54 protein-coding genes and 1 pseudogene (1 of these 55 only partly in view) are annotated in these 57,486 nt (G+C 61.3%); 15 read left to right on the top strand and 40 right to left on the bottom strand.

The features are described from left to right. The 6 genes from M2281_RS25595 to M2281_RS25570 form a co-directional block, all read right to left on the bottom strand. A protein-coding gene (locus M2281_RS25595) for a DNA polymerase thumb domain-containing protein (protein ID WP_280824039.1) crosses the window boundary here: on the bottom strand, positions 1 to 59 show its beginning. It extends 325 nt beyond the left edge of the window; the window shows 59 of its 384 coding nt (coding positions 1–59); the start codon lies at positions 57 to 59; its stop codon lies beyond the left edge, outside the window. Between the two features lie 118 nt (positions 60 to 177). After that, complete coding sequence (locus M2281_RS25590; RefSeq protein WP_280824038.1) at positions 178 to 1,740, bottom strand: ABC transporter substrate-binding protein; 1,563 nt, start codon at positions 1,738 to 1,740, stop codon at positions 178 to 180. A gap of 126 nt (positions 1,741 to 1,866) precedes the next feature. After that, positions 1,867 to 2,985: an aminotransferase class I/II-fold pyridoxal phosphate-dependent enzyme gene (locus tag M2281_RS25585; RefSeq protein ID WP_280824037.1), complete on the bottom strand. Its 1,119-nt coding sequence runs from the start codon at positions 2,983 to 2,985 to the stop codon at positions 1,867 to 1,869. An 11-nt stretch (positions 2,986 to 2,996) separates the two neighbouring features. Continuing rightward, positions 2,997 to 4,256: a cysteine desulfurase-like protein gene (locus tag M2281_RS25580; RefSeq protein ID WP_280824036.1), complete on the bottom strand. Its 1,260-nt coding sequence runs from the start codon at positions 4,254 to 4,256 to the stop codon at positions 2,997 to 2,999. Between the two features lie 12 nt (positions 4,257 to 4,268). After that, on the bottom strand, positions 4,269 to 4,394 hold the full coding sequence (locus tag M2281_RS25575; protein WP_280824035.1) for a hypothetical protein: 126 nt from the start codon (positions 4,392 to 4,394) through the stop codon (positions 4,269 to 4,271). Between the two features lie 194 nt (positions 4,395 to 4,588). After that, positions 4,589 to 5,461, bottom strand: a complete 873-nt coding sequence (locus tag M2281_RS25570; protein ID WP_280824034.1) for a glycerophosphoryl diester phosphodiesterase membrane domain-containing protein — start codon at positions 5,459 to 5,461, stop codon at positions 4,589 to 4,591. Between the two features lie 57 nt (positions 5,462 to 5,518). Between M2281_RS25570 and M2281_RS25565 the strand changes: the two genes are divergently transcribed. Genes M2281_RS25565 through M2281_RS25540 form a run of 6 tightly spaced genes read left to right on the top strand, consistent with a single transcriptional unit; the run spans position 5,519 to position 11,497 of the window. Then, positions 5,519 to 6,154: a DUF4129 domain-containing protein gene (locus tag M2281_RS25565; RefSeq protein ID WP_280824033.1), complete on the top strand. Its 636-nt coding sequence runs from the start codon at positions 5,519 to 5,521 to the stop codon at positions 6,152 to 6,154. Continuing rightward, positions 6,151 to 7,362 (top strand): DUF4350 domain-containing protein, encoded by a 1,212-nt coding sequence (locus tag M2281_RS25560; protein ID WP_280824032.1) that lies wholly within the window; start codon positions 6,151 to 6,153, stop codon positions 7,360 to 7,362. Before M2281_RS25565 ends, M2281_RS25560 begins: the two co-directional genes overlap by 4 nt. Continuing rightward, positions 7,349 to 8,302, top strand: a complete 954-nt coding sequence (locus tag M2281_RS25555) for an AAA family ATPase (RefSeq protein WP_280824031.1) — start codon at positions 7,349 to 7,351, stop codon at positions 8,300 to 8,302. The genes M2281_RS25560 and M2281_RS25555 overlap by 14 nt, the downstream gene beginning before the upstream one ends. Further along, positions 8,299 to 9,612, top strand: coding sequence for a DUF58 domain-containing protein (locus tag M2281_RS25550; protein WP_280824030.1), 1,314 nt, complete (start codon positions 8,299 to 8,301; stop codon positions 9,610 to 9,612). Before M2281_RS25555 ends, M2281_RS25550 begins: the two co-directional genes overlap by 4 nt. After that, positions 9,609 to 10,628, top strand: a complete 1,020-nt coding sequence (locus M2281_RS25545) for a stage II sporulation protein M (RefSeq protein WP_280824029.1) — start codon at positions 9,609 to 9,611, stop codon at positions 10,626 to 10,628. Before M2281_RS25550 ends, M2281_RS25545 begins: the two co-directional genes overlap by 4 nt. Beyond that, positions 10,628 to 11,497: an RDD family protein gene (locus M2281_RS25540; RefSeq protein ID WP_280824028.1), complete on the top strand. Its 870-nt coding sequence runs from the start codon at positions 10,628 to 10,630 to the stop codon at positions 11,495 to 11,497. The genes M2281_RS25545 and M2281_RS25540 overlap by 1 nt, the downstream gene beginning before the upstream one ends. A 471-nt stretch (positions 11,498 to 11,968) precedes the next feature. Here the strand turns inward: M2281_RS25540 and M2281_RS25535 are convergent, their stop codons facing one another. Next, on the bottom strand, positions 11,969 to 12,265 hold the full coding sequence (locus M2281_RS25535) for a DUF6958 family protein (RefSeq protein ID WP_280824027.1): 297 nt from the start codon (positions 12,263 to 12,265) through the stop codon (positions 11,969 to 11,971). Then, the gene (locus M2281_RS25530) at positions 12,258 to 12,749 is read right to left on the bottom strand and encodes a GFA family protein (RefSeq protein ID WP_280824026.1); all 492 of its coding nucleotides are present in this window, start codon (positions 12,747 to 12,749) and stop codon (positions 12,258 to 12,260) included. Before M2281_RS25530 ends, M2281_RS25535 begins: the two co-directional genes overlap by 8 nt. Positions 12,750 to 12,849: 100 nt before the next feature. Here M2281_RS25530 and M2281_RS25525 point away from each other — a divergent pair, with 100 nt between their 5' ends. Next, positions 12,850 to 13,503, top strand: a complete 654-nt coding sequence (locus M2281_RS25525; protein WP_280824025.1) for a TetR/AcrR family transcriptional regulator — start codon at positions 12,850 to 12,852, stop codon at positions 13,501 to 13,503. Positions 13,504 to 13,650: 147 nt separating this feature from the next. Here M2281_RS25525 and M2281_RS25520 read toward each other — a convergent pair whose 3' ends face one another. Both M2281_RS25520 and M2281_RS25510 read right to left on the bottom strand, forming a co-directional pair. Then, entirely contained in the window at positions 13,651 to 14,877 is a 1,227-nt protein-coding gene (locus tag M2281_RS25520; RefSeq protein WP_280824024.1) for a TadE/TadG family type IV pilus assembly protein, read from the bottom strand. Between the two features lie 959 nt (positions 14,878 to 15,836). Then, positions 15,837 to 16,613, bottom strand: coding sequence for a hypothetical protein (locus tag M2281_RS25510; protein WP_280824022.1), 777 nt, complete (start codon positions 16,611 to 16,613; stop codon positions 15,837 to 15,839). A gap of 993 nt (positions 16,614 to 17,606) precedes the next feature. Here M2281_RS25510 and M2281_RS25505 point away from each other — a divergent pair. Continuing rightward, positions 17,607 to 17,912 carry a hypothetical protein gene (locus M2281_RS25505; RefSeq protein WP_280824021.1) on the top strand — a complete coding sequence of 102 codons (306 nt, stop codon included), beginning with the start codon at positions 17,607 to 17,609 and terminating at the stop codon, positions 17,910 to 17,912. Between the two features lie 449 nt (positions 17,913 to 18,361). Next, complete coding sequence (locus tag M2281_RS25500) at positions 18,362 to 19,114, top strand: Crp/Fnr family transcriptional regulator (protein WP_280824020.1); 753 nt, start codon at positions 18,362 to 18,364, stop codon at positions 19,112 to 19,114. Between the two features lie 369 nt (positions 19,115 to 19,483). On the opposite strand, the gene M2281_RS25495 is transcribed toward M2281_RS25500, so the two are convergent. From M2281_RS25495 to M2281_RS25475, 5 genes and pseudogenes are all read right to left on the bottom strand, one after another. Next, positions 19,484 to 20,851, bottom strand: coding sequence for a cation-efflux pump (locus M2281_RS25495; RefSeq protein ID WP_280824019.1), 1,368 nt, complete (start codon positions 20,849 to 20,851; stop codon positions 19,484 to 19,486). Positions 20,852 to 21,185: 334 nt separating this feature from the next. Continuing rightward, positions 21,186 to 21,383, bottom strand: a pseudogene (locus M2281_RS25490) (IS6 family transposase); the annotation flags it as partial. A 159-nt stretch (positions 21,384 to 21,542) separates the two neighbouring features. Then, on the bottom strand, positions 21,543 to 22,640 hold the full coding sequence (locus M2281_RS25485; protein WP_280824018.1) for an HlyD family secretion protein: 1,098 nt from the start codon (positions 22,638 to 22,640) through the stop codon (positions 21,543 to 21,545). A 10-nt stretch (positions 22,641 to 22,650) separates the two neighbouring features. After that, the gene (locus M2281_RS25480; protein WP_280824017.1) at positions 22,651 to 22,860 is read right to left on the bottom strand and encodes a DUF1656 domain-containing protein; all 210 of its coding nucleotides are present in this window, start codon (positions 22,858 to 22,860) and stop codon (positions 22,651 to 22,653) included. Between the two features lie 5 nt (positions 22,861 to 22,865). Next, entirely contained in the window at positions 22,866 to 24,869 is a 2,004-nt protein-coding gene (locus M2281_RS25475) for an FUSC family protein (RefSeq protein WP_280824016.1), read from the bottom strand. A 164-nt stretch (positions 24,870 to 25,033) separates the two neighbouring features. Between M2281_RS25475 and M2281_RS25470 the strand changes: the two genes are divergently transcribed. Together M2281_RS25470 and M2281_RS25465 are read left to right on the top strand one after the other, a co-directional pair. Then, positions 25,034 to 25,429, top strand: a complete 396-nt coding sequence (locus tag M2281_RS25470) for a BBE domain-containing protein (protein ID WP_280824014.1) — start codon at positions 25,034 to 25,036, stop codon at positions 25,427 to 25,429. 255 nt (positions 25,430 to 25,684) lie between these two features. Continuing rightward, complete coding sequence (locus M2281_RS25465) at positions 25,685 to 26,608, top strand: patatin-like phospholipase family protein (RefSeq protein ID WP_280824012.1); 924 nt, start codon at positions 25,685 to 25,687, stop codon at positions 26,606 to 26,608. 220 nt (positions 26,609 to 26,828) lie between these two features. Here M2281_RS25465 and M2281_RS25460 read toward each other — a convergent pair whose 3' ends face one another. The 4 genes from M2281_RS25460 to M2281_RS25445 form a co-directional block, all read right to left on the bottom strand. Then, positions 26,829 to 27,443 carry a GyrI-like domain-containing protein gene (locus M2281_RS25460; RefSeq protein WP_280824011.1) on the bottom strand — a complete coding sequence of 205 codons (615 nt, stop codon included), beginning with the start codon at positions 27,441 to 27,443 and terminating at the stop codon, positions 26,829 to 26,831. A 121-nt stretch (positions 27,444 to 27,564) separates the two neighbouring features. After that, positions 27,565 to 28,806: an MFS transporter gene (locus M2281_RS25455; protein WP_280824010.1), complete on the bottom strand. Its 1,242-nt coding sequence runs from the start codon at positions 28,804 to 28,806 to the stop codon at positions 27,565 to 27,567. Continuing rightward, the gene (locus tag M2281_RS25450; RefSeq protein ID WP_280824009.1) at positions 28,803 to 29,000 is read right to left on the bottom strand and encodes a hotdog domain-containing protein; all 198 of its coding nucleotides are present in this window, start codon (positions 28,998 to 29,000) and stop codon (positions 28,803 to 28,805) included. The genes M2281_RS25455 and M2281_RS25450 overlap by 4 nt, the downstream gene beginning before the upstream one ends. After that, positions 28,997 to 30,433 carry an amidase gene (locus tag M2281_RS25445; protein ID WP_280824008.1) on the bottom strand — a complete coding sequence of 479 codons (1,437 nt, stop codon included), beginning with the start codon at positions 30,431 to 30,433 and terminating at the stop codon, positions 28,997 to 28,999. Before M2281_RS25445 ends, M2281_RS25450 begins: the two co-directional genes overlap by 4 nt. Before the next feature lie 183 nt (positions 30,434 to 30,616). On the opposite strand from M2281_RS25445, the gene gcvA reads away from it, so the two are divergent. Then, positions 30,617 to 31,501 (top strand): transcriptional regulator GcvA, encoded by an 885-nt coding sequence (gene gcvA, locus M2281_RS25440; RefSeq protein ID WP_280824007.1) that lies wholly within the window; start codon positions 30,617 to 30,619, stop codon positions 31,499 to 31,501. Positions 31,502 to 32,187: 686 nt separating this feature from the next. Here the strand turns inward: gcvA and M2281_RS25435 are convergent. The 7 genes from M2281_RS25435 to M2281_RS25405 all read right to left on the bottom strand — a co-directional run bounded on the left by M2281_RS25435 (position 32,188) and on the right by M2281_RS25405 (position 39,611). Beyond that, positions 32,188 to 33,264: an AI-2E family transporter gene (locus M2281_RS25435; protein WP_280824006.1), complete on the bottom strand. Its 1,077-nt coding sequence runs from the start codon at positions 33,262 to 33,264 to the stop codon at positions 32,188 to 32,190. Positions 33,265 to 33,393: 129 nt separating this feature from the next. Then, positions 33,394 to 34,218, bottom strand: coding sequence for an LssY C-terminal domain-containing protein (locus M2281_RS25430; protein ID WP_280824005.1), 825 nt, complete (start codon positions 34,216 to 34,218; stop codon positions 33,394 to 33,396). A 154-nt stretch (positions 34,219 to 34,372) separates the two neighbouring features. After that, positions 34,373 to 35,149, bottom strand: coding sequence for a hypothetical protein (locus M2281_RS25425; RefSeq protein WP_280824004.1), 777 nt, complete (start codon positions 35,147 to 35,149; stop codon positions 34,373 to 34,375). A gap of 218 nt (positions 35,150 to 35,367) precedes the next feature. Beyond that, positions 35,368 to 36,978, bottom strand: coding sequence for an arylsulfatase (locus M2281_RS25420; RefSeq protein WP_425537806.1), 1,611 nt, complete (start codon positions 36,976 to 36,978; stop codon positions 35,368 to 35,370). A 179-nt stretch (positions 36,979 to 37,157) separates the two neighbouring features. Then, positions 37,158 to 38,144 (bottom strand): formylglycine-generating enzyme family protein, encoded by a 987-nt coding sequence (locus M2281_RS25415; RefSeq protein WP_280824003.1) that lies wholly within the window; start codon positions 38,142 to 38,144, stop codon positions 37,158 to 37,160. A 358-nt stretch (positions 38,145 to 38,502) separates the two neighbouring features. Continuing rightward, positions 38,503 to 39,123, bottom strand: a complete 621-nt coding sequence (locus M2281_RS25410) for a MarC family protein (protein WP_280824002.1) — start codon at positions 39,121 to 39,123, stop codon at positions 38,503 to 38,505. 170 nt (positions 39,124 to 39,293) lie between these two features. Beyond that, complete coding sequence (locus tag M2281_RS25405) at positions 39,294 to 39,611, bottom strand: ATPase inhibitor subunit zeta (protein ID WP_280824001.1); 318 nt, start codon at positions 39,609 to 39,611, stop codon at positions 39,294 to 39,296. A gap of 97 nt (positions 39,612 to 39,708) precedes the next feature. On the opposite strand from M2281_RS25405, the gene M2281_RS25400 reads away from it, so the two are divergent. Then, entirely contained in the window at positions 39,709 to 40,260 is a 552-nt protein-coding gene (locus tag M2281_RS25400) for an alpha/beta fold hydrolase (protein ID WP_280824000.1), read from the top strand. A 167-nt stretch (positions 40,261 to 40,427) separates the two neighbouring features. Here the strand turns inward: M2281_RS25400 and M2281_RS25395 are convergent, their stop codons facing one another. The 4 genes from M2281_RS25395 to M2281_RS25380 all read right to left on the bottom strand — a co-directional run bounded on the left by M2281_RS25395 (position 40,428) and on the right by M2281_RS25380 (position 42,753). After that, positions 40,428 to 40,718, bottom strand: coding sequence for a DUF982 domain-containing protein (locus M2281_RS25395; RefSeq protein ID WP_280823999.1), 291 nt, complete (start codon positions 40,716 to 40,718; stop codon positions 40,428 to 40,430). Positions 40,719 to 41,606: 888 nt separating this feature from the next. Continuing rightward, positions 41,607 to 41,819, bottom strand: a complete 213-nt coding sequence (locus tag M2281_RS25390) for a hypothetical protein (RefSeq protein WP_280823998.1) — start codon at positions 41,817 to 41,819, stop codon at positions 41,607 to 41,609. Positions 41,820 to 41,891: 72 nt separating this feature from the next. Beyond that, positions 41,892 to 42,215 carry a hypothetical protein gene (locus M2281_RS25385; RefSeq protein WP_280823997.1) on the bottom strand — a complete coding sequence of 108 codons (324 nt, stop codon included), beginning with the start codon at positions 42,213 to 42,215 and terminating at the stop codon, positions 41,892 to 41,894. 259 nt (positions 42,216 to 42,474) lie between these two features. Continuing rightward, a complete protein-coding gene (locus M2281_RS25380; protein WP_280823996.1) occupies positions 42,475 to 42,753 on the bottom strand; it encodes a SulP family inorganic anion transporter in 279 nt (92 codons plus the stop codon). Between the two features lie 448 nt (positions 42,754 to 43,201). On the opposite strand from M2281_RS25380, the gene M2281_RS25375 reads away from it, so the two are divergent. Continuing rightward, positions 43,202 to 44,038 (top strand): hypothetical protein, encoded by an 837-nt coding sequence (locus tag M2281_RS25375; RefSeq protein WP_280823995.1) that lies wholly within the window; start codon positions 43,202 to 43,204, stop codon positions 44,036 to 44,038. Between the two features lie 570 nt (positions 44,039 to 44,608). On the opposite strand, the gene M2281_RS25370 is transcribed toward M2281_RS25375, so the two are convergent. From M2281_RS25370 to M2281_RS25325, 10 genes are all read right to left on the bottom strand, one after another. Continuing rightward, the gene (locus tag M2281_RS25370; RefSeq protein WP_280823994.1) at positions 44,609 to 45,373 is read right to left on the bottom strand and encodes a MarC family protein; all 765 of its coding nucleotides are present in this window, start codon (positions 45,371 to 45,373) and stop codon (positions 44,609 to 44,611) included. 192 nt (positions 45,374 to 45,565) lie between these two features. After that, complete coding sequence (locus M2281_RS25365) at positions 45,566 to 45,766, bottom strand: substrate-binding domain-containing protein (RefSeq protein ID WP_280823993.1); 201 nt, start codon at positions 45,764 to 45,766, stop codon at positions 45,566 to 45,568. 146 nt (positions 45,767 to 45,912) lie between these two features. After that, positions 45,913 to 47,103, bottom strand: coding sequence for a serine hydrolase domain-containing protein (locus M2281_RS25360; protein WP_280823992.1), 1,191 nt, complete (start codon positions 47,101 to 47,103; stop codon positions 45,913 to 45,915). Positions 47,104 to 47,148: 45 nt separating this feature from the next. After that, entirely contained in the window at positions 47,149 to 48,075 is a 927-nt protein-coding gene (locus M2281_RS25355) for a MurR/RpiR family transcriptional regulator (protein WP_280823991.1), read from the bottom strand. A gap of 8 nt (positions 48,076 to 48,083) precedes the next feature. Next, the gene (locus M2281_RS25350) at positions 48,084 to 49,535 is read right to left on the bottom strand and encodes an amidase (RefSeq protein WP_280823990.1); all 1,452 of its coding nucleotides are present in this window, start codon (positions 49,533 to 49,535) and stop codon (positions 48,084 to 48,086) included. Beyond that, on the bottom strand, positions 49,522 to 51,195 hold the full coding sequence (locus tag M2281_RS25345; protein WP_280823989.1) for an ABC transporter ATP-binding protein: 1,674 nt from the start codon (positions 51,193 to 51,195) through the stop codon (positions 49,522 to 49,524). Before M2281_RS25345 ends, M2281_RS25350 begins: the two co-directional genes overlap by 14 nt. After that, positions 51,192 to 51,995: an ABC transporter permease gene (locus tag M2281_RS25340; protein ID WP_425537805.1), complete on the bottom strand. Its 804-nt coding sequence runs from the start codon at positions 51,993 to 51,995 to the stop codon at positions 51,192 to 51,194. Before M2281_RS25340 ends, M2281_RS25345 begins: the two co-directional genes overlap by 4 nt. A gap of 59 nt (positions 51,996 to 52,054) precedes the next feature. Beyond that, entirely contained in the window at positions 52,055 to 52,993 is a 939-nt protein-coding gene (locus M2281_RS25335; protein WP_280823987.1) for an ABC transporter permease, read from the bottom strand. Positions 52,994 to 53,057: 64 nt separating this feature from the next. Beyond that, positions 53,058 to 54,605 carry an ABC transporter substrate-binding protein gene (locus tag M2281_RS25330; protein ID WP_280823986.1) on the bottom strand — a complete coding sequence of 516 codons (1,548 nt, stop codon included), beginning with the start codon at positions 54,603 to 54,605 and terminating at the stop codon, positions 53,058 to 53,060. 655 nt (positions 54,606 to 55,260) lie between these two features. Beyond that, a complete protein-coding gene (locus M2281_RS25325) occupies positions 55,261 to 55,716 on the bottom strand; it encodes a VOC family protein (protein ID WP_280823985.1) in 456 nt (151 codons plus the stop codon). Positions 55,717 to 56,635: 919 nt separating this feature from the next. On the opposite strand from M2281_RS25325, the gene M2281_RS25320 reads away from it, so the two are divergent. After that, positions 56,636 to 57,486: hypothetical protein (locus M2281_RS25320; RefSeq protein WP_280823984.1), on the top strand; the 851-nt coding region annotated here is incomplete at its 3' end.

Here is a 57,486-nt window from a genome sequence, read left to right as displayed (position 1 = left end):
GGGCCGACATTGCACGCCAGCGTGCTTTTCAGCCGCGCGGCCAGTTGAGCTCGGTCCACTCCTATTCCACGCCGCGAAAATTCATGTTTGGCATGAGATCAACTACAACACCCTCGGCCGGCGGCGAGCACGCTCGTGTCGCCGCCGGTCAATGGATACTTGCTAGTCCACGCGGACTCAGGCCTCGAGCCAGACCCGACTAGTGATGCGGCCGTTGGAAAGGTCGTTGCCGATATCCGGGACGAAGCCCTTCAGGCGGCTCGAGCAGGCGTTGATGTAGTCGTTGAACACCGGGAGGATCAGTCCGCCCTCGTCGCGCACCATCAGCGCCATGTCGCGGTAGAGCGTACGCCGCTTGACCTCATCGAGTTCGCCACGCGCCTTGACCGCCATCTTGTCGAAGTCGGGCCGCTTGAAGCGAGTGTCGTTCCAATCCGCGTTGGAGACGTAGGACGTAGAATAGCGCGCATCCTGCGTCGGGCGCCCGCCCCAGTAGGAGGCGCAGAACGGCTTGACGTTCCAGACTTCCGACCAGTAGCCGTCGCTCGGCTCGGGCCGCACATCGATCTTAATACCGGCTTTCTCCGCGCTTGCTTGAAATAGCTGAGCCGCGTCGACCGCGCCAGGGAAGGCAGCCTCAGAGGTACGCAGCAAGATCGGGTCCTGATGGCGCGATTTCTTGAAGTGGAAGGCGGCCTTATCGGGATCGTAGGTGCGCTGCTCTATATCGGTAGGCGCAAGCGCGTAATTGGCGTTGACGGGATAATCGTTGCCAATCGTGCCGAACCCGCCCAGCACCTGCTTGAGGATGGCCTCGCGGTCTACCGCATATTTGAGCGCCAGGCGCAAATCGTTGTTGTCGAACGGCGCGGCGTCGCAGTGCATCAGGAAGGAATAGAAACCCTTACCGGAGGTGCGCAGGATCTCGACGCCCGAAATCTGCTTCAATAACGGTACGACCTTCGGCACGATGGTATTGATGAAATCCACCTGGCCGGACCGCAAGGCGCTGGTCCTGGCCGTCAGGTCATTCATCACGGTGATGAGGACGCTATCGACATGGCCCCGGTCCTGACGCCAATCGTCCTTGTTTTTTTCAAATTCGGCACGAACGCCCGGTTCAAATGCAACCAGTTTATAGGGACCGGTGCCGACTGCGGCTGTCGGTTTGTCCACACCGCCGCGCGGCTGGATCTGGAGATGGTAGTCGGTAAAAATAAGCGGCAGGTCGGCATTGGCCTCCTTTAGCGTCACCACCATGTCGCCCGCACGCTCTTCGATGCGCTCTATCCCCGACAACAGGCCGAGCGCGCCGGATCGCGATGTTTCGCCGGCGTGGCGGCGTAGTGTCTCGATCGCATCGGTGACGGTCATCGGCGTGCCGTCGTGGAAACGAACGTCCTTGCGTATCTTGAATGTCCACTCCTTGACGTCGGCCGACGGCGACCAGCTTTCGGCCAACGAGGGTATCGCCGCGCCCGTCTTGGGATCGGATTCGACCAGGGTGTCGCCCCAGCAATGCGCGACCACAAAAGCAACGGTGGCAGTTGCCAAGGCGGGATCGAGCGTATCAGCGGAGGCACCGCCGTCCAGTCCCATCCGCAATTGTCCTCCCTTGACGGGCGTTTGAGCCTGGGCTGGTGATGCGAACGAGCCCGTAGCCGCTGAAAGGCTCAAACCGGCGCCTGCTTGAAGCAGCCCGCGACGCGAGATGTTGAATGTGTTGCCAGACGCACTCATGAAAGTCCCCTTTATGATGTTAGAGCGTTTCGCTCGATATTAGGTGGCGGCAGCGCCCTTTCGCGGTTTGACGCACAATTAGCAGGCTTAGGCCCTGAAGTGCCCCCCGTATATGTGGGTATCTGATTAGCCCTGGCGAGCGGAGTGCTTGCGGATGGCAGCCGAGATCGCGGCCAGTCCGCCGCGCAATTCATCCTCGTGAGGGTAGAGGAAGCCGATGCGCATGTGATTGCGCGGCATCTCGAACCAGTGGCCGGGTCCGACATAGGTGCCGTAGCCTTCCAGGAGGTCGGCGTAGAAATCTTCGAAATCGAAGCGCGGGCCGTGGCGGAAGCGCGGAAAGCAGACCACGCCCCCTTGCGGCTCGATCCATTCGATAAGCGGATCGTTTTCCACCCAGTCGCGCACGATGGCGAGGCGCTTGGCAAGATCCGGCGCCTGCGCGGCGAGGAAGGCGTCACGCCGTTCCAGGATGCGGGCGCCGATCCATTCGTCGACGACGCTGCCGCAGATGCCGATCTGTTCCTTGGCCGCCAGGAAGTGCTCCATCAGCGCGGCATCGCGCGTGACGATCCAGCCGACCCGGATACCTGGTGCGCCGTAGGCTTTGGATAGCGAAGCCACGCTGATCACGCTCGGGCTGAGCGAGGCGGCAAGCGGCAGCATCTCGCCATGGGTGAGGTCGCGGTATGTCTCGTCCACCAGCAACCGGCATCCCGATTTCTCGACCAACGCGACAAGTGCGTCTAGTTGCGTACGACTGATCATGGTTCCGGTGGGATTGTGCGGGCAGGTGATGCTGACGTAGCGGGTTTGAGGCCGCACCGCCTGGGCGATTTTCTCGATGTCGAGACTGAAGTCTTTGTCGAAATCGAGATCGATGAAAGTTATGTCGCAGCCGATCGCGCGCGGGGTCTCGATGTTGGTGGCATAGTTCGGCCGCACCACAATCAAATGCTCATCACGCGACAGAAGCGTGGTCGCGACGATGAAGAGCGCGCCGGCGGCGCCAGACGTGACCAGCACGTCTTCCGCAATAAGGCCCTTGCCTTGTGCGGCAACCAGCGCACGAAGCTGGGGGTCGCCACGATGCTCGCCATAGGGCAGCAGCAGATCCGGGATAGACAGGCCGAAATCCGAGAGCTTGCGGTCCCGCACCGAGCTTTCCGACAGGTTGAAGCGAATGCGGTCGTAGCCGTATTCCTCCGGCGACTCCTTCTCGATTACCATGCGCGCGTATTTCATGCTTTCCCCCGTCAGTTAGCCAACCGCGCGACGGCCTCGACAACCTGGTCGACCTCGTCGGCTGTGGTGTAGTGCGAAAGACCGAGCCGGGCGACGCCGCCCTTTTCGCGCAGGCCAAGCCTGCCTGAAGCCTCATGAGCGTAGAAGTCGCCTGCCCAGCCGAAGATGTTTTCCTCCGCCAAAGCGGCCGCGATCTCCTGCGGCGACCGCTTGGCCAGCCGGAAGCTGAACGTGGGCACGCGCGCATCCAGCCGGTTGCGTCCAACAATGCCGTAGAGCGCGAGGCCCGGAATGGACATGATGCCGGCGAGGAAACGATCCATCAGGCTGGCTTCGTAGGCGGTGGCCGCCTCCAATCCAGCAACGATGCGTTGGCGCAGCGTCGCTTCGGCGCCGGTGCCGCCGCAATGCTCGCCAAGCCAGGCGATGTGCTCGATCGCCGCCTGGGTGCCGGCTTGCGCCTCGAAGGAGGGCGTGCCCGGCGTATGGCGCCACGGCATGTCGAACGAGGCGGGCCGGACTTTTAGCGGCGCCAGGCGGTCACGCAGCGTTGCGGCCACGAACATCACCCCGGCGTGCGGACCGAAAAATTTGTATGCCGAGCCGGCAAGCAGGTCGCAGCCCATCGCGGCGACATCGATCGGCAAATGCGGCGCCGACTGGACGGCGTCTACCATGGTGACAGCGCCCACTGCCTTGCCGGCAGCGACGATGCGGGCGACATCGTTGACCGTCCCGAAGATGTTGCTGGCATGGTTGCAGGCGATCAGCCGCGTGCGAGGGCCGACCAGTTCGTCCAGCATGTCGTAGCGATACTCGAACGTCTCGGGATCGAAATCGAGCCAACGGATGGTGACGCCGCGCTCCTCGGCGGCGATGATCCAGGGACCGACATTGCCGTCGTGATCCATGCGGGTGAGCACGATCTCGTCGCCCGGCCGCCAGTCACGCGCCACCATGCGTGAGAAATGGAAGATCAGCGAAGTACTGTTCTGGCCGAACACAACCTCGTCCGGCTGCGCGCCAAGGAAGGCGGCGGCTGCCGCGTGCGCGCCCATCATGATGCGGTCGCTGTCATGCGAAGTTCGGAAGGCGCCGCCCTCATTGGCGCAACTGCGCAGCATCACCTCGCTCATGCGCTCGACCACCCGGGCCGGCACCTGCGAGCCCCCCGGCGCATCGAGATAGACACGTGACTTGCCGTTGTCTGCGATCGCCAGCGCCGGAAAAGCCGCGCGCACGGCCTCAATGTCCCATCGTGCAGTGGTCATTAAAATGTCCTTTCAGGCCGGCCGCGCGGCCTCGATCGCTGCTGTCAATTCTTTATAATAGAAACTCCCGCCGCAAAGGACGACCGCATTGACCTGACCGCGGTAGCGGTCCTGTTGCTTCAGCAGGCCCGCCAGCAAGCCCGGCGGCACCTTCGACCAGCAGAAGCTCTTCGATAGCCAGCCGGCTCACATCAGGAGCGGAGCCCGAGTTGCAAGAGACCGTAGACCTTCCAACACCACGTCATGCTTCATCTGTGCGAAAGGCCACGCAGCGCCAAGCTGAGTGAACGCGCCAAGCGTAACAACCGCCATTTCGCAAAGTGACAAGCGGATTATGCGAATATCTCCGCAAGTTCCTTCACATCGGTGCCTTCCTTGACGTAGCGCAGCTCGACATAGGAAACGGCTATGGCAATGGAAACGACGACCGACGTAACCGCCGACAGTATGGCCACTACTGCGGTGGCGAGGACTGTTCCCAAAAAGGACGTTACTGCCAGCGCCAAAAGCCCCAGCACCAATTGCAGGGCCACCAGCGCGATGATCATAATGATCCAGAGCCCGAAGATGCGCCAGCGACTTCCCTTCGTCAGTTCGGCGCTACGCTTCATGCTCGCGAGGACGCCGCGCCGTTCATGTACAAGCGCCGGAACTGCGGCCGACCACCTAGCCAGCAGGTAAATTCCTGGAATGATCAGCAGCATGAAGCCGATAGCGACGCCAAGACTCATCAGGATGGACAGGCCGATGATCGGCAGGATCAACGCGATCCCACGGTTCAGCGCGTCGGCGAATGTCGGCTGCTGCCCGTTCAGGTCCTCGATCGTCGCCCGCACCAGACCCGCCTGCAGGATTGAGGCCAGCACCATGTAGACGACGAAAAAAACGATTGCTCCAAAGGCTGACACGCCGTCGAAGACGAGGGGCGACGGCGTACCGGACTCCATAGCGGCTTGCGTCCGCGATCCGACCCAAAGCTGATACAGGAAGTTTGGAATGCCGGAGAAGATCATGGCGAGTCCGAGGCAGAGCCAGAAATTACGTGCCAGCACTCCAAACGTATCGCCGAATACGCGGCCGATGCGATATCCCACCGGCCGGCTGTAACTTGCCACACTCATATAACTTCCCCTCCTTTTGCAGCGGTATCCCTCTCGCCGCACCACAAGCTCAGGTTGCCAATCTTTACGCGTTTCGTCTAGCATCACTTGCATTTTCCACACGCCATTGTCATAGGATGCTGCCCTAAGGGCGGAGGGGGCATGGAAGGCAGCGACTCGATGTCGGACCGAACTGCGGGCGGCCTGGCGAATGCGCATAGCCGGTTGCTGACGGATGCTTCCATTCAATTCGACCTGCCGACCTACGTGCCGCCGAAGCCGCCGACATGGCTGAAACCGCTGATTGAATCTCTGCGGTGGCTGGCGCCTTACATGATCAACATCTTCTGGACCGCCGTCATCGCCGGCGCGGCGGTCATCCTCACCCTCGTGTTCCTTGAACTGAAGGGCGTCGCGTGGCGTTTTCCTTGGCAGGCCAAGCCCGAGGAGGTCGAGCCGGAGGAGACCTGGCGTCCCGACGCCGTTGCGGCGCGCAGCTTGCTGTCCGAGGCCGACGTGCTCGCCGCGCGCGGCGACTACGACGAGGCGGTGCACCTGCTGCTGCGCCGCAGCGTCGAGGATATCTCCGAGCGCATGCCGTATTTCCTTCGGCCGTCGCTGACAGCGCGCGACATCGCCGGCGCGACGCTGCTGCCAGCCGTGGCGCGCGCCGCCTTCGCCAAGATGGCCCGCATTGTCGAAGCCGCGCTGTTCGCCAGAAGGCCGGTCGGTGTCGAGGGCTGGCGGGAGGCCCGCGAAGCCTATGAACGCTTCGCCTTCCGGGAGGCCTGGGCATGAGTGGGCCGGTTCCGCTGGCCATGGCCGAGTCGCCGTTCAACCGGCGCACCATATTCTGGGGCGTTTTGGCCAGCCTGATCGCCGCCGCAGGCTTCGTGCTTCTGTCGACATACGCGCCGGACTTCCGCCTCGGCCAGAAGGGCGGCGCCTCGGCCCTGTCGAAAAGCGGCACGGGTTTTGCCGGCCTGGTCGAGCTTATGACCCTGCTGGATGACGAGCCGGAGACGGCGCGCAGCCTCGACGAACTTAACTGGGACGGACTGGCCGTGGTGACGATTGGGCCGCAAAGCGACCCTGACGCGCTGAAGGATATCTTCGGCGCCCGCAGCGGGCTGACGACGCTGTTCGTCCTGCCCAAGTGGCGGACCATTCCCTATCCCGGCCGCGAAGGCTGGGAAAGTAAGGTCGACCGGCTTTCGGCCGGCGAGGTCGATCAATGGCTCGCCCGTTTCACGGAGGCGAAGATCGGCCGCGACAAGGTCGACGTCCAGCGCCTCCAGGTCCGCGGCGGTGCCTTCGCGGCGCCCGCGCCGCCGGACCTGCAATGGGCGATCTCGGCAAATGCCATGATCTCGGCCGGCGGTGACCGCGCAGTGCTGATCGAGGCGAAGGACGAACCGTTTTTCGTGCTCACCGATCCGGACCTTCTCGACAACGCCGCGCTGAAAGACCCTGAGCGGGCTACCGCCGCCGTCGGCCTGATCGAATTTGTGCGGCCCAACGACGAGCCGGTGATATTCGATCTCACCTTGCACGGCGCCAACCGCAAGCACGATTTGGTTAAGCTGCTGCTGGAGCCGCCGTTTCTGGCGCTGACGCTGTCCGTTTTCGCCGCCGCGGCTTTGGCGCTGCTGCACGGGCTCGGCCGCTTCGGGCCGGCAGAGGCGGAGACCCGTGCCATTCCCTTCGGCAAGCGGGCGCTGGTGGAGACCACCGCGCGGCTGATGCACCGCGCCGGCAGACTCGACCTTCTGGGTCCGCGCTATGCGGCTCTGATGCGCCGCCGTGCCGCCGCGATCCTCGGCGCTCCCCAGGGATTGCGCGACGATGCGCTCGACGACTGGATCGCAGGCCGCGACAAGGATGGCAGGGATGGCTACGCATCGCTGTCGGACCGAGTGCGCAAGGCCGGCAACGAGACTGACCTGACGGCGGACGCCCGCCGGCTGCACCAATGGATCGCAAGGAGGTTCCGTGAACGTCGATGATGTCAAGGCCGCCGCCGGCCGTATCAAGGCCGAAGTCGGCAAGGCGATCACCGGGCAGGCCGATACGGTCGACCTGATGCTGACGGCGTTGTTCGCCGGCGGCCACATCCTGCTGGAAGGTCCGCCCGGCACCGCCAAGACCATGATCGCCCGCTCTTTCGCCCAGGCGCTCGGCGTCGTCTATGGCCGCATCCAGTTCACCCCTGACCTGATGCCGGGCGACATCGTCGGCTCAAACATCTACAATTTCCAGACCGGCCAGTTTACGCTGACCCGCGGTCCGATCTTCTGCGATCTTCTGCTCGCCGACGAGATCAATCGCACGCCGCCGAAGACCCAGGCCGCACTGCTCGAAGCCATGCAGGAGAACGCTGTAACCTTCGACGGTACCACCCATTCGCTCGGCAGCAACTTCATGGTCGTCGCGACCCAGAACCCGATCGAGCATCAGGGTGTATATCCGCTGCCCGAAGCCCAGCTCGACCGTTTTCTGTTCAAGCATAAGGTCTCCTATCCAAGCGCATCGGAAGAGCGCGCCATCATCGTCCATCACGGCGGCGCTGGCGCCCGCAAGATCGAGGATTTCGAGATCGAGGCGCAACTCGACGGCGACGACCTCCAGGCGGCGCTAGCGACGGTGAGTTCGGTGACGCTGGTCGACGAGGTGGTCGACTACATCGCCCGGCTGGTGCGCGCCACGCGCGACAGCGCCGAGCTGGAAGTCGGCGCCAGCCCACGCGCCGGCGTCATGCTGGCCCGCGCTGCCCGCGCCCGCGCCGCCCTCGACGGCCGTGCCTATGTCATCCCCGACGACGTCAAGACGCTCGCCGTGCCGGCGCTTCGGCATCGTGTCCTCCTGTCGCCTGCCGCACAGATCGACGGCCGCGAGATCGAGCAGATCGTCGGTGACCTCGTCGACCGGACGGAGGCGCCGCGTTGATCTACCCGACCGGCCGTTGCGTCTGGGTGGCCGTCATCGGCGTCATCCCAGCCTTTCTGGTGGCGCTGGCGCTGCCGTCGGTCTGGTATCTCGGCCTGCTGTGGGTCTGCGTGCTTTTGGGGTTCCTGGCTGTCGACGCCTCCGCCGGGCCCGGCCGCGCCTCGCTGACGGCCGGCCTCCGATCAATCCCCCAAGTCGGCATTGGCGGGCAGTTCCCGGTCTTCATCAGCGCCTATTTCGCCGGCAAGTGGCCGAGCCGCATCGAGGCCCGACTTGCCTATGACGAACGGATCGTCCCGCTCGGCGAGGCGGGCGGTGCACTTTATCCGACGGCCGAGGGTGGTGGCCTGGAACTTCACTTCCGCGCCGTGCGGCGCGGCATGGCAAGCCTCGACCGTCTGTGGCTGCGCTGGCCGGGACCATTCGGGCTCACCTGGAAACAGGTCGCCCTGCCCATGGACAACAAGGTGGCAGTGCTGCCCAACATCGCCGGCGTGCGCGACGACGCCATCTCGCTGCTGCAGCGCGACGCTCTGATGGAAGGCAAGGAGCAGCGCCGCTCCGGCCAAGGCCGCGAGTTCGAGGCGCTCAAGGACTACCAGCCCGGCATGGGCCGGCGCATGATCGACTGGAAGCGCAGCGCCCGTCACAGCAAGCTGGTGGCCCGCGAATTCCGGGTCGAGCAGAACAACAACATCGTGCTCGCAATCGATTCCGGCAGGCTGATGTGCGAGCCGATCGACGGCGTGGCCAAACTCGACCGCGCCGTCACCGCCGCCCTGCTCACCGCCTTCGTCGCGCTGAGGGGCGGCGACATGGTAGGCCTATTCAGCTTCGACGCCCGTCCGCGCGTTATCGGCAAGGCGGTGCGCGGCGCGGCCGGCTTTACGACAGTACAGAAGCGCGCCGCCGAGATCGACTATTCCAACGAGGAGACCAATTTCACCCTCGCGCTGACCACGCTGTCCGCCCAGCTCGACCAGCGCTCGCTGATCGTCGTCTTCACCGACTTCGTCGACCCGATCAGCGCCGAGCTGATGCTGCGCACCGTCGGCCGCCTTACTGAGCGGCATCTGGTCCTGTTCATGCTGATGAAAGACGAGGAACTGGAGACGCTGTCGGACACCGAGCCGGAGAAAGGCGAGGATGTCGCGCGTTCGGTCATCGCCGGCGGCCTGCTGCGCGAGCGCGACTTGGTCATCGCGAGGTTGCGGCGGCTAGGCGCGCATGTGGTGGAGGCAGACCACCGCCGCCTCGGCCTCGAACTGGTGCGGCATTATCTCGACCTCAAACGGGAGAATCTGCTGTGAACGCCCCGGTCTCCGTCGACGGCGTCCGACAGTCGCTTGCCAGCTTCCGCTCGGAACGCGAGCGGGATTGGAAAGCGTTCGAGGAGTTGATCGCCCGCGCCGAAAAGCGTTCGCCAAAAGCTCTTACCGACGAGGAGCTTCTGTCGCTGCCGGTGCTTTACCGTTCGACGCTTTCGGCGCTGTCGGTGGCCCGCGCCACCTCACTGGACAACGGGCTGATCGCCTATCTCGAATCGCTCAGCCTGCGCGGTTATTTCTACCTCTACGGCGCTCGGCGCGGCCTCATCGAGCGCATCGCCGACTTCTTCGTCCACGATTGGCCCAGCGCCATCCGCGACCTATGGCGCGAGACGCTCGCATCTGTGGCGCTAATGGTGCTTGGCTTCGTTGCCGGCTTCCGGCTCGTGGCCTTCGACAAGACCTGGTACGACGCCATCATCCCCGCCGACCTCGCCGGCGGAAGAGGCCCGGACGCATCCGTCGAGTGGCTGCGCCAGGGCCTTTATGACGGCGGCGGCGGCTATCTCTCCACCTTCGCGGCATACCTCTTCACCCATAACGTCCAGGTGTCGATACTTGCCTTTGCGCTGGGCTTCGCGCTCGCCGTGCCGACGGTCCTGCTCATCTTGATGAACGGCTGCATCCTCGGCGCAATGTTTTACGTCTTCTGGTCGAAAGGCCTGGTCTACGAATTCGGCGGCTGGTTGTTCATCCACGGCAGCACCGAGCTCTTCGCCATCTGTATTGCCGGCGCCGCCGGCATGCGGATCGGCACCCGCATCGCCTTTCCCGGTTCCCTGTCGCGCATCAAGGCCGCGGCGAAAGCTGGCCGCGTCGCTGCCAGCGCCATGGTCGGCGTTGCCATGATGCTGATGGCCGCTGGCCTGCTCGAAGGCTTCGGTCGCCAGCTCATCACCAGCGATGGCCTGCGTTATCTCATCGGCGGCAGCTTCCTGGCTCTGTGGTTAGCCTATTTCTATCTAGTCCAGGCCGATACCGGGGACGAAAAAACCTGATGGCGCGATCGAGGCATAGGGAAGCCGCATCCCGGCTGCGCTCGCTGGTCACGCCAGAGGGCGTCGATCTCGGCGTCGTACTCGCCGATGCGGGCACGCGCGCCGGCGCCTTTTTGCTCGACGCCTTTTTCATCATGATCGCCGGCTTCCTCATCAGCCTTGTCGCGCTGTTCGGCCTGGGCGGCCTTGGCATCGATAGCCGCGAGCCGATTGCCGTCGTTTGGATCGTGCTCGTCTTCTTCCTGCGCAACGCCTATTTCCTCGCCTTCGAGGCGCGGCGCGGCGCACGCACCCTGGGTAAGCGCATCATGGGCCTGCGCGTCGCCTCCCGTGACGGCTCGGGGCTGGCCATCGACCAGGTGATCGCCAGAAACCTGATGCGCGAGATCGAGGTATTCCTGCCGCTGTCAATGCTGCTGGCGCGCGCAGGAACCGGCGTCGCCGACACGCTGACCACCATGTTCGGTGCGGCCTGGGCGTTGGGCTTCGCGCTGTTTCCGCTGTTCAACCGCGACCGCATGCGCATCGGTGACCTGCTCGCCGGCACCTGGGTCATCGAGGTACCGAAGCGGACGCTCGCTGAGGATCTGACGCAACGGTCCGATTCGATAATCCGTGCCTTCCGGTTTACCCCAGAGCAACTGGACGTCTACGGGATCGCCGAATTGCACAAGTTGGAGGAGATCTTGCGCGGCGACAACGATGCGGCGCTGAGCACCGTTGCAAAAGCGATCGGGGACAAGATTGGCGTGCCGTATGGCGACGATCGCGCGCGACCCTTCCTCATCGCCTACCATGGTGAACTGCGGGCCTATCTCGAGCGCAAGCTGCTTCTGGGCAAGCGTCGGATCAATAAGCACGACGCTTGAAAAAGGCCGGCTGGCCCCCGGAGATATTACCGGTTTCACCGAAAGCCTTTTATAGGTGCGATGCATAAGGGGGATGTAGAGCGATAATTAGGCGATCTTGGCCCGTAGTGCCTCGTCGGCCATCTCGTTGTGATTGTGCCTTGCCGGCGTAGGACAGCGACCAGATCGCGTCTGAAATCGTCATCGAGATGGCGATGCGCTCCACCACAGCGTTGCGATCCGGCATGAGGAAACAGGACTGCATTGCCTTGTACAATCACCTCGCGAAGCGTCTAAGGTTAAGGACGTCGCTGAACACGCCTGTCGTCAACACTCGGGACGCCCCCCGGTTTGCAGGGTAGTATCGAAAGAGATAGCCGCCATTCGGTGTCGTTGTAAGCGTGTCGCATGCGAATGCCCCCGTTTTAGAGCTTGATTCACGCTTGCAAGCTTAAATGCAGTGGCCCCTTCGCGTCCGGATGCATTGATCTATTACGCCAGGTGGAACGTGAGTGGCTTCGTTTCCTGTCTGATGATCTGACCCTTGGCTTCGAGGTTCAATTGCGCGGCCTTCTGCCACCAACCCGCCTTTGCCCCGCCAGGAAACAAATCCTTCGGCAACAAAGGGAGTAACTGTTTTTTCGCTTCAGCGGCCGTGATCCCCGGCGCTTTTGAGGGCAGCACAGATAGCAGGGCATCTTGCATAGCGAGATATTTGGCCTTGTCGACTTTCGTGACCCGACCCGGTGACATGACATTCTCGATTTCGATCCTCTCGGCTTCAGACATTTTCCAATCTGCCTTGCAGGAATTCGATCTTCGGGTTGCGAAAGCCCATACGCGCCCAGGCTGTCATCAGCCGCAAGATAAACATGGTGGATTGCCGGTTCTGAATCGGCGCATTCTCAATTGCGCGCCTGTCTTCAAGTCTGTCGCGGCAAATTGTGATCCAATGGCCTTTCGTGAAATCGAGAAACATGAACGTGTTGCAGCAGACTGCGACGGCCCTTCTCGTTGGCGAACTCTCTTTCAGGCGATGCTCACGAAGATTTTCCCGCCCACTGGTGCAGCGAACACGGTTTTTGGGGAACAATACGTAGGGAACGCCGTCGCTTTCGTCGACAATCGGCGCTGCTCCGGGAAGCCTTTCGAAGATGTGCGCCGCGTCCTGGCAGCTCGAGCAGTGGCAAACGGTCGACAAGATCGGGTGTGCGTCAACCTCCAATATGACCTGACCGCATAGGCACCGCGCTTTGGAAACCATGTCAGACACATCAACGCTCCATTTTGCAATCCATTAATTAGACTGGACCGTCCAGTTTGATCTGTCAAGCTGGAGTGATATGCTCCTGAGGATCATTCAAGGAGGGCAAATGTCGAACGGAGCTGCCACCCGCGTACGTAGAAGCCGGGAGAAGATTCTCGCGGCAGCCGAAGACATCTTTTTGAGGCTCGGGTTTCTCGGCTCAAACATGGATATGATTGCGGAACGTGGAGGCGTTTCCAAGCAGACCGTCTATGCTCATTTCAAATCCAAGGAAGCTCTCTTCATTGAGGTCGTGAGGGCCATGACTGCCGGTGCGGCGAACAAGATTGGCAAGGACGTTGAAGAGGTCTTCGACGGTCGGTTGGTGGGGGAATATTTGTTGGACGTTGCGATCGCCCATCTTGCGATTGTGCTGACCCCAAGGCTCATGCGGCTCCGCCGGATGGTTATCGGCGAAGTCGAAAGGTTCCCCGAACTCGGGCGATCCCTTTACCTTAACGGACCGTTACGATCGATCAAACAGTTCACGCGGGCGCTCGAACACTATGCGAGCATAGGCCAAATCGAGACGGCTGAGCCTGAAGCGGCCGCGACCTACTTCAACTGGCTCGTCATGGGTGGACCAACGAGCGCCGCCATGTTGCTCGGCGACAAGGGAATACCCGACAAGGCGCAACTGCGTGCGCATGCGCAAGAAGCCGTGCGAATATTCCTTTGCGCCTACGCGACGGCTAATAGACTGAAAGCTCACGATTCTTGAACGACAAACGGAGCGCGTCACGGCCAAGCTACCAGCGGCCACTACGGTCCCGGGCGGGTAGAACAGGGCGTTCCGGCAGGTTGGCGATGAGGCTGGCGAGAAGTGACGCCAGCCTTGCTTGAGGCGGTGACTGCGAACGCTGGTTGGCTATTGAACCAGCGCCAAGAATCGGCCTGCCGTCATCGTCCGCCCGCCAAGCTGCGCCTTGCAATCGGACTGGATGGCCGAACTTCCGGTCATCTCGATGGTGTCACCGACCAGGCGAAGGCAGTCGGAAGAACCGGAGGCGGAGTTTCCGGCGAAGAAGATGTGGGCGTTCGGTGCGTAGACGAAGCCGCTGAGCTTAGATGCCGAGCCACCGTTGATCTTCAATTCCTGGGTATTGTCCCGTCCCTGAAAGATGGTGATGCCAGCGTAGGGTCCGGAAGTCGGAGGGGACAGGTTAACCGTCTGGTTTGCGTTGACGGTCATGCCCGAACTGCCCAGGAGGAAGATGGTGACACCTTGCCCGGTCAAGCTTCCACTGCCGGTGAGCTTTATCGAGGTGTCCCGGAGGACGTAGGTCCCCGCCGCAAGTGTGATGGTCCCATCAAATTTCTCGCCGCAATAAACGCCCGGCGAGAGGTTCTTTGTTCCTCCTCCGGTCGGAAAGTTCTTACCACTGCATCCATCAGTCGGTGGGTTAACGTTGCGCAATGGATCAAGCGAAGCTATCTGTCGTTCAAGCGGTGTGCCGCAGGCTAGTTTGGCATATGAGCCGGATAGTCCCGAGGTTTGGCCGACGGCCAGGGCACATTCCGCTTTCAACGAGGCAGAGCCGCCACGTGAAATTGAATCCGCTGCTTTCGAGTTTGACGCAACTACGCATCCGTTGAGCGAAACGTCAGTATTTCCCTGAAGCTTTATGGCAGCCGAGGCGTTTGAGTTTAGTGCCAACATGCAAGCCGGCATACCCCCCATCACGCGGGCGCTGGCGGATCGGGTAACCCTCCAGTCGGGGAAGCCGCGCAGGAAGCTGGGGCTGACGATCTTCGACGACACATTGACTGTGTCTTGCGTCGGATCGACCTCGACCTTGAAGTTAGACAGAGCACCGCTTGCCTGCAGATCTGCGTCTTGGGCATTTTCCCCGAAAAAATTGGCGGCAAGAATATCCTTGCCCTGCTGATTCATATCAGCGGCAGCCATGTCAGGAGAGTAATTTGAGGCGATGGCCAAAGCGGTCGCATCAAGAGAATTCTGCAGTTTCGATGCCTTGGCGTATGTATTGGCTACATCAAGTGCGCCACCTACCACCGCCAAAACGGGAACAGATGTGATCGCTAGCATTACGGCGAAGTTGCCGTCCTGTGAATTCCAGAAACGCCTGAGCATGCGATGCCCTTCCTCGCTAGAATACAGCGTGCATTGGACCACAGATGCATTCAATTTGAATTGTCGAAACGCTTAAAATTAGACGTATTGAAGATAATAATTCACTCTCTCGATTGGAGGAGGCTGTACAATTGGCGTGAACCATCATGGAAGTGAGGCACTGATAATCACCGAGGCCGGACTGAACTGGCTGCAAGGCCATTGGGGCTGACGAAGACCCGCGAAGCAGCCAGTCCCAAGGGGCGTCGGGTAGGGCAGAGATCGACCGAGCCGAAAGCATTGGCGGCGGCTATAGTCCTTTCGCATTGCAACTCAAATCGTCGTGCATCGCGGAAAGATGGTGTCCGCACCTGTCCGCACACGAGGCCAACGGCAGTAAATCCAACATTGTGTTGAATTCGGCCACGACCGTCTTCAGCCGGTCACGATTGATGGATTTGCCCTGCTTTACGGTCTGTGAGAACATCACGGCCGCTCTGATGGGGGATGTTGGTGGGCGAGCTATTTCGCTTCAAACCGCAACGAAGGCGAGTGCCGTGGTGGCGTTCACTTCTTAGGGCTCGCCTTCCAATTGTTTTAACGATGCTGGCGGCTGCGTCCGGTGCCTACGTTCTTGCGGACGAGAAATGGACACTTCCGCGCGTCCATACCTATGGCTCATCCGTGGCAAGCCAATCAGTAATCCGCGAGGCAGGATGCAACATCAAGGGGAACATCAATGACCGCGGCGAGCGGATCTATCACATGCCAGGCCAGGCATATTACGCGGCAACTCGCATAAACGCCGCACGCGGGGAACGCTGGTTCTGCTCGCAGTGGGAGGCGTGGCTGGCTGGTTGGCGGAAGTCAAAGGTGTAGCGTCACCCTCGGGTGGCAGGCCACCCCAAAGAAAAAGCCCCAGCTTTTCGCGGCGCCAAGAGTCACTGCAGGAGTGCAGCCGATGTAGGTGATACAGGCACCTACTCGGAAATTGCGGCAAGGCTGGCGGCTGCATCGATCATCGGTTGCTGGCTCGCTTCAATGAACCCGGCTCCTGGTCTGTCGAGGTCGAGGATTACGACTAGGACGCAACAGACCAACAGGCCCATGACATAAACCGGAATCCGAGAGCGCCGGACTTTAACCCCGGTTGCGTAACCGGCGAACCCACTCGCGACGACGGCGATGCCGAACAGCGTCAGTTGAACTACGTTCGGTACGCGACTGCGTTGCGCGCTCAGTCGCCTTGCCTGATCGTCGATCGTCTCATTGAGGGCCAGGATGAACAGGCCTGTAGGCACCATGCCGGTATCGGACGCGGCTATCGCCATTGCCTGTTGCCAGAGTTTCTCCTGAATCGCGTTCGATCTATCGATCGCCGCCGCCCATTCGGCTTGCGTCAGTTGACGCTGGGTCACGTCGAGCCGGATTTTCACGTAGTCCTTCAACAGTCCCAATACCTCCTTACGATGTGGTTCGGGCAACAGGCGAGCACGCAGCGCCGTCGTGCTGATTGCGTTGGCTTCGGCCAAAACGGCAGTGCGTCGAGCGTCAAAGCGCGTGAGCGCCAAGGCAAATGTAAAGCCGAACATCAACGCCAGCAGACCGATCATTGCCCCTTCCAGAGTGGGCACGTTGTCATCACCCCGATCACCGACGCGTGCACCAAGCCAATGGCCAAATTCGATTGCCGCCAAAATTGCGGCGAAACCGGCCAGAAAGATCGTTGGAAGCGAATAGTTTGACAGATCGAACATGAGACAAGCCCTGTTAGAATTCCTCATCCCGCTCCGTCGGCAGATACGCTAGGGCGAAGCCATGGGCTCGAGAAGCAGCGATCAATCCTCCAAGGCGTGCCGCTTGGGATCGTGAAATTTCAAGGTAAGCTGTCATTGTCGGGCGGCGCGCGGGCCATAGGGACGACGCCAGTTTGCCCCGAATTTGAAGGTCCAGCACCTGCTGAGGAACGGGCGATTCGTTGCGGGCGTCCGGTCCATCCAAGAGCCGTCGACAGCGACACGATGGATCGGCGCTTCCCCCATATAGTTCTGTTCCGATCCCATACGGCACGGACTGCCCGGATTCCAAATCAAGCCGGGACCTGGCGCATTACTTCGGGGTTCCTCAGTGATCGGCGTTGCCACGGTATTGGTCATCGCAAACAGTGTCCCCACTTTTGTCAGGACAAAGACTGATCCTGGTGAGTTCTAGAGCGGGCACTCGAAGCGTCAATGTTGGCTCTAATGAAGCCAAATGGTCCTTAGCGGTTTTCTTATGGTTGCAGCCAAACGAGAGCGAGATATTCTCGCTCCACACATCCGCGCCTGATAGTGCGATGGCAGCCCTGATTAAGTTGAGTTTCGGCAGCAACGCCCGGTTATGGCGGACTTGGCCGATGCCTCATCAGGCAGGAAGCGTTAAACGTAAGACGCTCGGTTGGGTCAACTCACGCCATCGCGCGAGCAATGCCGCGAACGCCCCAAAGGAACAATGTCGCCGGACCCGAGTGTCGTGTACGGGGCGCGCAAGAATGTGTGGAGGTTAATCGCGCCAATAGCCTGCATCGGCAACGTATTCATGGTGCCGGTATCGGCGGAGATCAGCTGCGCGCACCGAAGCGCCACCGCCGCCAAAGCGCGAGGCCCCGGCACAGCACCGCATTTCTTTGCCTCGATCGGAGCCCAAAGACGTCCGGCGCGGAGTCGGTACAATTTGAGACATTTGTCTAGACGCGGCGCGCCCGATATCGGATGGTGAACCTGTCGGCGGCGGAGTTGAGGGCGCTGTCGATGTTCAGCCGGGGAATTCCGCTAAGCAGGGGAGGTCACCGCATGTCTTCCGGCAGTCATCAGCAGTATCTTTCGCCAAGCGATATCGAGATGATCGAACGCGTTCTCCAGGCTGGCCTGCGCAAGCCGTCGGCCAGCCCCGCGCTGAGTTGCGAAGCGGCCAAGCTTCTGATCCGCAAGTTTCAGGAGGGGGTGACCGACGAAGCCGACCTGACCCTGGTACTGGATCGTCATTTCTGGGTGGTGAGCAACGCCACACCTAGATAAGGGGCTCGCCGTTACGCGCGAAGAACGCACCGTCTTAGGCGCGGGTCGGGCAGCACCCCATCATCATACGGCAATCGGTCGAGTTTGTGATCCAGAAAAACCTCTGCCTTTCGGAAAGCTTGGTTCAGATTGCCCGTATTGCAGCGCTGCCGCGTCGCACACCTCTGAGCCCCTCACTCGGCCCAATACGTGTCCGGTTGCACGGCTCGCAACTTCTGGGAAACGCGCTAGACGGCAAAGTCCATTTGACGGTTCTGTCGTCGGGATGCCAGGGGCACGCGAGCTTTTCCAGGCACACGTGTCGAGCGGAGCAGGCGCTAACAAGCGAAATAAAAGAACAAAGATATTGTCGAAAACAATTTCTCAGTTAATCTTGTTTTGTGGCTCTAAACCGGCCGTCACCAGAAGCATTGAGAGGCAAGGCAATTTGTAATGCATGGAGGAATTCCATGTATCGAGACGGCTATAACAATATTCTCCTGCGCAGCATGAGCCAGAACGAGCTTCGACTTCTTGAAGGTCACATGGAGCGCGTCAAGCTTCCTTTTCGCATGAACCTAGAGCGTCGCGGGCGGCCGATTGAGTTCATCTATTTCCTGGAGGCGGGAATCGCCACAATCGTGGCCAGAATGCCAAAAGGGCGCGATGTGGAGGTCGGCCTGATCGGCTATGAAGGCATGACTGGAGCTGCCGCTGTGCTCGGGGACGAGTGCGCGGCGCATGAATGTTTCATGCAGATGGCTGGAGAGGGGCTTCAGGTGCCCGTCGCCGCCCTGACGTTGGCGGTCTCGCGGAGCACCCAGTTGCGCAATCTTCTCCTCCGTTACGCCCAGAGCCTCTACATTCAAGCCACTTACTGCGCACTCTCGAATGTCCGCTCCAAGTTCGAGGAGCGCTTGGCGCGCATGCTGCTCAGATGCCACGACCGGGTCAAAGGCGACACGCTCGTGCTCACACATGAGGTTCTGGCGGTCATGCTGGGGGTGCAGCGTCCGGGAGTAACGCTCGGACTTCACATCCTTGAAGGGGAGAGCCTGATCCGCGCCAGCCGCGGCGAGATCATTATTCGCAACCGTGAGGGCCTGATCCAGCGGACGAACGGCAGCTACGGTGTTCCCGTGGCCGAATATCGACGACTGATTGGCACAGATGCCTGCCCACGTGGAAAGACAACGTTCTACATCGATCCAATCGCACGCTGAGTATCGTCAGCAACGCCATCCCTTGCCAGCCGCGTGTTGCTTGCGGGCTGCGCGAGCATGGGTCGCGACCCTATCTGCTCGGATGTCTGGACGACCGCCTCGCTGTGCGCTTCCATGATGTCTTGATCAATCAGACCGAATTGAACTGTGAAGGGGAGACGGTGCGGTAGAAGCCATCGCGGCGCTCACGACCACGTGCGAAGGCAGAACAGTGATGCGGTGTGCCATAAAGCAAAAGTGCTCTCATGCAGGACCGGGTTCAAGTGGGACGCTGGTGGGTCGGCTGCGGCCTTTATGCGCTAGGCCGTGTGGCATCAGGCGCTTTGGGCAAGCGCAGATGCGGGCGAAATTTCCCACGCCGTCTGGAAGTCAAACCGACGGTTCCGCATGACCAATCACGCGGCCTACGTTCGGATGGAGCGCACGAACAGTCCGCTCCAATTGGTCAACGGCAGTGTGCGCCTCCGTGACGGACATGCGAGGTGGAAGGCGACAATGGAAATTGACGATCAGGCCGATGCTGGTATTGCGGATACGGACGTTGTGAACGTCATCGACGACGCCACCCTGCTTTGCCGCTTGGATCAGAGATTGCTCTATGAGGCGTCGATCTTCGCTGGATGCCTCGCCGCCATCCAGCCATTCGGCCGCCTTGGGCTCGATGTGCGTGTCAATCTCCGTGTCGCCCCCGAGCTCCGCGCGAATGGCAGTCTCCAGATCACTGGCAACCGCATGCGCTTCATCGACACTTAGATCGGCATCCACTTCGATATCGAGGCTGATCGACAGCCGCCCATCCATCCGCTGAACCGTCAGCCTATGAATTGCCGCGCCTTGGTTGGCCGCAATCACACGAACCTGGGTCTCGATGCTCTCGTCGTCATCGGCCCTGGCTATCGTTTCCACGGTCACTTCGGCGTTTGGCAGTTGCCCATGCACAGCCAGAACGACCTGCGACTTGACGTCTGCCACATGATCAAGCGGCAGCGCCCGGCTGACCGCGATTAAAAGATCGACGAAAGGTGTCGCCCCTGCCAAGCGCACTCGTGTCCGCTCCACAGCCATGACGTGCGGCACCCCGGTCACCGCGGCTGTTACGGCCGCACTCGCACCCTCCGGCGCGGCATCAACGAGTGACGCAAAGGCCTGGCGGCCGAGTTTGAGCGCTGCCACGACAATAAACCCTGCCACTATCAAGGCGGCCATCGCGTCTGCTGACCAATAGCCGAGTGTCACGAACACCATGCCCACCAGCACCACACAGGAGGCCAACATGTCCGAGAGAAAATGCAGGGCATCTGCCGCGAGCGCCGGACTGCCTGTCGCTTTGGCGACCCGCCGTAAAGCCCGCACCCGCCAGAGGTCGACGACAATGGACACCACCAGGACGGCGATGGCGACCGGGGCTGCCTCGATCTGATGCGGCTCGCTGAACAGGCGCCTGAGGGCCACATAGGCAATCCAGCCCGCAGCCCCCAGAAGCAGGACAACCTCAAAGAGGGCGGCCACGCTCTCCACCTTGCCGTAGCCGTAATGATGCGCGTCATCCGCCGGCTTGCCACTGACGCGAACGGCCCACCAGGTGACCAGGGTGGCAACGAAGTCGGACGAGGAATGAACACCTTCCGAGATCAAGCCGATGCTGCCCGTCATGAAGCCGATGGCGAACTTCCCAATGGCGAGCGAGGCGCTCGATAGCATCGAGATCAGCGCAACGCGCTCTTTGTCTTTTTGCATGGCGGTTCTTGGCTCCGGGAAGGCGCTGGCGCGAAGCCAATCGCCAGAGGCTGATGGACCTCGGTCTTGCAGAGCCAGTCAAAGACTGTCCGAGCGCGCCACGCGGCAGCCGCGAGCATGTTGACGCGCTCCCGCTTGCGGGCGGTTGCTACTCCCCGATGCGGCTCCAATAGCGCAGGATGGGTAATAAGTCAAATATATCAATAGCTTGCTATTGAGATCTGTTTGCAACTGTCGATCCACCGGGGCGATGCCAAGTGGCCGAACTGGAGCCATTCCACGGCTTGCAGGGCGGTCGGCACGTTCCGAAAGGCTGTCATGAGCCAGTGTCGCCGACGCGCTGCTGATCCTGCTCGACGCGGTTGTTGAGATATTGGCGTTGCCGGATGCTGATTGGCTTCAGCGATCGTCGCGATCGATCTCGCAGCCGGCTATCGCCATCGCAGGCAATGATTGCTTCTCGGTCCGTCTGACTGACGTCGATGATAATATGATCGGGTTGGCCGCGACGCTGCAAAGCCTTACGCAGAAAGCTTTGGCAGCCCATAGGTCGTGGCGCTTTCTCGCACCTGCACCGTCTGGGTCCTGCCGTCTGCCTTCTGTGCGGTTGCGAGGAGGGGATGCGTGCGGCATTGAATTGGTGGCCGCGGGGTCACTCGCCTTCGGTCCGACCTCGATGGTCGCGGTCATGTCAATGACGATGCCCACGGTTGGCGGAATGTCGTCGCGGTGCCCGCGCACCGGCACCGTCAGGATCCTGCCGTCCCCCTTCTGTGGCGTTGGAAGGAGGGGATGCGTGCGGGATTGGATTGGTGGCCGCGGGCTCACTTACCTTCGGCTCGACCTCGATGGTCGCGGTCATGCCGATGACAAGGCGCACATCTGGCGGAATGTCATCGATATGCACGCGCACCGGTACCCGCTGGGCCAAGCGCACCCAGGTGAAGACCGGGTTGACCGTGGCAAGCCCGCTTTTTCCCGGGGTGACATTCGATACAACTATGCCGTGTGCTACGCTGTCGACGTGGCCCCGCAACATCTGCTTGTATCCGAGCAGCCAGATCTTGGCCGGATCGCCGTCCCGGATGAGCGGAATTGCCGTTTCCTCAAAATAGCCATCCACCCAGAAAGAATCCGCATCGACGATCGAGAGCGCTGTCTGGCCCGTGGTGGCGTAGTCCCCCTGGCGGACCAGCAGATTGGTGACCCATCCGTTCACCGGCGAGCGAATTTCCGTTCGTGCCAGATTGAGCTTTGCCCGGTCAAGGTTGGCGCGCACCTGTTCGATGGTTGCCGATGCCATGTTGGCGCTGGCCACGTATGTCTGCTTTTCCTCGGTCGTCGTCGCCAGGCTGCTCAATTTGAGCCGACGCGCGGCCTCCGCTTTCTTGTTGTCAAAATCGGCCTGCGCTTGATCAACCGCCGCCTTGCCCAGTTCGACGGCCAACTGATAGTCGCTCGGATCGATCTTCATCAGCAGGTCACCCTTCCGGACCAACTGGTTATCCTTCACGGCAAGCTCGGTGATACGGCCCGACACTTCCGGCGCCAGCGTGACGACATAGGCTCTGACCGTTCCGTCCCGTGTCCATGGGCTTTCCATGTAGTTCTGCGACAGAAGCCAAACGGCTGCCGCCGCCACTCCTGCGACGGTCAGCGTTGCGAGTATAGGCAGCAACCGGAGCCGACGCCGCAACGACCGGCGGTCGTCGGAAGCGGTCGCCGGTGCTTCGGGGCGCAGTGGCGGCTCAGCAGGCTGTTCCGGAGGAGTTGAGGTGTCTTTCAACATGCTTTGCGCCTCAAGCGTATATCTTTAGACTGCCCAAGATCAGCACCGCGGCCGTCAGCAAAATGAGGAACATCGAGAATTCGAAAAGAGCGGGATGCCAGATGCGCCGCATTAATCCGAGTTCGGTCATGATCACCCGCAACGCGACCGTGATGGCGGCGGCGAGCGCCATTAGCGGCACCAGCGGTGATATCAGAACGCCGAACACGTCGATTTCCACGAAACTCACGACGATCGACCCTCATAATATTCCCGCTGGCGATCGACGGCCTCGAGAATCGCAAGCAGCGCCGCTTGAACGCGCATCCGTCCGGGAGCACCGGGCTGCGTATCGGGAATGGCCGCCAGCTCCTCGTCGACCCTTTTGATGTCGGCGCGCAGTTTCGCCAGATCACCCGTGGCAACGGACATCTGCACGTCCGACAGTTCGACACCGATGCGGCCATGCCGCGACAGTCGTTGCAGCCGGATGAGCTGCAGTCCCACCGAGAGCGTCGAGACGAGATAGGAGCGCAGAACCGGCTCGGCATCACCCGGCATGGCAGTCAACCGCGTGTAGACGCGGCGCTGCCATTGGCTGAGCGTCCAATTGCGGCGGCCCATCGCAAGGCGCCGCAGGTCGCGGATGGTCAAATCACAGAGCCGCTGCGATCGGAGGCGCGAGGAAACGGGCGGTATGAGCACCAGCGCCAGTACGCCGAAACCGCAGCCACCCAGCAATCCAAGCGTGTTGTTGAGATAGGCGAGCGTATCGTAAGAGGTCTGGTTTGTCGGCGCTAGCAGCGGGATGAAGTTCACTGTGGCCGACATGAAAAAGGGCGCCAGGGCCGGTACGATCGACAGGGCAGCGAGAGGCGCGAGGCCGAGCGAGATGGCAGCAGCGAGGCCAGGGAATGTTTCCAGGCCGGGCAGCACCGAGAACTTGATGATCGCGACCACAACGGCGGCGATCACCATGCCGATCGCCTGGCCCAACGCCGCTCTGCTGGACTGCTCCTGCATCGGCGAAAAGACCATGATCGTTATCGCCGCAAAGGTTACCGCCTGAAGCCCGTTGGGCCACTCGGTGATGACCCAGAAGAGAACCGCGGTCCCGACGCCCAGGAAGACGCGAAACGCATTGACCAGGGCGGGGAGGTAGTCGGCGACGAAGAAGCCAGAAGGCCGCCGGTTCCGCGCCCGAGCGGGATCGTTCAGAAGCGTCAGACCATTGCCGGCGGCCGCGAGGCCGGATGCCGCATCGGCGGCGCCGCGTGCGGTCAGGTATACTGAAAGGTCGCCCGCCCCCAGGCGTAGAAGGTTGCGGACGACTGAGGCACTGCGGTCGGCGCGGAGGTCCGTTTGCTTTTGCGTCCCCGTTCGCAAGCTGGGCGGCAATTGATCCAGCACGATGCGCGCGCTCCGACGCGCCTCGGCTTCAGGCAAGCTGCGCAGATGCGTTTCGACGATCCGCACCCCCGACAGCGCCTCGAACAAACCGTTCAGCGCTGCACGCAAAATAGATCTCCGCTGCAGCAGTTCCGGCGCCTCACCGACGGCCTGTTCGATGATTGGGTCGAGCGCCGCCGTCCGTCGGACCAGGGCGCGTCTGATCTTCACTCCGTCGCCGTGCCGGGAACCGGCCACAGCCAGGACCTCGACAAGATGGCCGGCCGTTTCCGCAATTAGCTGCGAGAGCATAGCGGCCAGACGCCGGGGCGCATCACCCGGGTTCGTCAGCGCAACGACCAGAGTTCCGGCCGCGATGCCGATGCTGATCTCGGAGGCTCGATTTAGCGCGATTTCGAGCACCTGGCCGGGCGCGGCGATGGATGTCCCGGCGATGATGATCAGTGTGTAGCCAGCCAGCATGGCGGCGTAGGCGGCGTAGTTGCGCAGCAGTGTCGACAGGAAGGAGCAGGCCGACACCCACAGCAGCATGGCAAACAAAAACCCGCTCCGTTGCTGCGGGAAAATTGCCGTCAAGGCTACAGCGACAATCGCGCCTACGGCCGTGCCGATCATGCGGAACAAACCTTTTCGCAGCGTCGAGCCGAGTATGGGCTGGCAGACGATGGCGGCGGACGTCCCGGCCCAATACGGCGTCTCGAGCTCGAGGTGAAATGCTACGTAAAGTGCGAGCAAAACTGCCACAGACAGACGAACTGCCTGCAGCGATGCAGGAACGATCCCTACAACCAGGCTAGCGAAACGGTCATGTGTGCGTCCGGCGGGGGCCACAATGAGCATGGGATACTCCAGGCCGCGGTGCAGGGAACTTTTGAAGCCCTGACTTCCCACACATACTCATCCCCGCGCCCACTGCTGTCCAGCAACAAATTAGCGACGCGCATTATGCCTGGGGTCGACGATATTACGCCAAGGGCGGCTTCCTGCACGGGCTTGAGGATCGCGTGATCGATTGCCTCGTGGAGTCCATCGCTGCTGCGCCGACGCTGGATTCGGAACTCTATTGTCTTCAGCTCGGCGGTGCGATCACCGATGTCGGGGAGGACGCTACCGCTTACTCCGGGCGGAGCGCTTCTTTCTACTGGATTGCGGAGCCGGTCTGGGATGACCCCGCTGATGACGCCCGTTGCCTGGCTTGGGGGCGTTCGGCTGGCCAGGCGTTGGCGGCGATGTCGCAGGCCGGAAACTATGTCAACGAACAGGGGGACGTCGGCAAGGATGTAGCCTACAGCGCCTATGGCGCGGCGAAATATGAACGTCTAGCCGCACTCAAGGCGCGCCTCGATCCATCCAACCTGTTCCGGTTGAACCAGAATATCGAACCGAAGCCGGATATATAAAGGCCTCTACGCGGCACGGCGTTCCATCGCGACACCCTTCTCCCGTAGACCCCATATGTGAGCCCCTGTTGCTGTTGCCGTTTCCGACGTTGCCATTACCAGCCGCGGCAAGGGCAGTCATGGCGACAAGTGCCGTCGCTGCGATGAGGAGCTTTTTCATGACGGATTCCCTTCAGCTTGCCGCGAAACCAACCGTAAGGCACGGTCTTGATATTTCGATGGACAGGGGTGTCCCCGGATTGCAATAGAGCGCGAATGATTCATAAAAACCTTGCTCTAGCTCTCGGTGGCGGTGGAGCCGCCGGAAATGCGTGGCAGATCGGCATCATCGCAGGTCTGGCCGAAGCCGGTCTCGATATGACGGAGGCCGCCGATCTGGTGATCGGCACCTCGGCCGGTGCCACCGCTGCGGCGCATGTGCGCAGCGGCATACCGCCGGCCGAACTGCTGGCCGCGGTGCTGTCTCCGCCGGTTCAACCGGTCGGACAGAATCGGGAACGGCGGCCGTCCCCGCTCCCGTCACTGCCGATGGACACGCTGTTCGAGCGGATGAGGGCCATCGGCGCCGCTGCCACCTCGGCAGCCGATCTGCAACGTGCGATGGGCGCGTTCGGGTTGGAGAGCGACGCCACACTCGGACCCGCGGCAGCTGAACAACGGCGCGCGTTGGTCGCCGCCAGGTTGCCTCGCCCTGAATGGCCGGAGAGGCCAATGATCGTGGTGGCCGTCAACGCGCATACCGGCCAGATGGCTACGTTCGATCGCGACTCCGGCGTCGACCTGGTGGACGCGGTCACCGCGAGCACCGCGCTGCCTGGTCTGTTGCCCACGCACAACATCAACGGTACTCGCTACATCAACGGTGGCGTGCGCTCCCCCGAAAACGCCGACCTCGCTTCGGGCTATGCGAACGTCGTCGTGCTCTCACCGTTCGGCGGACGGACCGGGCCGCTACCGGAAGGCCAGTTCGAGGGCCTGCGCAGACTACCGGGCGCGGACCTGGACAGCCAGGTCGAGGCCTTGCGCAACCAGGGCAGCCGTGTCGAGGTGATCACGCCGGACGCCGATTCCCGAGTCGCAATGGGCACGAACCAGATGGATCTGGCGACCCGCATCCCCGCCGCCCGTGCCGGTTTCGCCCAAGGCAAGCGGGAAGCGACCCGCTTGACGTTCCTCTGACGACTGCACGCCGACGCCCAGTGCTACACCCCCCACACCCCAACATCAGGTGTGGGGGTGTTTACGCCGGGTCCCTATCAGAAGAGTCGAGCTTGCTAAATCTCCCCATAGCGGACCGACAGCTACCGGCGGTTTGTGGGAAGACCGCTTCTGACCCGGAATTGGGATGAGCTGACGTTGAACGCCGTATGGCGGTAGGTTTCCGCATCAGCCACAGCACTCAATGTTCTCGAATTGGCTGGCGAAGGATCGTTTTCAGCTTTGCCGGCTCGGTTTTCCGCGGATCGCTCAAGTAGATTTCGTGATGCGCGCCGTTGAAGGTAACGCCCAGAGTGGGCATCACCTCCTCGTGGAGGCGCTTCAGCGTCGGACCTTCATCATCATAACTGCCGATATGCAAGGTCTGTAGCGAACGGCCTTCGTCATATGATTCAAAGCGCAGCGATGACGGACGGTCGCCCCGCTTTGCGGTGGTCTTTGCGACCCCTTTTTCAAACATGGCGTCGGTTACGAAGTCGGGCGCCATTATCATCACCGTCCAGCGCCACCGGTCCTTTTCCCGGCGGACAAAGGTCGCGGGATCGTCCGCCCACCAGAGCGCTTCAAGTGGAGGCACCACGTAGTCACGATTTAGCGCTTCTTTGGCTGCGAACTTCATCGCATAGCTAATCCCATACAGCCATTCGACCGCTGTCTTGTATTCATCCGCAGTGTTGGGGTCGCCCGCCCCATCGACCTTCACAAACGGCATCGCCGGAACCAGGACCTCGGCGAAGTTATCCTTTGGCGGATTAAATAACTTCCGATGTGCCTGCTTCAGATCGAACTTCGTCATTGTCCCTGGCTCCCAGCGTTAAATGGCAGTCTACAATTGAATGTCCGCAATGACGAAAATCCCGCATCAGAACCGAAAAGGGTAGTCGCGTTCGGGCGTACAGACTGTATGGCCCTTTTCATCAGCCAGGCTTCCTTTCGGCGACCGATCGCTTCACTGCCAGCACGACGATGACGGCGGCGACTGCATTCGACACGGCGCTTGCGGCGATCGAGACAAAATAGCTGTGGCTGATGTCGTAGATGAACCCGACGCTGCTCGGCCCGATCAGCGTGCCTATGGCGACGCTGGTATATAGGACGCCAATGATGCCGCCGACGCTTCTCGAACCGAAAAGGTCGGCGACGACCGCCGGCAGGACCGCGACCCAACCTCCATAAAACAGGCCGAAGCTCAGGGCGAATATCACCAGCAGCAAGGGCGTTGCGCTGAGCGCCCAAATGACAAGGGAACCCGCCATGCCAAGATACATGGCGACAAGAAATCGTTCGCGCCCCATCTTGTCGGCAACACCGCCAAGAAAGAAGCGGCCAATTGTGCTGCCGATACCGATCGCACCCATGAGCCAGACGGCGGCCGTCGAGGACATGCCAAGATCGACTGCGAAGGGCACGAGATGGACGAACGGCACGAAGACGCCGAGCGACCCGATCAGGCAGGCCATATAGAGTTCGGCAAATCGTCGAGTCCGCACTGCCTGGCGCACAGAAAGCCCCGCGCGTGTGACAGACGGACCGGCTGTTTCGGGTGAGATTCCGTCAGGATGAAGCCCACGGCAGGCCGGGTCGTCATTGATAAGGAGTGCGGCGACGGAACCGACGACGATCGCCAAAACGCCAAGGGTCGAATAGGCTCCTCTCCATCCGAGGTTGGCGACCAGCGCGGTCGCCAGCGGAGGCATGGCAAGAGTTCCCACGCCGATTCCGCTCACCGCGAGTCCTGATGCGAGCCCGCGCCGTTGAACAAACCAGCGTTGCACGGCTCCTAGCGCCGGCACATAGGCGAATCCGATCCCGATGCCGATCCCCAGACCATAGGCGAGATAGACTCCGACCAATGTTTCCGCGCGCCCGGCAAAGATCAGCCCCATCCCAACGAAAATCATGCCGATCACCGCGAGCCAGCGCGCACCCCATCGATCAGCCAGCGGCCCCGACACTGCGCCAAGCGAGAAATACAAAAACCCCGCGAGGGAGAAAACCAGCGACACCTCACCACGCGAAGCGCCGAACGTTTTCTCAAACGCGTCCACGAAGGAGCCAAATGTGTAGGCGCTTCCGAAGCCGACGAAGGTTATGACAAAGGCAGCGGCAACCACGAACCAGCCGTAAAAAATCCTTGATGATGGCCTTTGCGCGGTCACGAGCGTCCTCCGTTGGCCTGGGAGTGCGGCATCTGCGTGCCGCGAAACAGCGCGATGGTTCGGCCCGTTTCTTCGCCGCGGACTTCCGTATCCCAGACTTGCGTGGTGCGCCCGGCGTGAGCGAACTGCGCCTTGCAACTCACGACGCCGTTTCTGGCCGTGCCGATGAAGTTGGCCTTCAGCGTGCTCATCATTGCGCTCCTCCCCCTTGGGGCTCGATCACGCGATCGCTAAGGTTTGGGTGACGACGATGCCAAGTTGTTGCGGCTTGAAACGCCGAGCCGAGGCAGAGAAGCGCGCTTTCGTTAAATTCGGCGGCGATCAACTGCAGGCCGATCGGCATGCCGTCCGCCGAAGCCCCTCCCGGAAATGAGAGCGTCGGATGCCCACTCATGTTGAAGGGGCACGTGTAACGTTGCAGCTTGGCGATTAGTTCTGGCTGCTCGCCAAGCGTCGCGATCTTCGTCAACGTGAGCGGGGCAAAAGGGTGAACGGGAGTAAGTACGGCGTCGACTGATGATAATAGGGCTTCCACCCGCCCCCGGAACGCCGCCCGGCGAAGCAATATCTCCTGATAGTCAATCCCCGAGACAGCCATTCCGGCCTCGATGACCGATGACAAAATGGGGCCGTACTGCTCCTTGTGGGCGGCATAGACGGCTTGATGCACGACAGCCGCTTCAACAGCGCAGTTCGGCGTCCAATCATCAACGATCTGGCGAACGTCCGGGAACGAAATGTCAACGATCTCGACGCCCAAGCCTAAGAATGCCGCACGCGCTTCGGCCAGTGCGACTTGGGTTCCAGCGTCAACGGCTTCGGTATTCCAGCGCTGGTCGATGCCGATACGCATACCACGCACGTCGGCAATCAAGTCGGCCATATAGTCGGGGACCGGACGAGAGCTTGTCGTCGGATCATCGACGTCGTGTCCGGCTATTACTTTGAAGATCGCCGCAACGTCAGCGACGCTCCGGGCAATCGGGCCAATGTGGTCCAGCGACGGCGCAAGGTCGAATGTTCCATTACGGCTGACGCGTCCCCAGGTCGGTTTGAGGCCGGTTACGCCATTGGCCGCCGAAGGCCATCGGATGGACCCGCCGGTGTCTGAGGCGATCGAGCCGAAACATAGGCCGGCCGCGGTTGCGACCGCCGACCCGCTGGAGGAGATACCCGTCCAATATTTGCCATTCCACGGGTTACTCACCGGCGATATTGATGGGTGGTAGTCGGAATATGCTCCCTCGGTGAGCTGGGTTTTGCCGATCAGCACCGCGCCCGCGTCGGCGAGCTTCCGGACGACTGTGGCATCGCGCGTGGAGACGAAATCTCGATGAACGGCAGTGCCGGCTGCAGTGGCGACGCCCTTGATCCAGCATAGGTCCTTTACGGCTATGGGAACGCCATGGAGCGGCCCCCGGTGCAATCCTTCCTCGATCTCCCGATCGGCCGTCTCCGCTTGGCGGAGTGCCTGGTCGTCCAAGACTCGCACATATGCCTTCAATTCGCCATCTATGCGCTGAATGCGTGCCAGAAGTGCCGCGGTGACTTCTCTCGAGGTAATGGCGCGGCGGGCGATGAGCCCTCCAATCTCCGTAAGCTCACGGAACTCCACATCGAAAGACATCCGTCCTGGGTCCTTTCTTCAATCGCGCGGCCCGAGCAACGCGTTCGTCATGATTTAGATTTTTTGCCTTCGGTGCCAGCTTGATGGCCACATTGACGGCTTCAACTTGCAAGGAATATGATGCCATTCGATCGCCTACGCAAACCAGAATAGATGAATCCTATAAGATAGATTATCTTACTCATGCCAAGCCGATTACCCCCGCTAAACGCGCTCAAAGCGTTCGAGGCCGCCGCCCGCCACCTGTCGGTCAAGCTCGCTGCGGAGGAATTGTGCGTCACGCCAGGAGCGGTGAGCCAGATGATCAGGGTTCTCGAGGAAAATTTGGGTGTGAAGCTCTTTGAGCGAGTAACGCGGGGGATCTTTCTGACTGACGCAGGACGCGACTATCTGCCTTCGATACGCAATGCATTCCGCCAGATCGCGGACGCATCCGAGCGGATCGCGGGCCAAGTGGAATCTGGACTGCTCACCGTTAGCGCTACGCCTTTCTTCGCGTCGGCATGGCTGGTTCCTCGATTGTCATCCTTTCGAGAGGCGCTGCCAGACATTGATCTTCAGATCGTCACTAGCAATGCGCTCGTCGATTTTTCTCGCTCGGAAGTGGACGTTGCGATCCGACATGGGATGGGCCGCTATCCTGGACTCCGCAGCGATCGTGTGGTCACGGTCGAGATGATAGCGGTGGCTACGCCTAATCTGATTGAGCGATTAGGATTTCCGGATCGACCATCAGACCTGGCGCGCTGGCCGCAGGTTCACGATTCCGAGCGAAAGGGCTGGAGCCTTTGGTTTGAAACGCACAACGCGTCTGAGTGGACGGAAGTGCGTGGCCCATCCTTCGATGATAGCGGGCTCTTGCTAAAGGCGGTCCTTGCCGGTCAAGGCGCAGGACTTCTACCGGCGGCCTTGGTTCAAGACGATCTGCGCGATGGGCGTTTGGTCCAATTGTTTCCATCTGCAAACATGGAGGAGTTCGCATACTATCTGGTCTGCCCGAACAACAAGCAATCGCAGCCCAAGATTGCAGCGTTCCGAGATTGGATATTGAACGATCAGCGAAACTGAGCCGAGCAGACTCTTTCATAGATCGTTTTCAACCAGTCATCGCTGCCGAGAAAGCATATACGGGCGCGCAACAGTGCTGCGGCTAACGATCAATGACTTCGGAACGAGTTTCGGGGCCGCCGTCTCGAACTGACCAAAGGCGGCGGCCCCGACCTGCAGGCAACTTAGTTGCCGTTGCAGAGCCAGATGCGGCTTCAAGCCTTCGCGCGCAGCCTGCCCGTCGGCGTCGCGGTCGCCGAGGACTCGAGCGCCAACGAATCGTGTTCAGCTACGACCAGTTCCGCCATCTCTCGTGCACCAGCGACGGCGAGCATGTGAGTATCACCAGTGGCGCTGACCTCGGCTATCGCCTGGATGGCAGCACCTACGAGACCAAGGAACCGGCTACTGGCTCCTGCCGGCCAGACCAGCAGAGATTACCGCGACGCGCTCGATTTCCGGCCTCGGAAGACCAGCGACTGACACAAAGTCCTCGGAAGCCCTGGGCAGAAAACTCGGCTTTCAAAGGCTCCAAAGGTCTCCTTCGGGGGCATGGTCGTGCCATTCGTGTTCCGCGGCATGGACGGCCGCTAATCTCGCGAGCACGACGTCCGGCATGGTTACCCGATGTCTGCTTCCGAGCTGCGCCAAAGTTCACCTCAGCGGCCCAGAACGACATTGGTTCTATCCGGTTCAGTGCCTCTCCATCATTCCGGGCCCGGCAGGCTGCGATCGACGTCGTCAACCGAGCTTGCCAGGGACTGCCGCCTCGCGAACCGCAGGATCACGCCCAGCGCCGCCGCGACCGGTATCGCCAACAGCAAGCCGATGAAGCCGAACAGCCATCCAAAAGCGAACAGCGCAAACATCATCCAGACTGGGTTGAGTTTGACGCGACTACCGATAATCCGCGGCGACAGCACATAATCGGCAAGCATTTCTCCGACGATGAAGATGCTCCCCACAAGAGCGACGGGGACCCAGTTCGGCCAGAACTGGGTCAGCGCAACGCACACGGCCACGAAGAAGCCGGTGGCGGCTCCGAGATAGGGAACAAAACTGACGAGGCCCGCGGTGATACCTATCAAGATGGCATGGTTGAGCCCAATCATCTTGAGAGCTGTTGCATAAAGCACGGCGAGAACGAGACAAATAACGGCCTGCCCCCGCACAAAGCCGGCAACCGTCTCGTGGATTTCCCGCGCAAGTGCCCGAACATGGTCGCGGTGTGCCGGGGGAAACCAGCCATCGACGGTCGCAATCATTCGTTGCCAATCAATTGCCAGATAAATGGCGATGATCGGCGTGACGACGAGCAGTGACAGAAGGTGGATCAAAGCCAATCCGCCAGACCATGCCGAGCGAAGGAAGCCGTCGAGCCAAGCGCTGCCCATCGCGCCCGCGACATTGGCGGAGGATGGCTCGATATGAACATCACCTACGATACGATGCAGCCAGGGGTGACTAGCATCGGTCATGAGCGACTGGAGCCGTGCGACGTAGCGGGGAAACTGCTCGATAAAGAATCTGAGTTCGCCAATGATGACCGGGAGTATCACCAAGACAAAGGCGACAAAACCCGCAACCAGCGGCAGGAAGACGAGGAGAGCGGCAAAGGCACGATTTATCCCTAAGCGTTCCAATCTGTCGACCGCCGGAACGAGCAGATAGGCGAGCATTGCGCCGACGACGAACGGCAAGAGGATTTGGTGCAACAGCACCAACGCAACCAAAGCGACAGCAGAGATTGCAATCCAGAACGTGGCTGGTTGCGAAAATCTCATCGAGTTTCTCCGCAGCGTTCGAACATTGTCCTCGGTGCCAAATCCGGAAAGTCATGCTGAGGATTTCGATGACCCGGTGCTATCGAAGCCCAATTTCCTGGTCCAGAAACCGCGATTGCACGTCCTCGTTCAATTTTCTATCAAGCTGGCGAACGCGATCTCGCCATCGGTAATGTAATGGTTGATCTTTCCGGTCTGCAAACGTGAACCAGATTGGTGCAACGTAACATCCCCGATCACGCGTCTTGCTCTCAGCTCGCCGATTATGTGATCGCGCTCGGCGTTCGTATCTGAAGCGGTAGCGTGAGTAACTTGGAACGTCAGCCAGGTGAGAGAAAAACCCGTATCCTTGGTCCCCGCCCCGACCCATAGCACGCGCTGGTCGGCCGAAGGCTTGTCAGTATTCAACCAGAAGCTCGTTGTGCTCACATCGTCCTCGGAGTGGTCGAGGCTTCGCGCCCAGAAACGGATGTGATGGCGCTTACGCGGGCTATTATCGATGGGCTCTTGGAAACCTATGTCCTGCCGTCGCCCAAAGAGATAGAGGGGGCTGAAAGGAGCGGTGGGATACGGAGAGTTGAGCACAAATGCTCGTATCATTCGCCATGAACTCGCCAGCCCCAAACGGTCGGCCGTGGACCAGTCCGCCGTCGCAAACGCATCGCAAAGTTGCTGGCGCGTTCCGACGAGGACAAGATTTACAGGGTCACCGGGCAGACCATCGCCGGTGATCGTGTACTGAGGGATAGCTCCACGATGAAGTATCTTGAGGCCCATTCGGACCACGTTTGGCAAAATGACATAGGCGGCCAAGCCGTATGTAAGGCTCACCGCCAGGAGCCATGGAAGCCTGTGGTCCGCGGTATCGAAAACGACGAAGACGATCAGCCAAACGCTAAGCACGCCCAAACAGAGAACCAGAAATCGCTGGAAAAGGCGCGTCAGCAATCTCAAAATACTTTCTCCCGTTTAGCGCCGGAAAGCTCTTTGCCATGCTACGAAGCGGTTACCGTTGAGGAGGACTATCATCTGAGCACACGAAAGCGGGCGAACCTCACGCGTCGTCCACCTCACCGGTCAGCCATGCCGATGTCGGCCATGCGGGCACCTACTCGGAAATTGCGGCAAGGCTGGCGGCTGCATCGATCATCGGTTGCTGGCTCGCTTCAATGAACCCGGCACCTGGTCTGTCGAGGTCGAGGATCACGATGATGACGCAAGTGACCAACAGGCCCATGACATAAACCGGTATCCGGGAGCGCCGGACTTTAACCCCGGTTGCGTAACCCGCGAACCCGCTCGCGACGACGGCGATGCCGAAAAGCGTCAGTTGAACGATGTTCGGTACGCGACTGCGTTGCGCTATCAGCCGCCTTGCTTGATCGTCGATCGTCTCATTCAGGGCCAGGATGAACAGGCCCGTAGGCACCATGCCGGTATCGGACGCGGCCATCGCCATTGCCTGTTGCCAGAGTTTTTCTTGAATCGCATTCGACTTATCGATCGCCGCCGCCCATTCGGCTTGCGTCAGTTGATGCTGGGTGACGTCGAGCCGAATTTTCACGTAGTTCTGCAGCAGTCCCAACACCTCGTTCCGATGCGGTTCGGGTAACAGGCGCGCGCGCAGCGCGGTGGTACTGATTGCGTTGGCTTCGGCCAACACGGCAGTGCGTCGAGCGTCAAAGCGCGTGAGCGCCAAGGCAAAGGTAAAGCCGAACATCAAGGCCAGCAGACCGATCATGGCCCCTTCCAGTGTGGGCACGTTGTCATCGCCCCGATCACCGACGCGCGCACCGAGCCAGTGGCCAAATTCGATTGCCGCCAGAATTACAGCGAAACCGGCCAGAAAGATCGCTGGAAGCGAATAGTTCGACAGATCGAGCACGAGACAACTCCTGTTAGAATTCCTCATCCCGCTCCGTTGACAGATCAGCTTGGGCAAAGCCATGAGCCCGAGGAGCGCGATCAATCCTGCAAGGCGCGCCGCTTGGAACCGTGAATTTCCCAGGTAGACCGCCGTCGCCGGTCATCCGCCCTGAGCGCCATGCTCCTCCCCCCGCATGCGGGGGGAGGAGCGGGGTGGCAAAACGGCTGCCCATCCAGCTAGTCGCTCGGGTGGTTCGCCAAGGCCTTCTTGACCTGATCGAGGATGCCGCTGAGATTGTAGCTCTCGGGGGCTTGCAGCGGCGGGAACTTCTCGTAGGTCTCGAGGTGGTGCAGCCACAACTGCTGGCCGATCGGCAACATGTTCCAATCGTACTGGAACGCGGTCGCCGGAGCGCCCAATGCGCCGCCAAGGCTCATGGCCGTCTTCTGATCGATGCCGACCGCCTGCTCGAACGGGTCGCGCTTGATGTTCTGCACCAAGGTGAAGTGGAACGGGATGAGCGGCAGAATCCAGCCCTGCGGCCCTGGTTGCGCCATGGTGTAGTACATCTTCCAGTTCTTGTAGCGCACCGCCGACGGCGTCGCCCCCGAATAATAGAAGAAGAAGTCACGCGCCGATTTCGCGGTCTTGCCTTCGAGCATATCGGTCTGGTCGAAGCCATCGAGTGTCGTCTTGACGATGCCGGGATACTGCCCGGCCTCGATCTGCTGCTTCAACCCATCACCTTTCGGTCCGCCGGCGATGTCGACCAGCGTCGGCAGCCAGTCGAGGGCCGCAAACAACTGGTTGTTGATCGTGCCTGGTTTGATGACGCCCGGCCAGCGGACCACCAATGGCGCGCGATAACCGCCCTCCCAAGCCTCGCCCTTCTGGCCCTTGAACGGGGTCACACCGCCATCCGGGAAGCTGATGGCCTCTGCGCCGTTATCGGTGGTGAAGACCACGATGGTGTTGTCGAGTTGGCCCATATCCTCCAGCTTCTTGAGGACGACGCCGACATTGTCGTCGAGCTGCTTCATGCCGGCTTCGTTGACGCCCCAATCTTTGCCGCCGCGCTCGCCGACCATGGCTTCGTATTTCGGTGACAGCACGGTCACGACATGCATACGGGCCGGGTTGTACCAGACGAAGAAGGGCTTGTTGGTCTTCTTCGGGTCGTTGCGGTCGAGGAAGTCGACAACCTTGTCCGAGATTTCCTCGTCCACCGTCTTGGAGCGCTCGAGCGTCAGCGGCCCCTCATCGGAGCACATCTGGTTTTGCTCCGTGCCGTTGGCGGATTTGCACGCCAGCACGTTGCGCGGCGGAGTGAGGCAGGTCGTTGTCTTGGCGTCGACTGCGCCTGGCACCTCGGCGATGCCGGGGATCGGCGTGTTGCGGCAAGGCGGCGCGACGGTCTGGGTGTTTGGATTCTTGTTGATGTCAGGGAAGCTCACCTGCTGCATGGCATCGAGATGATAGAGATAGCCCCAATATTCCTGGAAACCGTGTGCCGTTGGCAGCGATGCGGTGTGATCGCCCAGATGGTTCTTGCCGAATTCGCCGGTAGTGTAGCCAAGGTCGAGCAGGAACTTGGCGAGCGCCGGCGTGCCGGGCTGCAGATAGGATGGGCTGCCAGGCAGTTGTGGGGGGATCATGCCCGTGCGCAGCGGATACATGCCTGTGAAGAAGGCGTTGCGACCGGAGGTGCAGCTCTGCATGGCCACATAGTCGGTGAACATCGCACCTTCCTTACCGATGCGGTCGATGTTCGGCGTTTCGCCAACCATTACGCCGCGATGGTAGATGCTCGGCTGCATCCAGCCGATGTCGTCGCCCATGATGAACATGATGTTCGGTCGCTGTGGCGGCTGTGCCGGTTGCGGCGGCTGTTGCTGCGCTTGGGCGAAAGACGCGGCGGCCATCGCGGCCGAGAACAAGGCCGTGCCTCCGATCAACGCGGCTCTTGTCCACATCCGCCTGAGGCGAAACCTACCATCTCTAGTTTCTGAGAATGCACGATCATCATTCATGGAGTGCTCCTCTTTCTAATGATGCAGCGGAATCCAACGTGGCTCATGGAAGTGTCGACAGGCTGCGGGTGACGCGCCGCCGGCCGGTAGCGACGGCAATAGTTCGGCGCGCACAGATGCGAACCGCCCTTCACCACCCGTCGGGGAATCTTCGCCCCAGGTTGGCAGGCGTCGTAACTTTGCTCCTCCCGCCCGCCGCGCGGGTTCTGTGGAACGCAGCACGCCTTCGCCGCATCGGCTGGGTGCTTCGGCATGTACCAGTCGCTCGTCCATTCCCAGACATTGCCGATCATGTCGTAGAGCCCGTAATCGTTCGGGGGGAACGACATGACGGGCGACGTGCGCTCGAAGCCGTCCTGCGCGAGATTCTGCGAAGGGAACTGGCCCTGCCAGGTGTTGGCCATATGTCGGCCGTTCGGGGTCAATTCGTCGCCCCAGGCGAACTCTGCCTGGTCGAGCCCGCCGCGCGCCGCGTATTCCCACTCCGCTTCGGTCGGCAGGTCTTTGTTGGCCCAGCGCGCATAAGCCTCTGCGTCGAGGCAGGCGACATGTACCACCGGGTGATCGTCCAACCCCTTGATTGAGGAGCCCGGACCATAAGGACGACGCCAGTTTGCCCCGAACTTGAAGGCCCACCACCTGCTGAAATCGGTGAGAGCGACTGGCTGATCCGGAGGAATGAACACAAGTGATCCAGCCTTGAGCATGTGCGGTAGGGCAAAAGGATAGTCCTTCGGGTCTGGATTTCTCTCCGCCACGGTAACGTGCCCGGTTGCACGGACGAAGGCGCGGAACTGGCGGTTCGTCACCGGCGTCCGGTCCATCCAAAAGCCGTCGACGGCGACCCGGTGGACCGGCGCTTCCTCGGGATAGTGCCGTTCCGATCCCATGCGGAACGTGCCGCCCGGAATCCAAATCATACCGCGACTTAGCGTATTACTTCTGGGTTCTTCACTTATCGGCGCTTCCAAAGTAGCTGTCATCGCAAGAAGTATCCCCACTTTTGCCAGGACGAAGACTGGTCTTGGGGAGTTCTAGAGCGCGAACTTGGAGCTTCAATGCTGCCAATAAAACTACCGTATATTCAATGGAGTTATTCTTTTGGCTATGGTCGAGCGCGCAAGCCCGCGTCTGAGCGAAGCCGGCATCAATTGGCTAGCTAATAATGTCAGGTCAGGGTCAGGCCACGACGATGCGCACGCCGACCTTAATGTCCGCAATCAAGGATGTGCGACCGGAAGCTGCCAGTCCATACCCGGCCCACAGCCACCATTCAGATTGTTCAGTATTTGAGAACAAGACCGGGTTCGTGCCACCGGTTGGCTCTGTCGATGGCTGGCCTCAACCAGCCATGAATGCCTTGTATCCGGTCAGGGCATAGTTGATCCCCATCGCGATCACGATCAAGCCCATGTATCGGGTGACCATATCATGTGCCAGACTTGGCCCTTTGGGGGGTTTCGATCTGCGTGCAACAAGCAGCAGCAGCCCCCAGGTGATGATCAGGACCACGCATATGCCAGTTAGCGCTGGAAGAGGGATGCCTTTGCGCGAATGCGCCGCCGCGATGGTGATGACCCCGGTGATGGTGCCGGGGCTGGCCGCGAACAGGATCATCGGTGCCAGCGTCGCCCCCGCAGCGGACGGATCGGGATTCTGAGTTGCGGGATCGGGCGCGTGGTCCGACCTGGATCCGGACAGCATGGTGAAACCGATGAAGGACAGGACGATCCCGCCAGCCACGGAAAACACATCCAGTGGTATTCCGAAGATGTCGAGTATGCGAGCGCCCGCAAGCGCCGCGACGGTCAGGACCACGGCGATGGTCAGGATCGCCCTTGTTGCATCCGAAACGCGCTGCGCCCGCGTCCGCCCGGCAGTCAGGCCAGTGAACATCATCGCGCAGACCATGGGATTGACCAGCGAGATGAGAGTGACGATGGCTTGCAGATGATCTTCCATCGGGCGCTCTCACCAATGATCGGATCTGGACTTTGAACATTTATGGTGGATGTCAAACGAAGCTATGCGACGAGCATGGATGCATCGTAATCAAAATGGATAGCTGAGCAAAATCCCCTGACAACCTTGGAGAAAGGGACCCGGATTGGTAACGCACCTGGGTGAGGTTGTCATTTCAGCACGAGATTGCGCACGATCTGTACCATAGCGCCGTCGCGAGCATCTCCTGTTCGGTTGCCGCTCGACGCTTGGAGCCAGGACTCATTCATGACGCGTCGAATTTCCTCGTCGGATTCGACCACGCCCGCAGCGTTAAAATCCTCGCGAATTTTGCTAGCCACGTCGCAGTAATCAAACGCTCGCATGCCGAGATCGGTTGAATAGGCATCCGCGCTTTCGCCCACAAGCCCCAATTTTTTTGCCGCCCACATCCCAAGGAGCACGTTGCGGCGCATTATTCGCAGGGTGTTTTCATCGAAGTTGGGCATTGGAAATGCACCTGGCTCGGCTCACGTCACAATTAGTCACGGCCGCCATGCAACTCATCATCGTCGAAGTCATCGTCCGAGTCCACGAATTTCAGCCATGATGGTCGCCGGTAGTGGGAGGACACGCGGCAAGGCGGAGGCCGAGTTCGAGGCCGACCCGCGCCGCACGCTGCGGAAACTGCTCTTTGCCGCCAGCGGCGAGGCGGGGCCGCGGAAGCCCGGAGACGGAACGCCCAATCCTTTCGGCATGGTCAACCGCAGTACGGGATTGCTTGCGAGCCTACCCGATCCGGCCGCACTGCCCGAGTGGCTGCCGGCGGCAGACTTCGAGCGCCTCGTCGATGCCTTCCGGACGTCCGGCTTCAAGGGCGGCCTCAACTATTACCGCAACCTGGATCGCAATTGGGAACTTCAACAAGCCATGGCGGGGGCCAAGATCGCCATTCCGGCGCTGTTTTTGATCGGCGAGCGCGACACTGGCCTGAGCATTCCCGGCATGGACCAGATCATCGCGGCCATGCCCAGCCTAGTTCCGGACCTGCGCGGATCGCACATCCTGCCCGGCGCGGGGCACTGGCTGCCGCAGGAGCGGCCGTCGGAGGTGTCCGCGATGATCACGGAGTTCCTGGGACGGATCGGAAACGACTAGGCGATTAAGTTGCGAAGGCTACCCGTTGGCCTCCGTTACGCCGCATCTCGACATAGCGATTTGCAAGATTCGAGACCGCTGACGCGTTGTAGGCAATCTGCGGATTTCGCCTATCGCTCAACCTCCACCGCCCATAAACGCCATACGGGGAGGGTGGTTGCATGAGATCAGCGTTTCAGCCGCTCCCGCGCGGCCTCGGTCATGGCAGCCGTGAGCGCATCTGGCACCAGAATCCCTCTCGCCCGCGCAAAGGCCACAAACGCAATGCGCGCGGCTGCAATGTCACCCTCATTGGTCAACGCGCTCTGGCACTTGCCGAGTGCCTGGGCATGCCACGGCCCACGGCTCCCGCTCCACTTGTTCAGCACATCGTATGCTTGCCCGGCATTCTCGATCACTCGGTGGGATCCAAGGCCGACGAAGATCTCGACAGGGTGAGAGAAACGCGTGGCGCTCATAGAGGCCTTCCTCCGGGTGGAACGTGGGTTGATGTGGAAGAGCCGAGGCTACCGCAATCGGCAGCGGTCGAGCGATCTGGCTCTCGGTTGCATCACGTTCCGTCAAAGGTGGTAGCGATATGAACACCTGCGCGCGCCAATTCGATGGCTTGGTGAGAGGCTGGCTATTCCATTAGCTTCGCGACGGCATGATGCCATAGATACCCAGCCCGATGATGAAAGCTAGCAAGAGTATCAGCAGCGCTACGCGTCGAGAGTCCATATTTGTCGCAGCTCCGATCCCGCACCCAATCACCCGAAATCTGCAATAACGCCTGACGGCGGGAAAGACGCGCAATCGGGTGCTGTGCGCTGAGCGTCCATGCGCCAGTGGTAGAGCAGGCCTTAGACAAAATGGACAAGCCGGCTTAGCCTCAGGCATCGTTGCGTCTGTGGTCGCCATTACGCAAGTATTGGCTGTTGCTCCCCCAGCAACACGAGACCCGGAGCCATTCACGCCCTAAGCCCCCCGCTCACGGAGGCTTCGGGTCTCAACCGGCCATCTAACCGTAAAACCACCACATTCCAGCGACAGCCAGAGCGATCATGACTGCTGCAGCGGCCGTCTGCCAAGCATAAAGCTTTCCGCCGCCATAGTCCGGTGAATTCTCATGTCCGGTCATAGCTCCCTCCGCTAACCGGTAGATAGCCGCAATATTCAATCGCCCGCAATACATTGCAACAAAAGTAGACGCGCTACGCGAATATTTAAAATATCTATCTTGCGCAGAAATTTATCTGGCGTCATGCATTATGAGTTGCTCAGCGGCAACTGAAGACCCGGAGCCAAGTCTGCACCCACCAAAAAAAATCTCCAGCTTTCGCCGCGGCGAGAGATCGTGAGGTCGATCACTGGTCGCAGCGAGGATTCAGCCATTGCTCGCATGGCGATATAGCGTCGACCACGTTGCCGTTGCGCCTGATGAGCAGGGCCGAGCCAATTGCTAAGGTCGCGATGAGGATGACCAGCACAATCACGCGTATGGATAATGTCGGGTTCATCGGATGATGACGTCGATCCTGATGACGAGAGGTGGCAACACCTAAATCGTGCCAGATCATCGGTCGATGCCAAGTCAGGCGATGCGGTGAGCGAGTGATGAAAAACCCTCATGTCATGATCTGCCGGCCGCCCTATTGCCGTCCCTCGATCTTCCGCTTTTCCTCAAGCAGGATCTGCGCCGCCATGATGATTTCTACGGTCTCGAGGATGGTCTCCGCCAATTCAGCATCTGTGAACTCGTCGACAAAGCCGGCCGCCTCGTTCAGCAGATACGCGATGTCTTCCGGGTCCCCGGTATCGTTCGCTGGTTTCTCGGAATAGTTGATCTCGTCTCGGATGTCCCCAATAGTCGCCGCAGCGCGATGCAACAATCTAGCACGCTCCGACATTGTGAGTTTGGGTACCTCGATTGCGGCGCGGATGAGCTCTGTGATGAAGGCGGCGATGGATGTCATGGCCAGATCTAAACCGCTACCCATGATTTCAGCAACCAGGCTAGACGCGCTGCCAGCCTCAGTCTCCCGGAAGGGCTTTCCCCGCTTAGCGTACCTCCACCCTTGCCGTATTGATTGGATGCTTCTTTCTCCTCTTTGGCGTCTGTCGCACCCGGACACTGCAACCGGACTGATTTCTGCGCTCACCGTGGGTGCCATCGTCTCTCAGGGAACGGCCGACTACAATTCTCTCACCTTGGGATGGATGGCAGCCTTCATCTCAACACCGGTGGCCGACGACAAGCAGGCGCGAGGTACCCAGAATCGCGTAGGCGACGAGAGGCGGCACGATGGTGTAGAGGCCCATGATGGGCGGCACACCAACGATGCCCGAATAGGCCATGCTTTCCGGCACCATCACAGCCCAGACAGCCAGCCCAGCAAGGATGTCCGGCACCAACCAATCACGTTGATAGCCTGGAAGCCACGCGACGATGGGCAACAGTTGTCGTTTGACGATTGGTGAGAGTCGGGCAGCATTATGCGATTGTTCGGTCATCGCTGCGTCCGCGCCCTAAACGGACCCATGGCGCTGATCACGGGCGCCATGTATCCGTATCACGATAGAGCTATAACTTTCACTGCAAGTCTAATCCGAATTCCAAAAACTGCAATCAAGCGGCTCGCCTCGGGTCTCTGCGGCGAGGTTTATTCGCGGCGGACCTTCTGTTTCCCCTGACCTGACCGGCAGTTCGGTCGAAGCTAAACTGCACTTGCAAATGAGCCATTTTCGCCCACCTGAACGCCCGTCTCGGTGTCCGGGGCGGGCGGCACGCTGATGAAGCGCCTCAGGAACGTCCAGTTCCGGGGAACTATTCCGTTCGCGATGCGTTCGCTTGGGACGTCCGATTTGGGGCCAGCCCTCGCGGTTATCGCGTAGAGGCCCGTCTTCCCCACGATCATCGCAGGCTTTGGCCGAGCGGACGATTTTCCGTTGGAGAAGGACAATGAGACGCTATCTCTCAACACTTGCATGTTCGGGGATGCTGACCATTGGCGCGCTGTCAGGATTTTCAGCGTCGGCAATGGCCGCTCCAGCCTTCATTCCAAACATTGCGCCAAAAGTCGCTGCGGGCGACGAGGCGCGTACACTTCCAATGCAACCGACGACCGATGGCACCATTTGGAATCTTGCTTGCACCGCCGCAAGTTGCGACCAGGGTGCCTTGCAGTCGGCCGTTCTGTTGGGCAAGCCCGGTGATTTTGGTGCTGGCGTGCAGCTTATCCGCGATGGCCGCGATCGTGCCCACTACCGGCGTGGCGGCGGCCGGTTCGGCATCGGTGGCGTCGGCTGGCGCGGTAACCACTGGCGTGGCGGCTGGCACGGTATCGGTCGCGTCGGTTGGCGCGGTGCCTACTGGCGTGGCGGTCGGTACGGCATTGGTGGCTGGCGTGGCGTCGGTTGGCGCGGCAATTACTGGCGTGGCGGCTGGCACGGTATCGGCTGGCGCCCCGTCGGCTGGCGTGGCGTCGGCTGGCGCGGCAATTACTGGCGCGGCGGTTGGCACGGCATCGGCTGGCGTCCCGTCGGCTGGCGTGGCGTAGGCTGGCGCGGCAATTATTGGCGCGGCGGTTGGCACGGCATCGGCTGGCGTCCCGTCGGCTGGCGTGGCGTAGGCTGGCGCGGCAACTACTGGCGCGGCGGCTTCTACGGCATCGGCGGCCCCAACTACACTGGCGTGTACGGAGTCGGTACCGGTTGGGGCAACAATTACTGGAACAACAACTGGGGCAGTGGCTTCTTTGGCTTTGGCCTGCCGCTCTTCGGCAAGTGTGGGTGGTGAGGGCGGCGTTGCAACTGACGCCCGAGTAGCAAAGATTGTGGCCGGCAGTTGAGCCGGCCATAAGGGGGCGGGCCGAAGCCCGGCGACCGAAAACCTGCAAAAGATGCGCAGCGATCAGTCCGATTTCTCTGATCACGCCACCAACATGGCGCACCAGGCCGCCAGTCTGAAGCAATACGCCGATGCCTGGGAACCGCCCTCCATAAGACCTTCGACGACAAGCAAAAGGCGCGGCTGCGCTTCGTGACGATGGCTACCGTGCACGAGGCCAGAGATTGGATCGCAGAGGAAGGATTCGCCCGTCACCACGTTGAGGCGGCGGGCTCTTTTTGCGGCTTTTCGGCCGTCTCTCCTGAGCGTGTCAGCGTGCATCTGCTGCGGGCTATTCGATGAGCGGGTACGAGGCCGCTTTCGAGGGGATCATGTGGCACCATTGATGGTTCTTCGCAATCCTACTTGAACGCCTCGCCCGGGCGCAGGCCCAATCTCCATATCAGGCCGGCGACTGCGGTTTGAACTCAATACACCTGATACTAGGCGTCCCAGACTGGGAGTTTGAGGTTCTAGTGCCTAGTTGCGGCAGCCGGCAATGACGCCAACCATGCACAGACTGTGCAGGATTACCTGTAGGCCGAGGGCAATCTGGGTAACCCCGAGTACGACTGCGAATACCTGAAGGGAGGTTCCTACCCACCTCAATATCGACTCGGCGAACAGCATCGCCAGCCAATCGAGCAGCAAGATCAGGGCGACAATTGCACCCACTGCAAACTGGGAACTGTACTGCTCCGCCAGGGTGGCAAATACGATCACTGCCGCTACGCCATAGGGCGTGACTATTATCGGAAATGCCAGCGGGGTGAGGGCGTGACTTAGGTCCGCCGGCTGTTCATCCTCCTTCGGACGTTCAACTGAGCCAGACGACTGTTGTAGAACGGTCCTCAAGGCGACCAGAAACAGAACGATGCCGCCCGTCATCGCGAGCACCGGCACTGAGATTTCGAAGTTTTCCAGCATGCTGCGGCCTAGCAGAACGGCGATCGCCAGAGCCGCTGCTGAAAACAGAACGGCTCGCGTCGCCAGCCGCCGCCGAAAACTGGAATCTGCCTTCCGTGACATGTTCACGAAGGGCACCAAGATCTTGATTGGTCCAAGCATCAGGAACAGCATGAAGAAGATCTTGCGTGCGCCGAACTCCGATTGCGGCACCGATGACCCAGGGGCCAGTCCTTGCGCGAAAGCGGGAGACCAGACCATCATGGCCGCGACAAAAATGATGACCGGTACATTGACCTTGCTTAGAGGTCGCAGCAGCAGACAGGGTTCATTCGTCATGGCCGAAAATCGCGTGCTTCAGCCCAAGGGATGGTGCTTGGCTCGGCGGAAGTGGCGAGCGGCACTAGCATCGCCGGGCCATGCGCTAGCGGAGCGGGCAGAGCGATTTTCACATATCCAAAGCTGACGCCAAGTCGGGCAAAGGCCTCAAGACGACGGGGGAAGCCCCACAATCGAGTTCATCTGTCTGACCTACGTGGACTCCCTGATAACGAGACGTGCTTGAAGGATCTCGCGCTGCGGTGCGGCGAGAGGATTTTCGATGAGTTGAAGGAGCATTTTTACCGCGAGTTCGGCTGTCTCAGCCGGCTGATCATTAATCGCTGTCAGAGAAGGCTTGCTAAGTTGAGCGCGAAGGCCGTCCAGCGTCGCCAAGCGAATGTCTCCAGGCACTGACAGCCCGCTCAGAAAAGAACTTTCAGAGGGAGAAGCCCTACGACCCCACTTTTTACCGCAGCTAACGGCTGAGCCAGCAACTTGCTAAGTTCCGTTCTCAGACCTTTCCGGCGTGGAATCCATCGCAATTGCGAGGCTGGGCCCTATGACGACAATGCCTCTCGAATGGCCCTGACTGCCGCAAGCGAAGTGCGGGTGCGCGTGGCACTGACGAATTCGGGCCAACTCGAGAGGATGACAGCGACGAAGTCCGCCTCCGGGTCGATATAGAGCAGTTGCCCGAAAACCCCGCGCGCCATATAGGCTCGGCGTTCGCTGTCCTCGATCCAGAACTGATTGTGATAGGCCCCCTCCGGCAGGACCTCGTGATAGACCCCGCCGAAGAGTTCCGGCCGGGCACCAGTTCGCGTTTGCTGGATCCAGGCGGCGGGAACGATGCGCCGGCCGTTGATCTCGCCGCCGCCAAGATGCAGCAGGGCGAAGCGGGCATAGTCGCGCAAGGTCGCGTTGAAGCCGCCGTCGCCGAGCGCATAGCCCGCCGGATCGACGGTGAAATAAGCGTCTTCCTCAGCACCCATTGGAACCCAGAGTTCGCGACTGACAAGTTCGGCAAGCGGCGTTGCGGTCACGCGCTGCAAGACAAAGGACAGGACGTCCGTCTCGATGGAGCGGTAGCGGAAGGACGATCCATGCGCGCATTCAGCTTCGGTAAGCGACAGAATGAGTTCCCAGACATGCGACGGCCAGCTCGGGTCCCGGCGCTCTTTCCAACCACAAGCGGCGTCCATCTGTGCCATATGCGAGCCGAGCGCGGTGTAGGTCTCGTCGAAGACGACGCCACTGGTCATGTCCAGCACATGCTGCACGATCGCGCCGCGATAGGCGGTGGCCTCGAGTTCCGGCAGATACTGGGTGATGGGCGCGGCCGGGTCGACGAGGCCGCGCCCGATAAGGATGCCGGCGACCGTACCGACCACCGACTTCGCCACCGACTGCGACAGATGCTGCGTCCGCGGTGTCATGCCGTTCAGATAGCGTTCCGTGATCACCTTGCCGCGGTGGAGCACCAGCATGCCATCGGTATAGCTCGTCTCCAGGAAGCCGCCGATCGTGTCGCGTCGGCCATCCAGCTCGAAACCAATCGCGTCGATGTCCTGCAGATTTTCAGGCAGCGGGCTCGCCGGCCCCTGGCCGCGCCAGACTTGGGTCGTCGGCACCATGTCTCGTACATGTTGGAAGGTCCAGCGGTTCCACGGTGCGCGGTCCCAGTCCTGCCGGGGGATGGTCGCTGCTCCCGGCATAGTCGGGTCGCGGAACGGGGGAATGCTGGTCATCGCTTGATTTCTTTCGCTGTCTTTCATTCGGGAGCCGCCGGCGGCTCAATCCTTCCGGCGCAGATAGCTGCCGCCCACGAACTCGCCGAACAGGCCGCCCATGTCGCTCATCATCGCGAAGTTGCGCTTGGCCTTCGGCCCGAGCTTGGTGGCCACCGCATCGATCATCAGGTTGAGGACGGCACTGAGACTGGCCGTCGAATCCCAGAACGTCTTCACATGCGTGTGCGCCTCGAACACGAAACGCGTATAGGCGAATGCCCAGTGGCTGAACTTGTCCGTGACGATTATGAGTGGCATTTGCATCGACTTCAGCTTTTCAGCCAGCTTTATGCCGCGCGCTGCATAGGCGGCGGTGTCCACCATCACCACTAGACTCTGCTTCGGGTCCGCGCAGATGATTTCGCCAAAGGTGCCGCTTGCGTTGTCGACGAAAATGACGTTCGGCCGGGCCCAGAGCAGGCGGCTGGCAAAATCCATCGCAAGGCCCTTGGACGCCTGAAAGCCGACGACGTAGACGGTGCGCGCCTTGGCAAGTGCGCTCGCGGCTTCATCCCATATGTCGGTCGTGGTCAGCGCATAGGCCTTAACGATGGCGTCCAGCTCGAGACGCAGGCTCTCCTGTAGTGCCTGCTGCCGGCCGCGCATCTGAAACCGCGCCATGTAGTCGTCGATGTCGCTGTCCTTCTCGGCAACCGAGACGCGCAGCCGGTTCTTGAGGTCGCGCAGGTTTTCGAAGCCAAGACCGCGAACGAAGCGCGACACAGTCATCTCGCTGACGCCGACCGCCTGTGCGATGCTCGAGCCGGTCTCGAAGGGCAGCGTCTGGATACTGTCGAGCATGTATGCGGCCAGGTTCTGCTCGGACGGCGAAAAGTCGGACATGCGCGCGCGAAGGATCGCCTCGAGGTCGATTTTCTCCTCGTTGCCGCTCTGCACCTTGGCATTTTGGCCGTTCCGCGCTTTAGACATGTCCGCTCCTAGAAGTTGCCGGCGTGCACAGCCGGCCCGCCCTGTCCCCAAATGCCCGGGCCGCTCGCCACCTCTTCTTCCAGTTGCCGTGCCACCGCAAGAAGCAGATCTTCCCGCCCGAAGCGGGCCACGAGCTGGATGCCGATCGGCAAGCCGTCGCGGCTACGCTCCATGGGCAAGGAGATGGCCGGCTGCCCCGTGGCGTTGAACAGCGCGGTGAAAGTCTCCTTCGGCGCCAGATCGTCAAACACCCCGTCCTGATCGATGCCGGGCCGGTTGGGATCGAAGGTGCCGATCGGCTCCGGCACGATGGTGGCGGTCGGCGTCAGCAACAGATCATAGCCGGCCAGGAAACGGCCGATCTGGCGCGTCACCTGGTCGTAAACGGCAAGCGCGTCGATGAGCTGTGCGGCGCTCAGTCCCAGCCCCCATCGGTAGAGCCCAAGCACGGTCGCGCCCAGCGTCTCCTCCAGGTTGCGGTTCATCCGCTTCGCCATTGCCGGCATGTCGGCGGCGGCATCCGCAGCCCAGATAATCTTCTGCGCCTCAAGGAAGGCGGCATAGTCGAAGCTGGGAGACGCTTCCTCGACGTGATGTCCGAAGGAGGCGAGCCGTTCGGCCGTGGATCTGGCCGTGGCCGCGACCTCGGGGTCGATCCGCACGCCCGACCAGGATTGCGTGCAGAGCGCGATGCGAAGCCCTTTCGGCGCCCTTTGCATGGCCTCCAGATAAGGGCTCTCGGGGCGCGCGATCTCGTATCCGTCGCCGGCATCGGGGCCATGGCAGAGGTCGAGCAGCGCGGCGGTGTCGCGCACCGAGCGGGTCAGCATGAAAGCGGTCGCCAGACCAAGCAGGGGCGCATTGGCATTCGGCGACCCGGTGATGCGACCGCGTGACGGTTTCAGGCCGACCAGGCCGCAGAACGAAGCCGGGTTGCGGATCGAGCCGCCGCCATCGCTGCCCTGCGCGAAAGGAACGATGCCGGCCGCCACCGCCGCGGCAGCGCCGCCGCTCGATCCGGCAACGCCGCGCGCCGGATCCCAGGGGTTGCGGGTCGCGCCATAGAGAGGCGATTCGGTGGCGGCGGGTACGCCGAACTCGGAACTCGTCGTACGGCCGACATTGACCAACCCGCCCGCGCGCAGCCGCTGCCAGTAGACCGCATCGGAGCTTGCGCGGAAGCCCTGGGCAAGCCGGCTGCCGAACTCGGCCGGGCGGCCTGACTCGATCGGAAAATCCTTGGTCAAGGTCGGAATGCCGAGGAAGGGACCGGCGGAAGCGGTCTCCGGGAGGGCTTTTAGCGCATCGGGGTAAAGTTCAATGACCGCATTGAGCGTCGGATTGACCGCTGCGACGGCCTGCTCGACGCAATGGCCAAGTTCCCTCGGCGTCACCTCGCCGTTGGCAAGCAGCTGGGCAAGGCCGGTTCCGTCATAGGTGACATATTCATCGAGTCGCATTGTTCCAAACCGGTTTAGAGACGGAAGCGGCGTTCACGGACACCAGCTGGGCCAGCGATCCGACGAGTTCCTGCGTGTAGGCATCTTGTGGCGCGGAAAGTACTTGTCGGGCCGGGCCGTTTTCAACGACGCGGCCGCTCTTGAAGACATAGACGCGCTGGCAGATGCCGCTGACGACGGAGAGATCGTGGGAGATATAGAGGAGCGTCAGCGCGCGCTCCCGTTGCAGTCGCAGCAGCAGTTCGAGGATCTGCGCCTGGGTCGTGACGTCAAGTGCCGAAGTAATCTCGTCGGCGATCAGCAATTGCGGCTTGAGCGCCAGCGCCCGCGCAAGGCCGACGCGCTGGCACTGCCCGCCGGAAAGCTGGCGCGGTTTGCGGTCGCGCAAGGCGCGTGGCAGCTCGACCATTTCCAGCAGTTCGTCGGCCTGCGTCCGCGCCGTCCTGCGGTCGGCAAGCCCGTGCCGCCAGATCGGCTCGGCCACCGCATCGGCAATCGTCATGCGTTGATTGAGTGAGTCGTAGGGGTTCTGGAAAACCATCTGCACGCGCCGGCGGAAGGCTGTGAGCGCATCGCCGGAGAGAGCGTGGACATCATGTCCGTCGAGGCGGATCGCCCCATCGCTCGGCCTGTTCTGGCGGATGATGGCGCGGGCGAGCGTGCTTTTGCCAGATCCGCTTTCGCCGACGATGCCGACCGTCTCACCGGCGGCGAGCTGCAGATCGATGCCATCGAGAGCAAGGAATGACTCCCCCCTGCCCACCAGCCCGCCGATCAGGTCGCGACGGACGGGGAAGGACACCGACAGCTTTTCGACGCTGAGCAGCGGCGCGGCCTGTTCAGGCTCCGCCTTCGCGCCGGGATAGCTTTTGCGACTCGGCTGGGAATCGATCAGCAGCTTCGTGTAGGGGTGCTGCGGCCGGTTGATGACATCGTTGATCGACCCTTGTTCGACCACCTCGCCGCTCCGCATCACCACCACGCGCGAACAGATGTCGGCAACAACGCCGAGATCGTGCGAGATGAGGATGATCGCCAGATCCCGCTCGCGGTTGAGGTCCTTGAGCAGCCCGAGGATGCGGGCCTGCACGGTGACGTCGAGCGCGGTGGTCGGCTCGTCGGCGATCAGCAGCTTCGGCCCGCAGCCGATGGCGGCGGCGATCATCGCGCGCTGCTTCATGCCCCCGGAAAATTCATGCGGGTAGGAGCGGGCGCGCTTTTCGGCTTCGCGGATGCCGACATCGTCGAGCAGCTGGATCGCTCGGCGCATTCCTTCGCGATGGCCGATGCCGAGATGCCGGACCATCGGTGCGGCGATCTGCTTGCCGATGCGGCGCAGCGGATCGAGATGCGAGGCGGGATTCTGGAAGATCATGCCGATGTCGCGGCCGCGAATGGTGCACCAGTCAGCTTCGCCAAGGGTCAGCAGGTCGCGCCCCGCCAACGTCACCCGGCCATTGGCCTTTGCCGCACCGGGCAGCAAGCCCATTGCGGCGCGACAGGTGACGGATTTGCCCGAGCCACTCTCGCCGACGATGCCCAGAATCTCTCCCGGCTGCAGGTGGAACGACACGCCTTTGACGGCTTCGAACTCGCCGAAGCTGACGGTAAGGTTCTCGACCTCGAGCAGCGGCCGCGTCATGGTTTCTGTCCGGTTCATGTCGTGGCCTGCCTACGCTGCAACTGTCCAAGCCCGTCGCCCAGGAAGGCGAAGCCAAGGCCGAGCGAAATCGCGGCCAGGCCGGGAAACAGGCAGATCCACCAGGCCTGCTGCACGAAGGCCTGGCCATCGGCGATCATGACGCCCCATTCGGCGAGCGGCGGCTGCGCGCCCATGCCGAGGAAGCCGAAGCTCGCCCCCGCCAACATCACCAGCACGGCATCGCTGACCGCATAGGCGATGATGGGGCCAATCGCGTTGGGCAGGACGTGGCGGGTCAGGATCGCGACGGCCGGATAGCCAAGGCACTTGGCCGCCTGGATATATTCGCTTTCCCGTATCGTAAGTACTTCCGCCCGCACCAGACGCGCATAGCTGACCCACCCAACGAGCGTGAGCGCGATGACGAAATTGACCAGCCCAGGCCCGAGTACGCCGACGATCGCCAGCACCAGCACGAAGAAGGGAAAGGCGACGGTCAGGTCGTAGACGCGCATGAACAGGCTGTCGACCACGCCGCCGAAATAGCCGCTGAGCAGGCCGATCGTGGTTCCGATCACAAGCGGCGGCAAAACGCCGATCACGCAGAGGAACAGGTCGACCCGGCTCGCGAACAGGACGCGCGAGAAGATGTCGCGGCCGACCTGGTCGGTGCCGAACCAGTGTTCCGCGCTCGGCGGCGAAAGCATGTTCATGATGTCGATCGCATCGGGATCGTGGGGGGCGATCACGGGGCCCGCCAGCGCAAGGAACAGCCATCCGCCGAGGATGGCGATCGCCACTATCATCGAGAGCGTCATGCGGCTGGCGCGGGGCGCGGCTTGGGGGAATGTCGAGGCCACGGCCATTTGCGGTCTCCTCAAAGCCGGACGCGCGGATCGATGAAAGCGGTGAGCAGGTCGACGGCGAGTGTGACCAGGACGGTCGACATCGCAAAAACCAGCGTGAGGCCCTGCACCACATAGTAGTCGCGCCCCAGCAGCGCGCCGATCATCAGCGTGCCCAGGCCGGGAACGGCATAGACGGTTTCGACGATGATCGCGCCGCCGATCATGAAGGCCACCATGACGCCGAGCAGGTTGAGCGTCGGCAGCACGGCGTTGGGCAGGATGGTGCGCCAGAATATCTCGCGCTCGCTTGCGCCTTGCGCGCGGGCGGCGGTGACGAAGTCGGCCGTGGTCTTTTCGATCAGGGCGGCGCGCAGGCTCTGTGTCAGCACCGGCACCAGCCAGATGGCCGTCGAAAGAGCGGGCAGGAAGAGGTGATGGAGGTGTTCGGAAAATCCGACGCCGTAACCCGATACCGGGAACCACCCAAGGCCGACGCCGAAGAAGCGCGACATCATGATGCCCAGCCAGAAGACCGGGATCGTTAGGCCGGCGATGCCGACGAGTCGGATCACCTGGTCTGCGGTCCCGCCGGGCTTGCGTGCGCCCTGAATTGCGAGCGCGACCGTCGGCGGCACGGCCAGGCACACGACATAAATGGTCAGGAACAGGGTCGGCCACATGAATTGCTGGATGAGCTGAATAACCGGCCGCTGGAAGCGCAGAGACTGGCCGATATCGCCGGCAAACAAGTTCATGAGGTAGGTGAGGAATTGCCGCCAGAGCGGCAGGTCCAGTCCGTATTGGGTCCGGATGGCGGCGATGGTTTCGGCACTTGCCCGATCGCCGGCGAGAAGCCGCGCCGGGTCGCCGGGCGCCATGTGCAGCAGCAGGAACGTCACGACGCTGATGCCGAGCAGCACGCCGGCAAGCTGTATCAGGCGCCGCGTAATGAGTTGCAGAAGGGCCAATCCGGTTCTCCGTATCCAGCAGAGGCGACGCGCTTTCGCCAGAAAGCGCGTCGCCTGTCTTGGCTCACTTCACGATCGAAGTGTCTTCCAGCGTCCACTGGAGGGACGGCGTCAGTTTGATGCCCGCGAGACGCTTGGAATAGGCCACCGCATTCGGCGCATAGTAGAGCGGAATCTGTGCGACCTCCTCGGTCGTGATCTTCTGGATCTCCTTGTAGATCTCCGCGCGCTTGGGGGTATCGGTTTCTGTGGTCCCCTTCTCCACGAGTTCGTCCACCTTCGGGTTCTCGTAGAAGGTGTTGTAGGAGTTCGAGCCGCAGGAGCCGCAGACCGCCCAGCGTACGGCGAGGTCGGGATCGGGCGTCTCGTTGTACCACCAGTTGGCCGCCGCGTCGTAATCGCCCTTGCCGGTGGAATCCCACCAGGCACCGCCGTCGACATTGACGATGACCGGCTTCAGGCCGATCGCCTGCCACTGCGCCTGAAGCAGCAGCGCCATCTGCTGCTCGGTGGCGGCGGCGGTGGCGAGGATCTTCACCTCATGACCAGCCATTCCGGACTCGGCTAGCAGCTCCTTTGCCTTGGCGGGATCGTAGGGAATGCCCGGATAGTCGTTGTCGTGGAAATCGATGCTGCCCGGCAGCGTGGTGTTGGCGGGCTCAGCGTAGCCACGCGTGACGGCCTTGGCCAATGCTTTGTTGTCGATGGCATACGCGGCGGCCTGGCGCGCCTTCAGGTTGGAGAAGGGCTCGCGCTTGTGGTTGAGCAGCGTCATGTAGATGGTGGTTGAGGGCTCAAGCCGCATGTCGATGGTCTCGACTGTCTTGAGATCGTCGATCTGCGCCCATGGCACATAACGCATCACGTCGACCTCGCCGGCTTTCAGCATGGCGATGCGGGTTTCGGGCGAGGCGATCTCGATGAGTTCGACACTGGCATCCGACTTCGGATAGCCCTGGCGCCAATAATGCGGGTTTGGCTCCAGCACGAGCTTTTCGTTGGGCTTCCATTCCTTGACCGCATAAGGGCCAGAGGTCACGGGGGCGGTGGAGAATGCCTTTTCCTCGCCCTGCTTTTCGACATCGGCCTTGGACACGACGCCCATGTTCCAGATCTCGAGATTGCCGAGGAAGGGCGCGAAGGCCGATTTCAGCTTGACCACGACGGTCTTCGGATCGGTCACGGTGACCGACTCCACCGCGCCCAGCGGTGCAGGATAGGCCGACTTCTTGTCGCTGCGGATGCGGTCGAGACTGAAGGCCACGTCTTCGGCCGTAATGGGCGAGCCGTCGGAGAATTGCGCGGCGCGCAGATGGAAGGTGTAGCCGAGGCCATCGGCCGAAATGTCCCAGCTTTCGGCAAGCGCCGGCTCCAGCGCGCCGGTTTCGGGATCACGCAGCAAGAGGCGCGAATAGAGCTGGCCGTAGGTCTCGATGTTGCCGGCGGCCGCCGAGCGCATCGGGTCGAGCGTGGTGGTCTGGTAGGGCGAAACGATGCGGATGACATCGGCGGCGAGCGCCGGAACCACCGAGCCCAGCCCGATCACCAGGAGGGCTGCGCCGCGCAACGCCGCGCCCGACGCCTGCAGGCGGGATCTGCTCCAAAAATTCATCTTGTCCTCCTCCGGAACTTTTCCTTGGGGTCAGCCAGGACCCTCGCGCAGGCTATGTGATATTAATCACATTGGTCAAGCAGTGAGTGAAAAATTTAACATTTACCCTATGAGACATCTGAGTGAGGGGGACGGCTGTCGGAATTGTGCGGATACGTCCGCTAGCGGCACGTCCTAGCCAACGAGCGGTGTTTCTCCAGATCCGTAAAGATGGCCGTCGAACGACTGAGTTGGTCGTTTCCCGAATGTCCGCTTCAGCCAAATGTGTTTCGGAAGCGGGCCGGCGGATTGGCCCCAAGCTGCCGGGCGGCAACGCGCCCATCTCGGTCATTGTGACCTGTTTCGCAGTATCCCAGAAGCAGACATTGTCCGTACGCACGCGAGGGGCATGGCTGCGCCACAAGCCGAGCATCGCGCTCGATCCGCCAAAGCAGACACCGGAAAATCGCAACGGCATGACGGCCGGCGTGATGCCCTAGATCGCCAAAGCGACCATCAAGGCCATCCATATGAGCAGCCTATGCTAGTAGTGTCCAGCGCTACCGCGATTTGGCCGCTCTGGTGGACCGCGGCGGTCGATGAGGATCAATCCTCCGGCACTTCATGTCGCCAAAGTGTCGCCGATCACCACGGCTTTTTTCATGTGTCGTTCCGTTTAGCCGAAAGCAACTCCCGGCTTACTTTGTCCAACTTCGATAATATAACCATCGGGATCGCGAATGTAGCAGCGTGTTTCTCCGTATTTGTCCTTTGGCTCTGTGATAAAATCGGCTCCGCGACGTCGCCATAGGTCGTAGCATGCTTGAATATCTGCAACGCGGATATTCATAAAGCTACTGACTGCGTCGGGATCGGTGGGGACGCTGAGCGTTACCGATGGTTTGTCGGGTGTCGGACCGCCCCCGACGTTAACAATGAGCCACGTGTTTGCGAACTGGATGTAGCCCGGCGCGCCGCTGCTGTCGCCTCTGCTCAGAATGCGACCGCCGAAGACCGTTTCGTAAAATCGAAGCGATCGTTCAATGTCGGCAACGGTGAGGAAGTGTGCGACCGTAATCCCATCTTGCGGCGGCATTTGATAGCTTGCCTGCTCGACTTGTACCGGGTTCATCGACGCCTCCAATTCGGATACGGGATTTCTCCGTTCGTCAGGATGGGTCAGTCAGCATACATTGATTTTGAACCTGGTGCAAAAGCTCCAAGGAGCGGTTGGTTGGTTTGGTGGCAGGTTGCACTTCGAAACGGCCACCGCATGACTCCAGCGCCCTTCCGACCTTGCGCACGCTGGCCGCTACAGCGCCCGCCACCGCATAAGAGACATATGTGGTGGTGGCAGCGACCGCATGATCAAGAAGGGCACAGGCCCCTCGGCAAAGGCGCGCCATAGAAGAAGCCATCACGTTTTAGCCCCGACAGGAGAAGGCGTGTAAACTGCAAAACCAAGGGCTTCACTCCAGCGCACCGCTGTCTCCGCATTTTCCCGAGTCGCTCATCCAACTCCGGTGGCAAATTGACCACGGATAGGGGGGCGACGAGGCCGTCGGTGCGAGGTCAGTGGGCGGGGCCTCCCAGATTGCAGCCACGACCTCCGGTGCCTTGGAGAGCATGATCTGCGGCTCCCCTTAACCGTTGTCGTCTTGGCCTTGGCCGTCTTGGTCATCTGGGCTTCGAGTGCCGGCTGGATCGCCCGAGGCGGCGGGCTAGAGTCCTGACAGGGATTCCGATTCGGGCGTGTTCGTGCGAGTCTCGCGCATGCGCTGTTTCCCCTGACATGACCACCAGTTCTGTCGAAGCTAAACTGCACTTGAGAATGAGCCTCGCCCACCTGAACGCCTCGGTTGCCGGGGCGGGGGCCACGCTCATGAAGCGTCTCAGGAACGTCCAGTTCCGGGGAACTATTCCGTTCGCGATGCGTTCGCTTGGGACGTCCGATTTGGGGCCAGCCCTCCCGGTTATCGCGTAGAGGCCCATCTTCCCCATGATCATCGTAGGCCTTGGCCGAGCGGACGGTTTTCCGTTGGAGAACGACAATGAGACGCTTTCTCTCAACACTTGCATGTTCGGGGATGCTGACCATTGGCGCGCTGTCGGGATTTTCAGCGTCGGCAATGGCCGCTCCAGCCTTCATTCCAAACATTGCGCCAAAGGTCGCTGCGGGCGACGAGGCGCGTACGCTTCCAATGCAACCGATGACCGATGGCACCATTTGGAATCTTGCTTGCACCGCTGCAAGTTGCGACCAGGGTGGTTTGCAGTCGGCCGTTCTGTTGGGCAAGCCCGGTGATTTTGGCGGTGGCGTGCAGCTTATCCGCGATGGCGGCGATCGTGCCCACTACCTGCGTGGCGGCGGCCGGTTCGGTGTCGGCGGCGTCGGCTGGCGTGGCGGCCGGTATGGCATCGGTGGTGTCGGCTGGCGCGGTAACTACTGGCGTGGCGGCCGGTACGGTATCGGTGGCTGGCGCGGCGCGTACTGGCGCGGCGGTCGATACGGTATCGGTGGTTGGCGCGGCGTCGGCTGGCGTCCCGTCGGCTGGCGCGGCGCCTACTGGCGCGGTGGCTGGCATGGTATGGGCTGGCGTCCCGTCGGCTGGCGCGGCAACTACTGGCGCGGCGGCTGGCACGGCATCGGCTGGCGTCCCGTCGGTTGGCGTGGCGTAGGCTGGCGCGGCGCCTACTGGCGCGGAGGCTGGCACGGTATCGGCTGGCGTCCCGTCGGTTGGGGTGGCGTAGGCTGGCGCGGCAACTACTGGCGCGGTGGCGCATTCGGTATCGGCCGTCCCGTCGGCTGGGGTGGCGTAGGCTGGCGCGGCAACTACTGGCGCGGTGGCGCATTCGGTATCGGCCGTCCCGTCGGCTGGGGTGGCGTAGGCTGGCGCGGCAA

Source organism: Pseudaminobacter soli (ex Li et al. 2025), assembly GCF_029892515.1.
Taxonomy (GTDB): domain Bacteria; phylum Pseudomonadota; class Alphaproteobacteria; order Rhizobiales; family Rhizobiaceae; genus Pseudaminobacter; species Pseudaminobacter soli_A.
Note: the sequence above shows the minus strand (reverse complement) of the source record. Positions and strands in the feature narration are given on the sequence as shown.

Coding starts and splice junctions, on each gene's coding strand:
- M2281_RS25485 (WP_280824018.1), bottom strand. CDS start 22,640: ATGTTGAAAGACACCTCAACTCCTCCGGAACAGCCTGCTGAGCCGCCA.
- M2281_RS25465 (WP_280824012.1), top strand. CDS start 25,685: ATGATTCATAAAAACCTTGCTCTAGCTCTCGGTGGCGGTGGAGCCGCC.
- M2281_RS25590 (WP_280824038.1), bottom strand. CDS start 1,740: ATGAGTGCGTCTGGCAACACATTCAACATCTCGCGTCGCGGGCTGCTT.
- M2281_RS25475 (WP_280824016.1), bottom strand. CDS start 24,869: ATGCTCATTGTGGCCCCCGCCGGACGCACACATGACCGTTTCGCTAGC.
- M2281_RS25525 (WP_280824025.1), top strand. CDS start 12,850: ATGTCGAACGGAGCTGCCACCCGCGTACGTAGAAGCCGGGAGAAGATT.
- M2281_RS25580 (WP_280824036.1), bottom strand. CDS start 4,256: ATGACCACTGCACGATGGGACATTGAGGCCGTGCGCGCGGCTTTTCCG.
- M2281_RS25400 (WP_280824000.1), top strand. CDS start 39,709: ATGATGGTCGCCGGTAGTGGGAGGACACGCGGCAAGGCGGAGGCCGAG.
- M2281_RS25460 (WP_280824011.1), bottom strand. CDS start 27,443: ATGACGAAGTTCGATCTGAAGCAGGCACATCGGAAGTTATTTAATCCG.
- M2281_RS25345 (WP_280823989.1), bottom strand. CDS start 51,195: ATGAACCGGACAGAAACCATGACGCGGCCGCTGCTCGAGGTCGAGAAC.
- M2281_RS25355 (WP_280823991.1), bottom strand. CDS start 48,075: ATGTCTAAAGCGCGGAACGGCCAAAATGCCAAGGTGCAGAGCGGCAAC.
- M2281_RS25585 (WP_280824037.1), bottom strand. CDS start 2,985: ATGAAATACGCGCGCATGGTAATCGAGAAGGAGTCGCCGGAGGAATAC.
- M2281_RS25330 (WP_280823986.1), bottom strand. CDS start 54,605: ATGAATTTTTGGAGCAGATCCCGCCTGCAGGCGTCGGGCGCGGCGTTG.
- M2281_RS25565 (WP_280824033.1), top strand. CDS start 5,519: ATGGAAGGCAGCGACTCGATGTCGGACCGAACTGCGGGCGGCCTGGCG.
- M2281_RS25415 (WP_280824003.1), bottom strand. CDS start 38,144: ATGACAGCTACTTTGGAAGCGCCGATAAGTGAAGAACCCAGAAGTAAT.
- M2281_RS25395 (WP_280823999.1), bottom strand. CDS start 40,718: ATGAGCGCCACGCGTTTCTCTCACCCTGTCGAGATCTTCGTCGGCCTT.
- gcvA (WP_280824007.1), top strand. CDS start 30,617: ATGCCAAGCCGATTACCCCCGCTAAACGCGCTCAAAGCGTTCGAGGCC.
- M2281_RS25405 (WP_280824001.1), bottom strand. CDS start 39,611: ATGCCCAACTTCGATGAAAACACCCTGCGAATAATGCGCCGCAACGTG.
- M2281_RS25450 (WP_280824009.1), bottom strand. CDS start 29,000: ATGATGAGCACGCTGAAGGCCAACTTCATCGGCACGGCCAGAAACGGC.
- M2281_RS25350 (WP_280823990.1), bottom strand. CDS start 49,535: ATGCGACTCGATGAATATGTCACCTATGACGGAACCGGCCTTGCCCAG.
- M2281_RS25510 (WP_280824022.1), bottom strand. CDS start 16,613: ATGTTCGATCTGTCAAACTATTCGCTTCCAACGATCTTTCTGGCCGGT.
- M2281_RS25380 (WP_280823996.1), bottom strand. CDS start 42,753: ATGACCGAACAATCGCATAATGCTGCCCGACTCTCACCAATCGTCAAA.
- M2281_RS25500 (WP_280824020.1), top strand. CDS start 18,362: ATGTATCGAGACGGCTATAACAATATTCTCCTGCGCAGCATGAGCCAG.
- M2281_RS25435 (WP_280824006.1), bottom strand. CDS start 33,264: ATGAGATTTTCGCAACCAGCCACGTTCTGGATTGCAATCTCTGCTGTC.
- M2281_RS25505 (WP_280824021.1), top strand. CDS start 17,607: ATGGTGAACCTGTCGGCGGCGGAGTTGAGGGCGCTGTCGATGTTCAGC.
- M2281_RS25520 (WP_280824024.1), bottom strand. CDS start 14,877: ATGCTCAGGCGTTTCTGGAATTCACAGGACGGCAACTTCGCCGTAATG.
- M2281_RS25325 (WP_280823985.1), bottom strand. CDS start 55,716: ATGAACCCGGTACAAGTCGAGCAGGCAAGCTATCAAATGCCGCCGCAA.
- M2281_RS25420 (WP_425537806.1), bottom strand. CDS start 36,978: ATGTTCATCATGGGCGACGACATCGGCTGGATGCAGCCGAGCATCTAC.
- M2281_RS25375 (WP_280823995.1), top strand. CDS start 43,202: ATGAGACGCTATCTCTCAACACTTGCATGTTCGGGGATGCTGACCATT.
- M2281_RS25390 (WP_280823998.1), bottom strand. CDS start 41,819: ATGATCTGGCACGATTTAGGTGTTGCCACCTCTCGTCATCAGGATCGA.
- M2281_RS25410 (WP_280824002.1), bottom strand. CDS start 39,123: ATGGAAGATCATCTGCAAGCCATCGTCACTCTCATCTCGCTGGTCAAT.
- M2281_RS25570 (WP_280824034.1), bottom strand. CDS start 5,461: ATGCTAGACGAAACGCGTAAAGATTGGCAACCTGAGCTTGTGGTGCGG.
- M2281_RS25540 (WP_280824028.1), top strand. CDS start 10,628: ATGGCGCGATCGAGGCATAGGGAAGCCGCATCCCGGCTGCGCTCGCTG.
- M2281_RS25445 (WP_280824008.1), bottom strand. CDS start 30,433: ATGTCTTTCGATGTGGAGTTCCGTGAGCTTACGGAGATTGGAGGGCTC.
- M2281_RS25560 (WP_280824032.1), top strand. CDS start 6,151: ATGAGTGGGCCGGTTCCGCTGGCCATGGCCGAGTCGCCGTTCAACCGG.
- M2281_RS25370 (WP_280823994.1), bottom strand. CDS start 45,373: ATGACGAATGAACCCTGTCTGCTGCTGCGACCTCTAAGCAAGGTCAAT.
- M2281_RS25495 (WP_280824019.1), bottom strand. CDS start 20,851: ATGCAAAAAGACAAAGAGCGCGTTGCGCTGATCTCGATGCTATCGAGC.
- M2281_RS25360 (WP_280823992.1), bottom strand. CDS start 47,103: ATGACCAGCATTCCCCCGTTCCGCGACCCGACTATGCCGGGAGCAGCG.
- M2281_RS25535 (WP_280824027.1), bottom strand. CDS start 12,265: ATGTCTGAAGCCGAGAGGATCGAAATCGAGAATGTCATGTCACCGGGT.
- M2281_RS25385 (WP_280823997.1), bottom strand. CDS start 42,215: ATGACATCCATCGCCGCCTTCATCACAGAGCTCATCCGCGCCGCAATC.
- M2281_RS25340 (WP_425537805.1), bottom strand. CDS start 51,995: ATGACGCTCTCGATGATAGTGGCGATCGCCATCCTCGGCGGATGGCTG.